The 57,671-nt window shown below is 71.1% G+C and carries 34 protein-coding genes (1 of these 34 running past the window's edge); 13 read left to right on the top strand and 21 right to left on the bottom strand.

Features of this window, described 5'->3' with window-relative positions:
• From NCG93_RS00170 to NCG93_RS00110, 13 genes are all read right to left on the bottom strand, one after another.
• Positions 1-454, bottom strand: partial view of a serine/threonine-protein kinase gene (locus NCG93_RS00170; protein WP_194411997.1) — the 5' portion only. It extends 1,199 nt beyond the left edge of the window; the window shows 454 of its 1,653 coding nt (coding positions 1-454); the start codon lies at positions 452-454; its stop codon lies beyond the left edge, outside the window.
• Positions 451-2,007, bottom strand: coding sequence for an FHA domain-containing protein (locus tag NCG93_RS00165; RefSeq protein ID WP_194411998.1), 1,557 nt, complete (start codon positions 2,005-2,007; stop codon positions 451-453). Before NCG93_RS00165 ends, NCG93_RS00170 begins: the two co-directional genes overlap by 4 nt.
• Complete coding sequence (locus tag NCG93_RS00160; protein WP_194411999.1) at positions 2,007-2,864, bottom strand: PP2C family protein-serine/threonine phosphatase; 858 nt, start codon at positions 2,862-2,864, stop codon at positions 2,007-2,009. The genes NCG93_RS00165 and NCG93_RS00160 overlap by 1 nt, the downstream gene beginning before the upstream one ends.
• Positions 2,861-4,264, bottom strand: a complete 1,404-nt coding sequence (locus NCG93_RS00155; RefSeq protein WP_194412000.1) for an RDD family protein — start codon at positions 4,262-4,264, stop codon at positions 2,861-2,863. The genes NCG93_RS00160 and NCG93_RS00155 overlap by 4 nt, the downstream gene beginning before the upstream one ends.
• Positions 4,261-6,858, bottom strand: a complete 2,598-nt coding sequence (locus NCG93_RS00150; protein WP_194412001.1) for a transglutaminase-like domain-containing protein — start codon at positions 6,856-6,858, stop codon at positions 4,261-4,263. Before NCG93_RS00150 ends, NCG93_RS00155 begins: the two co-directional genes overlap by 4 nt.
• Entirely contained in the window at positions 6,855-8,114 is a 1,260-nt protein-coding gene (locus tag NCG93_RS00145; RefSeq protein WP_194412002.1) for a DUF58 domain-containing protein, read from the bottom strand. Before NCG93_RS00145 ends, NCG93_RS00150 begins: the two co-directional genes overlap by 4 nt.
• On the bottom strand, positions 8,114-9,085 hold the full coding sequence (locus tag NCG93_RS00140; RefSeq protein WP_194412003.1) for an AAA family ATPase: 972 nt from the start codon (positions 9,083-9,085) through the stop codon (positions 8,114-8,116). Before NCG93_RS00140 ends, NCG93_RS00145 begins: the two co-directional genes overlap by 1 nt.
• Positions 9,086-9,126: 41 nt before the next feature.
• The gene (locus NCG93_RS00135) at positions 9,127-15,198 is read right to left on the bottom strand and encodes an Ig-like domain-containing protein (RefSeq protein ID WP_194412004.1); all 6,072 of its coding nucleotides are present in this window, start codon (positions 15,196-15,198) and stop codon (positions 9,127-9,129) included.
• A 226-nt stretch (positions 15,199-15,424) separates the two neighbouring features.
• Positions 15,425-21,487 carry an Ig-like domain-containing protein gene (locus NCG93_RS00130; RefSeq protein ID WP_194412005.1) on the bottom strand — a complete coding sequence of 2,021 codons (6,063 nt, stop codon included), beginning with the start codon at positions 21,485-21,487 and terminating at the stop codon, positions 15,425-15,427.
• Positions 21,488-21,731: 244 nt separating this feature from the next.
• On the bottom strand, positions 21,732-24,119 hold the full coding sequence (locus tag NCG93_RS00125; RefSeq protein WP_194412006.1) for an ATP-binding cassette domain-containing protein: 2,388 nt from the start codon (positions 24,117-24,119) through the stop codon (positions 21,732-21,734).
• A gap of 587 nt (positions 24,120-24,706) precedes the next feature.
• Positions 24,707-26,959: an LLM class flavin-dependent oxidoreductase gene (locus NCG93_RS00120; protein ID WP_194412007.1), complete on the bottom strand. Its 2,253-nt coding sequence runs from the start codon at positions 26,957-26,959 to the stop codon at positions 24,707-24,709.
• 10 nt (positions 26,960-26,969) lie between these two features.
• Positions 26,970-27,578, bottom strand: coding sequence for a TetR/AcrR family transcriptional regulator (locus NCG93_RS00115; protein WP_194412008.1), 609 nt, complete (start codon positions 27,576-27,578; stop codon positions 26,970-26,972).
• Positions 27,579-27,617: 39 nt separating this feature from the next.
• Complete coding sequence (locus tag NCG93_RS00110; protein WP_194413670.1) at positions 27,618-28,187, bottom strand: DNA-3-methyladenine glycosylase I; 570 nt, start codon at positions 28,185-28,187, stop codon at positions 27,618-27,620.
• 172 nt (positions 28,188-28,359) lie between these two features.
• Here NCG93_RS00110 and NCG93_RS00105 point away from each other — a divergent pair, with 172 nt between their 5' ends.
• A complete protein-coding gene (locus NCG93_RS00105; protein WP_194412009.1) occupies positions 28,360-28,764 on the top strand; it encodes a glucose-6-phosphate dehydrogenase in 405 nt (134 codons plus the stop codon).
• A 226-nt stretch (positions 28,765-28,990) separates the two neighbouring features.
• On the opposite strand, the gene NCG93_RS00100 is transcribed toward NCG93_RS00105, so the two are convergent.
• Positions 28,991-31,096: an acyl-CoA dehydrogenase family protein gene (locus tag NCG93_RS00100; RefSeq protein WP_194412010.1), complete on the bottom strand. Its 2,106-nt coding sequence runs from the start codon at positions 31,094-31,096 to the stop codon at positions 28,991-28,993.
• A gap of 194 nt (positions 31,097-31,290) precedes the next feature.
• Between NCG93_RS00100 and NCG93_RS00095 the strand changes: the two genes are divergently transcribed.
• Positions 31,291-31,650, top strand: a complete 360-nt coding sequence (locus NCG93_RS00095) for a VOC family protein (RefSeq protein ID WP_194412011.1) — start codon at positions 31,291-31,293, stop codon at positions 31,648-31,650.
• Positions 31,651-31,728: 78 nt separating this feature from the next.
• A complete protein-coding gene (locus tag NCG93_RS00090) occupies positions 31,729-33,000 on the top strand; it encodes a GNAT family N-acetyltransferase (RefSeq protein WP_194412012.1) in 1,272 nt (423 codons plus the stop codon).
• Between the two features lie 248 nt (positions 33,001-33,248).
• On the opposite strand, the gene NCG93_RS00085 is transcribed toward NCG93_RS00090, so the two are convergent.
• On the bottom strand, positions 33,249-35,075 hold the full coding sequence (locus NCG93_RS00085) for a formate--tetrahydrofolate ligase (protein WP_252787387.1): 1,827 nt from the start codon (positions 35,073-35,075) through the stop codon (positions 33,249-33,251).
• 231 nt (positions 35,076-35,306) lie between these two features.
• On the opposite strand from NCG93_RS00085, the gene NCG93_RS00080 reads away from it, so the two are divergent.
• Positions 35,307-35,768 carry a GNAT family N-acetyltransferase gene (locus NCG93_RS00080; RefSeq protein ID WP_194412013.1) on the top strand — a complete coding sequence of 154 codons (462 nt, stop codon included), beginning with the start codon at positions 35,307-35,309 and terminating at the stop codon, positions 35,766-35,768.
• A 176-nt stretch (positions 35,769-35,944) separates the two neighbouring features.
• On the opposite strand, the gene NCG93_RS00075 is transcribed toward NCG93_RS00080, so the two are convergent.
• Complete coding sequence (locus NCG93_RS00075) at positions 35,945-37,801, bottom strand: glycoside hydrolase family 3 protein (protein ID WP_194413671.1); 1,857 nt, start codon at positions 37,799-37,801, stop codon at positions 35,945-35,947.
• 11 nt (positions 37,802-37,812) lie between these two features.
• A complete protein-coding gene (locus NCG93_RS00070; RefSeq protein WP_194412014.1) occupies positions 37,813-39,117 on the bottom strand; it encodes an MFS transporter in 1,305 nt (434 codons plus the stop codon).
• A gap of 164 nt (positions 39,118-39,281) precedes the next feature.
• Here NCG93_RS00070 and NCG93_RS00065 point away from each other — a divergent pair, with 164 nt between their 5' ends.
• Positions 39,282-40,613 (top strand): TetR/AcrR family transcriptional regulator, encoded by a 1,332-nt coding sequence (locus tag NCG93_RS00065; protein ID WP_308212065.1) that lies wholly within the window; start codon positions 39,282-39,284, stop codon positions 40,611-40,613.
• Positions 40,614-40,629: 16 nt separating this feature from the next.
• Here NCG93_RS00065 and recQ read toward each other — a convergent pair whose 3' ends face one another.
• Both recQ and NCG93_RS00055 read right to left on the bottom strand, forming a co-directional pair.
• Complete coding sequence (recQ, locus tag NCG93_RS00060) at positions 40,630-42,639, bottom strand: DNA helicase RecQ (protein ID WP_194412016.1); 2,010 nt, start codon at positions 42,637-42,639, stop codon at positions 40,630-40,632.
• 269 nt (positions 42,640-42,908) lie between these two features.
• The gene (locus tag NCG93_RS00055) at positions 42,909-43,499 is read right to left on the bottom strand and encodes a DUF1697 domain-containing protein (protein WP_241741543.1); all 591 of its coding nucleotides are present in this window, start codon (positions 43,497-43,499) and stop codon (positions 42,909-42,911) included.
• Between the two features lie 77 nt (positions 43,500-43,576).
• Between NCG93_RS00055 and NCG93_RS00050 the strand changes: the two genes are divergently transcribed.
• Complete coding sequence (locus NCG93_RS00050) at positions 43,577-44,452, top strand: SDR family oxidoreductase (protein WP_194412017.1); 876 nt, start codon at positions 43,577-43,579, stop codon at positions 44,450-44,452.
• A 149-nt stretch (positions 44,453-44,601) separates the two neighbouring features.
• Here the strand turns inward: NCG93_RS00050 and NCG93_RS00045 are convergent, their stop codons facing one another.
• Positions 44,602-47,160, bottom strand: coding sequence for a DEAD/DEAH box helicase (locus tag NCG93_RS00045; RefSeq protein WP_252787386.1), 2,559 nt, complete (start codon positions 47,158-47,160; stop codon positions 44,602-44,604).
• 149 nt (positions 47,161-47,309) lie between these two features.
• On the opposite strand from NCG93_RS00045, the gene NCG93_RS00040 reads away from it, so the two are divergent.
• Together NCG93_RS00040 and NCG93_RS00035 are read left to right on the top strand one after the other, a co-directional pair.
• Complete coding sequence (locus tag NCG93_RS00040) at positions 47,310-47,630, top strand: GNAT family N-acetyltransferase (RefSeq protein ID WP_194412018.1); 321 nt, start codon at positions 47,310-47,312, stop codon at positions 47,628-47,630.
• 10 nt (positions 47,631-47,640) lie between these two features.
• On the top strand, positions 47,641-48,633 hold the full coding sequence (locus NCG93_RS00035) for a pirin family protein (protein WP_194412019.1): 993 nt from the start codon (positions 47,641-47,643) through the stop codon (positions 48,631-48,633).
• Between the two features lie 75 nt (positions 48,634-48,708).
• Here NCG93_RS00035 and NCG93_RS00030 read toward each other — a convergent pair whose 3' ends face one another.
• Positions 48,709-52,188: a S8 family serine peptidase gene (locus tag NCG93_RS00030; RefSeq protein WP_194412020.1), complete on the bottom strand. Its 3,480-nt coding sequence runs from the start codon at positions 52,186-52,188 to the stop codon at positions 48,709-48,711.
• Positions 52,189-52,426: 238 nt separating this feature from the next.
• Between NCG93_RS00030 and NCG93_RS00025 the strand changes: the two genes are divergently transcribed.
• From NCG93_RS00025 to NCG93_RS00005, 5 genes are all read left to right on the top strand, one after another.
• Positions 52,427-52,978, top strand: coding sequence for an ECF transporter S component (locus NCG93_RS00025; RefSeq protein ID WP_194412021.1), 552 nt, complete (start codon positions 52,427-52,429; stop codon positions 52,976-52,978).
• Between the two features lie 296 nt (positions 52,979-53,274).
• Complete coding sequence (locus NCG93_RS00020; protein ID WP_194412022.1) at positions 53,275-55,203, top strand: ABC transporter ATP-binding protein; 1,929 nt, start codon at positions 53,275-53,277, stop codon at positions 55,201-55,203.
• A 44-nt stretch (positions 55,204-55,247) separates the two neighbouring features.
• Positions 55,248-56,051, top strand: a complete 804-nt coding sequence (locus NCG93_RS00015) for an energy-coupling factor transporter transmembrane component T (protein WP_194413674.1) — start codon at positions 55,248-55,250, stop codon at positions 56,049-56,051.
• A gap of 63 nt (positions 56,052-56,114) precedes the next feature.
• Positions 56,115-56,990 (top strand): siderophore-interacting protein, encoded by an 876-nt coding sequence (locus NCG93_RS00010; RefSeq protein ID WP_194412023.1) that lies wholly within the window; start codon positions 56,115-56,117, stop codon positions 56,988-56,990.
• Between the two features lie 122 nt (positions 56,991-57,112).
• Positions 57,113-57,640 (top strand): ECF transporter S component, encoded by a 528-nt coding sequence (locus NCG93_RS00005; RefSeq protein WP_252787385.1) that lies wholly within the window; start codon positions 57,113-57,115, stop codon positions 57,638-57,640.
• The last annotated feature ends 31 nt before the right edge of the window (positions 57,641-57,671 follow it).

Below are 57,671 nucleotides of genomic sequence, written 5' to 3'. Positions count from 1 at the left end.
GGTTGTACTCGGTGACCAGGATGTTCGCCGGCTTGATGTCGCGATGCAGCACGCCTGCGCGGTGCGCCGTCTCGACGGCGGCGGCGACCTGCACGCCGACCCGCAGCGACTCGGCGATCGAGAACGGCTCGCGGCGGTAGCGCACCTGCAGGTTCGGCCGCGGGCAGTACTCCATCACGAGGTACGGCCGGCCGTCGTTCGCGACGCCCGCCTGGTAGATCGTGACGATCGCCGGGTGCGTCGACAGCATGGCCATCACGTTGGCCTCGGCGGTGAACTCTTCGACCGACCCGCTCGAGATGCGGTCGGTGAGCAGCACCTTGACCGCCACGCGACGCTTGGGCAGCTGCTGCTCGTAGAGGTACACATCGGCGAAGCCGCCTGAGCCGAGCAGCTCGATGTAGGTGAAGCCGGTGAGATCCGGCGGCGCCATGGGCGCCCGCTTCGCGCTCACGTCAGGGCCTCGATCGCGACGGTGATGCCGTCACCGAGGTCGAGCACGTCGCCCGGGACGACGACGGTGCCCTCGCCGGGGTGCAGCCGCACCGGGTCGGCGCCCGAACGAAGCAGGGTCGTGCCGTTCGTGGTGCGCAGATCGGTGGCGACGATGCTCTCACCCTCGACCCGCAGCTCGACATGACTGCGCGAGATGTCCTGTTCCGGGCTGTCGACGGCCACGAGGTGCGGCAGGTCCGTGCCGCTGACGCGGGTCGACCGGGGCCGCCGCCCGATGACCACCGTGCGATCGAGCGGCAGCACCTGCCCCGTCGACACGCGGATGCGGCCGGGCGCGGGCGGGCGTGGCGGTGCGAGCGGCGGCGCGATCCCCTCGGCCGGCAGCTCGGCGCTTCCTGCGGCGCCCGCACCCCCGTTCGCGGCATCCCGCAGCGCCCGTGCCTGAGCGAGGGAGATCGTCGCGCCGTCGTGATCGCCGGCGGGCGGCGCCGCACCGTCGGAGGGAGCGGAAGCGTCCCCGTCGTCCTCGCCCTCGGGGCGGACTGCCGCGTCTTCGACGGAGCGGATCACCGTGGCGCCCCACAGGTGGTCGTAGCCCGTCGTCGAGGCGACCTCCTCCTCGCCGCGTGCGCCGGCGGGCGCAGCGGTGGCGGTCCCTGCGCCGGCCGCGCCGGCGGCATGCGGCGAAAGAGCCGAGTCGAGCGGCAGGAGCGTCTCGGCGTCAGCCACCGACGCGACGGCGCTCGAGTCGATGAGGCCGGCGACGGGCGCGGCGCCGTCGGACACGGGCGCGGCGGGACCGTCGGACGCGACGCGCGAGGACCACGGTCCGCGCACCGGCGGCTCGCCGGCGGTCTCCGGACCGGCCGATGCCGGCACCGCTGCCGTCGCCGGCGCGGGGTTCTCCGGACCGGGTGCGGGCTCTGCCGCCCGTTCGGAATCGGCGATCCCCGACTCGGGCGCGGATGCCGGATCCGGCAGGGACGCGGGGGCCGTCGCAGGGACGGAGGTCGGCCCGGTCGGCGCATCATCACGCCGGCGGCGCACCGAGGGGGCCGCGTCAGGCGCCGGCGACCCGGCATCCCCGGGCGCGGACGAGGCGGCCGAGACAGCGGCGGCACCCCAGACCAGACCCGCGACCAGAACGATGCCGTCGACGATCTCCAGCTCGGCGGGCGCCGAGGCCAGGTCATCGGCGGTGGTCAGGGCGACGCGTGTGACACCCGGGATGACGCGCTCGGTCCAGGTGGTGACACCCGCGCCCGACACGCGCTCGGGGGTCGTGGCGTTGATGTCGAACGCGAAATCCCCTCGCACCGCGACGCGGACGCCGTCAGCCTCTTCGAGGGCGACCGCGAAAGCGGGGATGGCGGTGAGCGATGCGCCGTAAGCGCCGGTCAGCGCCTCGATGACGCCGCCGAGGCCGCGTCCATCGGCGAGCAGCGCCCGGATCCGGGCGAGGAGCGCAGCGGATGCCCCGGCCTCGAGCACCGCGAATCCGCGCGGCGTGACGGCGACCGGCGTCTTCCCCGGCGCGTACAGCGTGGACATCAGAATCCTCCCGTGGCCACCGCGCGCGGCAGTGTGTCGCCGTCGATGTCGGCGGTGTAGTCGGCGGGGGCACTCACCGGCACCGTATCGCGTTCGTATGCACGGCTGGTCTTGGAGCGCACCGCGAGCGCGTCGACGACGAGCGCCGTGATGTTGTCGCGGCCGCCGCGCACCATGGCCTCGTGCACCAACCGCGTGGCGGCAGCCTGCGGGTCGGCCTCGGCGAGGAGGATCCCGTGGATCTCTTCCTGGTCGAGCTCGCCCGACAGCCCGTCGGAGCAGACCAGGATGCGGTCGCGGTCCTCGGCCGGGATGAGCCAGTAGTCGGGCTCCGCGTCGCTTCCCGCGCCGATGGCCCGGGTGATCACGTTGCGCCGCGAGTCGCGCTGGGCGTCGTCGGCGGCGAGCTGCCCGCTGTCGACGAGCTCCTGCACCACCGAGTGGTCCACGCTCACCTGCTCGAAGCTGCCCTCGCTCAGGCGGTAGGTGCGCGAGTCGCCCAGATTGATGGCGAGCCAGTAGCCCTCGCCGTCCACGTCGGCGATCACGACACCGGTGAGCGTGGTTCCGGCTCCGGCGCCGGCGCCGGCCGGCAGGCCCGCGACGCGCAGCCGTGCGGAGGCGACGGCCGCCTGCACGTCGTCGATGGCGAGGCTCTCGCGTCCCGCGAGGGTCGAGAACTCCGCGATGACGGCCGCGCTGGCGATCTCACCGGCGTTGTGGCCGCCCATGCCGTCCGCCACCAGGAAGAGCGGCGGCGCGGCGACGTACGAGTCCTCGTTGATGCGGCGGCGCAGGCCCGCATCCGTTGCGGCGCCGAACGCGACAGTGATGGGCGCGAGCGGTCCGGTGGTCACGGTGTGCCCACCGTCACCCGGCGGTCGCCGAACTCGAGGCCGTCGCCGGGGCGCAGATTCGTGCGGACGCCGGGGACGAGGGGGATGCGGCCGCCGTCGCGCACGAGCGTCGTGCCGTTCGTCGAGTGCCGGTCGAGGATCCACGCACCGGTGACATCCCCGCCGATCTCGAAGTGGGTCTTCGACAGCGACAGCGTCTCATCGCGCACGGCGATCGCGACGGCACCCTCTTCACTGGCCGGGTTGCGGCCGTACAGCGTGCGGCCGTACACGGCCATACGGGCGCCGTCGTCCCAGGTGAGGACCGCGATGACCGGTGCGCCCTCGTACAGCGCGGCGCGCTGGGCCGGCGGGGGCACCACCATGCGCGTGGAGTCGAGGTCCTCGTCGGGCTCGGCCGCGGCGGAAACGCCCGACGGCGCGGCCGCGGCGGTGCTGAAGGCGGCGGTGCTGAACGGCGCGGTGGCGAACGGTGCGGCCGCCGCTGCACCCGGCGCGGTCGCCGGAACCATCGCCGGCGGTGCCACCGGTGGTGCCGCGGCGCCGACCGTGGCACCGCTCAGCGCCGCGGCGCCCAGCGGCTCTGTGGTCGTCGCCGCAGGGAAAGGCATGGTCACGCTCGGGAAGGCGTCGTCCGACTGCGGCGAGCGCACGACGGGCGACGACTGCGGGTCCTGGGTGAGCCACGGCACGCCGGCGATCACGCCCGTCCCGACCGGCGCCACCGGGCGCGTGACGGGAGCCGCGGCGTACGCGGTCGACGCGAGGCCCACGGGTGCCGGCATGAAGCCCGGCGAGGGCAGCGGTGCGGTGGGCTGGAGCGGAGGTGCCGGCGGCAGCGACGCTGCCCCGGTGGGCGGCGGAAGGTAGGGGTTCGCGGTCGCCGAGGGCGCCGCGGCGGGCTGAGCGGCCGGTGCCTTCCGCATGTCGACGACGACCGCTTTCGACGCCATGTCGTGCCAGCCCTGCCGGCGGGGGCTCGCGTCGAACAGCGGCGAGAAGTAGCCGACGATGATCGAGCCGGCGAGGCCGAACACGATGTTGCGCCACAGTGCCCGCCAGAAGCCGATCGGCACCGCTCCGGATGCCTCGGAGAACGCCGCCGCATCCTGCAGACGCAGCCCGAGAAGGCGCTGCCCGATCGAGCCGCGACCGCCCTGCATCGCTGAGTACACCAGCCACCACACGAACAGCAGCAGGCCGATCCCGACGTAGCTGAACAGGATCATCAGCGCCAGGCCGTCGCGTTCCCATCCGGCACCGACGCCGAAGATGATCCCGGCGACGATGCCCACCAGCACGGCGCCGATGGCGTACACGACGCCGATGTCGATCGCGAACGCCCCCACACGGCGTCCGATGGTCGCCGCGGGGGCGGCGCCGGGCGGGCTCACGGTCATTCGTTCTCCTGTGCGGGGTCGGTCGAGGGCTCGACCGCGCCGGCGGCCTTCGCGCGGCGCAAGGAGCGCGTGCGGCTCGTCTTGCGTGCGGGATCGCTCGACGCGGGGTTGGTGGACGCGGCGTCGGTCGAGCCGCCATCGGTCGGGGCGCCGTCGGTCGACGCGGCGTCCTGGTTCGCATGCGCAGGCTTGCCGGACGTGCGGGCCGAAGTGACGGTGCGCGCCGGCAGGGCGAAGCGGGTGTCCTCGAGGAGGGTGCGGATGCTGAGGCGTGCGCCGAGTCGCTGCCACACCGTACGTCCCTTGGCCATGCCGCCGACGATCTCATCGACCTGCGTCCAGAACGCGTCGATGTCGTCGGGGGTCGGCTCGGTCGGCCCGAACACCTCGAGATCGGCGCGCGAGGCGAGGGTCGTCACGCGCGGCTCGGCGAACGCGGTCGTCAGCACGCCGGCGTCCTCCTGGCGCGTCGCCCCCGGACGCACCGGGGCGCCGAAGTCCGAAGCGCGGTCGACGAGCTCGTCCCAGCCGCCGCTGATGCGGTCCGGAGCCCGGTCCGCCTCGCGGCGCTTGCGGCGACGCGTCGCCTTCAGCGCGCCGATCACGATGAACGGGGCGAGGAGCACGGCGATCAGCCCCAGCGCGCCGACGCCGATCGACACGATCGTCCACAGCAGCCCGGCATCGAAGCCGTCCTCGTCCTCCGCGCCGCGGTCGTCGGCGACGGTCGGCGGCAGATCGACCTGCTCCGCCGGAGGGGGCGGCGGCTGCAGCACCTGCGGCTTCGGGTCGGCCTTCGGCTTCGTGGTCTGGTCGCTCGGCACCTGGTCGTCGGGCGGTGTCGGATCGAACGGCACCCAGCCGGCACCGTCGAACCCGACCTCCACCCAGGCATGGAGCGTGTCGCCGGTGGCGGTGAAGACGGGCTGGCCCGCGGCATCCTCGTCGGGATAGAAGCCCATCACGACGCGCGCCGGGATGCCGACCTGCGACGCGAGCAGGGCCATCGCTGTGGCGTACTGCTCGTCGTCGCCCACCATCTGCTGCGAGCCGAGCAGCGTGGCGATGCGCTCGGCGCCATGACCGGCGCGCGAGAGCGGCTGACCCGCGAGACCGTGGCTGAAGTAGCCGCCCTCCGAGAGCATCTGCTGCAGGGCGCGCACCTGCTCGATGGGGGTGGTCGCTTCGGCGACGGTCTTCGAGGCGATATCGGCCAGGCTCTCGGGCACGCCCTCCTGCTTCGGCATCTTCAGGCGCGAGAACGCCTGGTCGGCGAGCTGCTCATCGCTCGGCACATCGGGGATCACGGCGTCGAGGACGTACTCGTCGCCCTTCTTCAGCCCCATCGTGACCACGCCCGTTTCGGTCGCCTCGTTGTAGTGCGTGGTGCGCCGCAGGTCGTCGGCGCGGTCTCCGTCGTACGTCACGCTGCGGACGGCGCCGGCATCCGGCATCCATACCCCCTGCAGCGCGCCGATCTCGACGTGCACGGAGGTCTCGGTGCCCTCGGCGTCGGCGGACATGTTGGTGCGGGCCGGTGCGAACGCGCTGGACGAACGGCTGCCGTCGTCCGAGACGTTGTAGACGGTGCCGTTGTAGGCGTCCATCGTCGCCAGGCGGACGCGGGCGCCCTCGGGCAGCCCGCTGACCGTGAAGAGCGCGTCGTCGGGGTGGTCGCGCACGTAGGCGCGGAACGACTGGAGGGGGCTCGCGAACTCACGGATGTCGAACGGCGGGATGACCACGTCGCGGAGGACGTAGCGCGGCGAGGTCGGCGCCGCGAACCCGCTGGTCGTGATGCCGACGACGGCGGCGATCGCCACCACCGCAGCGCCCATCAGCACCCTCCGTACGCCAGCACCGGAGCTCGCGGAGCCCTCGCCGACCGAGATCGCGGCCGCCTGAGGCTGCCAGGCCTGCCGGAGCGCCAGCCACACGACTGCGACGAGGCCGAACACGATGCCCTGGATCACCGGCACGAACGGGTCGGACGTGCCCAGCGCGATCGCGACGACCAGGAAGGCCGCCGCCGGGATCAGCGCCCACGCCGCGTTGCGCAGCCGCAGGGCGAGCGACGTCGCGAGCACCCCCGCGACGAGCGTCAGGAGGAACGGCACGATGAGGTGGCCGTCGTCGGTGGCGACCGGTGCGATGGTCGTGAGCAGCTGCTTCCACGACATGACGGTGCCGAGAGCGAGCAGCCGCAGCGTCTCGAGCGTCGGCACGACGCCGGCGACGGTGGTGTTCGGCAGGGCGAGCGCGCCGCCGAACAGGAAGTAGGCGAGCAACGTGGTGCCGGTGAGGGCGAGGATGCCCCAGCGCAGCAGGGCACCCACGACGCCCAGGGCCATGCCGACCACCAGCGCGCCGAGCGCGGCCACGAGGTAGCGGGCTCCGTCGAAGGTGGGCGAGAAGCCGACGATCGGAACGAGCAGCAGGAGCGCCACGGCGACGAGGTCGAGGATCCAACGGCGGGCCGGAAGCGACACGCCGGCAGCGCGGGGCGTGCGGGCACGGGACGTCGGTGCGCTCGAACCTGCGCCGCCCGGTGCGGCGGCCTCGGCGCGCGACAGCGGGGTCACCGGGGCGGTCATGCGAGCACCTTCCGCAGGGCGTTGGGCAGCTGATCGAGCGCGCCGAGCGTCACGACATCCGCCTCGCCGATGCGACGCAGCGAGGGCGTCTCACCCGGCGATGCGACCACGGCGAGGACGCGCGCGCCGTACGGCAGGCGACTGCAGGCGGTGCGCAGATCGTTGGCGTCCACCTTGCTGCCGCACACCAGCACGACGACGCTGGCGAGGGGAAGCGTGGCGGCGACGACGCCGGCAAGCTCGACGACGGTTCCCGCGCGGGGCTTGGACGGGCCGAGCGCGGCGAGCGAGTCGAGGAACTGCTTGCCCGTGCCGGACGGCAGCGCGCGCTCCTGCACCCGGATCTCGACGCGGTGCGAGTCGCGCAGCGCGCGCAGGCCGAGGGAGCCGGCGGCCGAGATCGCGAGCTCGAACTCCTCATCGTCGCGGTAGTCGGCGGGGCTCGTCGACAGGCCGATCACGAAGTGCGAGCGGCGCGTCTCCTCGTACTGCCGCACCATCATGTGGCCGGTGCGCGCCGTCGACTTCCAGTGCACGTGGCGGAGGTCATCGCCCGGCTGGTACTCGCGCAGGGCGTGGAACGACACGTCGTCCGGCGACAGGTCGGCGGCGGGGAGACCCTCGAGGTCGCGGAGGAACCCCAGCGACTGGCCGTCGAACAGCACGGTGCGCGGATGCACGAACAGGTCGACCGGCTCGTCGCGGCGGTGCACCCGCTCGAACAGGCCGAGCGGATCGCCGCGGACCACGCTGACCGGGCCGACCTTGACGACGGCGCGGCGGGTGGTGGGGATCGCGAAGAGCTCCTCGGCGGATTCGCCCGCCGCGAGCCGGTTCACGTCGAAGACGCCGCGCCCGGCGCCCACGGGCAGCAGCACGCGCGACGGCAGGATCGCGCGCTGACCGGTGTTGGCGAGGGTCAGGGCGCCGACGGCGCGCTCCCCCACGACGACGCGGGTCCGGTTGAGGTCGAGCGACACCTCGTACGCCGTGCGCCCGATGAGGAAGAGCAGGCACAGCACGAGCACGACGGCGATCGAGACCGCAGCGACAGTGAGCTCCCACCAGCCGAGAGAGCGGCCGGCGATCCACAGTGCGATGGCACCGGCGATGAGCACCCAGGCGACGGGGCGCACGACCCCGAACACGCCGCCGAGCCATGCGCCGGCGCGCCGCAGCGCGGCCAGCATGAGCCGGCCGTACCAGGCGCGGCGGTCCTCCGCCGCCGTCGCCTGCCCGAGTGCCTCCGTCGCCATCAGGCCGCCGACCTCGCCTGCGGCGCGGCGACCGAGTCGAGGACGCGCGCGATGACTGTCTCGGCCGAGGTGCCGGCGAACTCGGCCTCGGGGTCGAGCACGAGACGGTGGGTCCACACCGGGGCGACGAGCGCCTTGATGTCGTCCGGCAGCACGAAGTGGCGGCCCTGCGCGGCGGCGTAGACCTTCGCGATGCGGATCATGGCGAGCGAACCGCGCACCGACACGCCGACGCGCGTCGCGGAATCGTTGCGGGTGGCCTCGGAGAGCTGGGCGGTGTAGCGCAGCACGGCGGGGTCGACGTGCACCGTGCCCGCGAGGTCGGCCATGTCGGCGACCGCACCCGTCGTGATGATCGCGGAGAGGTGCGCCGACGGGTTGCGGTCGGCCGCGCCCGCGAGGATGCGCTCAGCCACCGCCAGATCGGGGTAGCCGATCGAGGTCTTGACCAGGAAGCGGTCGAGCTGCGCTTCGGGCAGCTTGTAGGTGCCCGCCTGCTCGATCGGGTTCTGCGTCGCGATCACGAGGAACGGCCGGCCCACGTCGTGCGTGACGCCGTCGACGGTGATCCGTGACTCCTCCATCACCTCGAGGAGCGCCGACTGCGTCTTGGGCGACGCGCGGTTGATCTCGTCCGCCAGCACGATCGAGGCGAACACCGGGCCGCGGTGGAACTCGAACCGGTGCTGCGCCTGGTCGTAGATCGTGACGCCGGTCACGTCGGACGGCAGCAGGTCGGGCGTGAACTGGATGCGGCTGCTGGTGCCCTGCACCGTCGCCGCGAGCGCCTTGGCGAGGCTCGTCTTGCCCGTGCCCGGAGCATCCTCCAGCAGCACGTGCCCCTCCGCGAGCATCGCCGACAGCACCAGCGCCACGACCTCGCGCTTTCCCATGAGCGCCTGGTCGACGTTGTCGACCAGGCGGGCGAAGGTGCCCTGGAACCAGGCAGCCTGTTCGGGGGTCATCGTCATCGTGATTCGTTCCTTTTCATGAGTCGTCTTCGCAGCTCTCGCTACTGCCAGGTTCGCCGCTCGCTGTCGCCATAGCCGCCGATCGAGATCCAGACCTGCTCGCCGTCGTCGCCGAAGTAGCAGCCCAGCTGCACCGTTCCGTCCGCGGGCAGGTGCCGCGTCGCGCCACCGGCGAAGGGCGTGCCGCCGTAGGGTCCCGTGGCGTTGCAGTGGACGGTGTAGTCGCCTGCGGGGAAGTTCTGGGTGTGCACCAGGAAGTACGCGCACTGCGCGGTGCTGCAGTTGTCCTGTCCCTGCGCGGAGCTGCCCTTCGTGACCCACACCTTCGGCTGAGGCGGAGCCACCGTGGTGGCGGCATCCGAGGCGATCCCGCTCCACTGGCCGGCGGCATCCTGAGCGCGCGCCTCGATGGTGTGGCGTTCGCTGTAGCCGTAGTTGTTGGTCCGCGAGTTGTTCAGCGCCACGTCCTGCCACCCGCCGCCGTCGATGCGGATCTGCATCGCCGTGATGGCGCGACCGTTCTCAGCCGGGGGGCTCCAGCTGAAGGTGATGCTCGTACCGCTCGCTTTCGCGCTCACGTTCGGGTTGCGCACGGGCCCATAGGGCTTCACGGTGTTGGAGGGGGCCGACTCGGCGCCGGGCTCGCTCACACCGTTGACGGTGGCGACGGCCCGCACCCGCACGGTGTAGTTCGTCCCGTTCGTCAGTCCCCCGATGGCGGCGCCGTTGCCGGCGATCGCCTGCCAGCCGCCGTTGTTGACGGATGCCTGGTAGCTCAGTTCGTTGGAGTTCGCCCCGTTGGACGCTCCGGCCTGGAAGTTGACGGTGAGCGAACGGTCGCCCTCGCGCGCGGTCACGTTGGTCGGAGCCCCGGGCGGCGTGAACGCGCGCTGCGGCGCCGAGGTCGCGCTGAACTGACCCCAACCGGCCTTGTTCTGCGCGCGCACCCGGAACGTGTAGTCGGTGGTCGACGTGTCCACGACGACGGCCTGGCTCGTCTGCCCCGCTGCGACGGGGATGGAGTTGACCAGCGACGATCCGCGGAGGACGTCGAGCTGGTAGCCCGAGATGGCATCGCCGTTGTCGGCGGGAGCCTTCCAGGCCACCTGCATCTGGGCCTGCGATCCCACGGGCTGAAGGCGCGCGGTCGTCGGGGCGGCGGGCGCGTCGGGCGCTCTGGCCGGGATCTCACTCACCGACCACGGGCTCCAGCTCGACGGCTCGGGCGCGCGGTTGAGGGCCTGCACCCGCACCTGGTACGCGACGCCGTTCTGCAGCCCGTCCCACACGATCGAATTGCCGACGACGTCGGCCTTCTGGCTGATGCCCGACGGGGGCGCGGGCGAGATCTCGAGGTTGTACTTCTCGACAGGGGAGCCCGGCGTTGTCGGAGTCACCCACGACACGGAGAGGCTGCGGTCGCCGAAGACGAGCGACGGTGCGGCCGGTGTGTCCGGACGCGCATCGGGGCGCGCGGTCTCGGACGGCGCCGAGGGGTCGGACGGGCCGACGCGGTTCTCGGCCACCACCGTGAAGTTGTATTCGACGTTGTTCGTCAGACCGTCGAGCGTGCACGTGGTCGCCAGGCACTCCTTCGTGTAGTTCCCCGCGGTGGACGAGACGAGGTACCGCTCGATCTCGGCGCCGTTGTTGGCCGGCGGAGTCCACGACAGCACGACGGTGCGGTCCTGCACGCTCGAGACGGTCGGCGTGCCGGGGGCGTCGGGCTTGCCCTGCACGGTGAGCCGGATGCGGCCCTCGACCTCCCGGTCGGGATCGCCGGTGGCGTCCTGGACGCGGTAGCGCACGACCATCGTGCCGAAGAACTTCGCGTCGGGCGTGACCTGCACCTGGTCCCCCGCCACGTCGACGTCGCCCTGACCGGTCTCGAGGACCGCGGTGGTCACCTTCAGCGGCTTGCCGGGGAACGGGTTCACGTCGTTGCTCAGCACGGGGACCGTGATGGTCTTGCCCTGATGGGCCTCGTCGATCACGTCGTCGTTGGCCGTGGGCAGTTCGCGTGTCGATGCGATCACGCGGATCGTCACGGTGCCCTCGATCGGCTCGGTGGTCCCGTCGGTGATTCGCAGACGGAGCGTCGCGGCGGTGCCCTTCTTCGTCTCCGCGGCGGCGCTGACGAGCAGCTCGTCGTCCTTGATCGACGCCGTCATGCCGTCCGGCGACCCTCCGACGATGTCGAACTCCAGGCGGTCCGCGTCCTCGGGGTCGGGGTCGGTGGTCAGCCCGCCGAGGTCGAGCGACGTGGCGTCCTCGCCGGGTGCGACATCCATCTGCCCGTTGACGAACGTCGGCTGCTGGTTCTCGGGCGGCAGCACGGTGATCGGCAGGGTCAGGGTGGCCTTGCGCCCCTCCGGGTCGTCGGGGCCGGTGCCGTCGGTGACCTCGAACGTGATGGCGTCGGGACCGAAGAACCCAGGGGCCGACGTGTAGACGAGCGTGGTCTGGTCCTTGATGAGCGAGGACCCGTCGTTGTGTGCCGCGGTGACCTTCGCTGCCTCCGTGATGACGACCTTGCCGCCGTCAGCGGACCGCACGTGCTCCGAGAGAGGCAGCTCGACGGTCTCGCCGCTCTCGACCTCGATCGGCTCGGTGGAGACCAGCGTCGGCGGCAGCGACGAGAGAGCGGGGATGTGGATGAAGGCGGATGCCGCGTTGCCGTCGCGGTCGGTGATCGTGTAGGTCGCGAGGCGGTCGGCGTCGCCCAGCGTGACCCGGACCTTGCCGTTGGCCAGCACCCGCGAATCCGCATCGGCGACCTTCAGGTCGAGGTCTTCGACCGTGCCGTCGGGATCCTCGTCGTTGACGAGCACCTCGAGATCGACGACCCCGTCCTCCACATCGGCCGCGCGCACGTAGTCGTCGCGCGCGATCGGACGCTGGAGCGGGACGTCGTCGGCGACCGTGATCTGCAGCACGGCCTTCGCCTCGGCGCCCCGGGCATCGCGGATCGTGTACTGCAGCGACGTCTCCACCGGCTCCGACGGCGAGGTCACGACGACGCGGTTGCCTTCGACCTTCGCCTCGAGGCCTGCGACGTCGGGCAGGATGAGCCCGTTCTTGACGATGCCGAACTCGTCGCCGTCGGGGTCGGAGTCGTTGGCGAGCACGGGCACGGCGACCGAGCGGTCGGGGCGCATGATGACGGAGTCCTTGACCGCATACGGCGCCTGGTTGACGCCCTCGGCGGGGGCGATCCCGACGCGGATCGTCGCCGTAGCCTCCGCGCCGAGGCGGTCGCGCACGCGATAGGCGAAGGTGTCGACGCCCGCGGTGTCGTCGAACGCCTCGTAGATCAGGTAGTCGGAGCCGGTCTCGGTGATCCGGCCCTTGCTCGGCGACGAGGCCAAACCGACCAGCTCGACCGAGTCGCCGTCCGCGTCGATGCCGTCCAGCGGCACGGCGATGCGCACCCGGGTCCCGCCGAGCACGCGCGCCGTGAGGTCGCGCGGGCGGGGAGCGGCGTTCGTCTCGTCGTTGACGGGGATCACCTGGATGGTGATGTAGCCGGCGTCCTTCTGGCCGGTGCTGTCGACGACCTCGTAGGTGGCATAGACGGTGCCCGGCTTGTCCGATGCCCGGAAGCGCACGGTGTCCTGCGAGACGAAGGCCTCGCCGTCCTCGGGCTCGATCAGCGGGGGCACGAGGTCGGGTGCGACGTGGATGGTGTCGCCGTTCGGGTGGTAGTCGTTGTCGAGCACCGGGATGGTCACGACGTCGCCGGCGCGCACCACGACCTGGTCGTCGTTGGCGACCGGCGGGCGCAGCTGCGCGGGCGCCGGGATGGGGATGACGATGACATCGCCCTCGGCGGACTGCGAGCCGTTGGAGATGCGATACGTGATGCGCACCTGCTCCGAAAGCGCGGCCTGGTCGCTGATGCGCAGCGTCTCGTGGTTGAGCACCGCGACCGCGATGCCCGAGTTCGGCTCGACCGTCACCGACTGCACCACCAGGATGCCGCCGGACGGGTCGGAGTCGTTCGTCAGCACGTTGACGAGCACTCCCCCGCCGCTCGGCAGGAGCGCCACGTCGCGCACCGCCACCGGCGGCAGATCGGTCTCCCCTTCGGGGATCACATCGACCCGCACGATGCCGGGCACGCCCGCGGCGCCGGCCGCCACCATGTACTGCACGTAGTACGTGCCGGGGGTCGCAGAGCGGAAGGTGAAGGTCTTGTTGGCGTAGTCCGGCACGATGTCGGCGCCCGAGACGGGATCGACGCGGGCGAGGCGCAGCGGTTCGCGACCGGCGCCCACATCGTTGACGAGGGGCGACACAGTCGCCGTCTGCCCAGTGCGGACGGCGATGTAGTCGGCATTGGTCACCGGGTCGATGGAGCCGACCGGACGAACGTCGAAGCGGATCGTGCCGACCGTGACATCGGTCCCGTCGGAGACCGAGATCTCGACATCCTTGCGGCCCTGCGTCCCGCCGACGGCGCGATAGGTGATGCGGCCGTCCGACGTGTAGTCGGCCTCGTCGCCCTCCGCGGGCGTCACTGCGCCGAGGAAGACGTCGTCGCCGTCGGGGTCGATCCAGTCGGGCAGCACGTTGTAGGTGATGGTGCCGCCCGCTTCGATGGCGACGGTCGTCACGCGTTTCTGGGTCGGCGGCGCGTTGACGTCCCAGCCGTGCACCGACAGCGAGACGCGCGCGGTGTCGGTGCCGCCGCGGCCGTCCGAGACCTCGTAACTGAAGGATGCCGACCCCGAAGCGTCCTCGGGGACCGCGATCTGCAGCGCGCGGCCGTTGTCGATCGACTGCACCTGGCCGATCGACGGGCCCCCGTCGAGGACCCGCGTCGTCAGGACGTCGCCGTCAGGGTCGCTGTCGTTGTCGAGCAGCGGGAGGATCGTGGTGCGGCCCGGACGGACACCGAGGTCGTCGTCGTTGGCATCAGGCGGCGTGTTGATCTCGGAGCGCTCCGGGAGGACCGTCTCGGTGGTCTCCTCGGTGGTCTGCTCGTCGTCCTCGGTCTCGCCTTCGGGCGGGGTCAGCTCGTCCCAGTTGTCGACGCGCTGCAGATCTTCGGCCGCCATCCACGTGGCGCCGCCGACGATGTCGTTGAGCACCACGACGTCGCGGTTCACGCGGAATTGCAGCAGCGACGTGGGCTCGACGCCGTCGATGTCGGCATCCAGATCGCCGGCGTCACCCGCGCAGTCGCGCACGAAGCGGCCGGAGCCGCTCCAGGCCGCGTAGGCGCAGCCGTCGAGCCACACCGGATAGGCCGGCGCGCCCTCGCCGCCGGCCTTCACCGTCGTCGGCTCGGAGCCGTCGAAGGGCACACGCACCAGCGAGGAAGCCGTCGACACCGAGACGGCGTCCGCGGCGGCGGAGGCTTGCTGCAGCACGGCATCGCGCCCGCCGTCGACCTCGGTCTCCCGACCGTCCGCGATGACCGTGCCGTCGGAGGTGTCGAGCACCACGGCCTTGTCGCCGACCGAGGTGATCGACAGCGTGGACTTCTTGTCGACACCGGGCAGCGCGGCGCGTTCCGGCTTCTCGGGGGCGTCGTCGGCGCCCATCCGGATGGTGACCAGCTCCGCGGTCTCCGCTGACGCGCCGTGCACGATGCCGTCGACGCCGACGGCGACATCCGCCCCCTCGCCGAGATTCGTCGTCGGATCGGTCCCCTCGATCTGGAACGATCCGATGCCTTCGGCAGGCAGCACCCACAGATCGCCCGACGCGCGGTCGAGGATGGCGGCCGTCGTGCCGCCCAGCACCACCTTCGCGTCGCCGGGCAGGCTCGCAGCCCCCGACAACGCGACCATCCCCGGATCAATCACGCTGACCGCGGAGCCGGCGCTGTCGACGAGGAGGACCGTGCTGCCCGACTGAAGGATGTCGTAGTCGTCGCTGGTCGTGCGGAGCCCTCCGTCGAGCACCTGCGACTCATGGTTGAAGTGACCGACCATGAGACTCGACTGCTTCGTCACCCACACGCCGCCGTCATGGAGGTCGACCTCGGTGGTGGGGACACCCTGATAGACGAACGCGAGCGTCGTGAGTGTGACGGCCGCGGCTGTCACCGCACCCGCGGATGCGAGCGCGCGCGGACGAGCGCGCAGCCATGCGGAAGACCTCATCGAACCTCGGCCTCCTCCGGGGTGTCGTGCGTCTCTACGTGGCGCCGAGACCGGACGTGGGGCGTCCGGCGCTCACCGAAGACATCAGGGAACAGTCCAGCCTAACCCGACAGACGGAACGCGATTGGACGGGAAGTGTCAACTACGACGATGATAATCCGCCTGATCAGAGCCGATCGATGGGGACAAACACCCATCGATCGGCGGCGGCGGTGCGAGGCCGCCGCTACCAGGCCGTGGACTGGGCATCGCCGGATCCGCCTGGCCCGCTGTAGCTCACCCACTTCGCCCCGGCATAGCCCGAGTAGCAGCTCAGACGCACGCTGTCATTCGCTCCGACCTGGTAGGAGTTGCTGCTCCAACGCCCCTCGGAGTCGTTGCAGCTCAGCGTGTATGTACCCGGCACCCAGTTCTCGACGTTGAAGACGAAGTACGAGCACGCGGCCGAGTCGCAGCCGGGCATGCCGGCCGCGCTGGAGCCTCGGCTGGTCCACGCGCGCGGTTGCGGCGGATCCACCGTCCGGGCAGAGTCGGCGACGACCCCGCTCCACTGACCGGCGGCATCCTGCGCGCGCGCCTCGACGCGGTGCGTCTCGGCGTAGCCGTAGTTGCCGGTCGTCGAGCCGCTGTTCGCCACGTTCTGCCACCCGCCGCCGTCGATGCGGATCTGCATCTGCGTGATGGCGCGGCCGTTGCCGCTGGGTGCGTTCCATTGGTAGGTGATGCTCCGGCCGCTGGCCGATGCCGAGACGCTCGGGTTGTTGACCGGGCCGTACGGGATGACGGAGTTCGACGGCGCCGAGGCAGCGCCCGGCTCCTGCACTCCCCCGACGGTGGCGACGGCCCGCACACGCACGGTGTACGTCGTGCCGTTCGACAGCCCGCCGATGATGTTGTTCCCCGGCATCCCCGCCCAGTTCCCGCCGTTGAGCGAGTACTGGTAGCTCAGCTCGCCGGTGCTCGCGCCGTTACCGGCGGCCGCGCCGTACGACACCCTGATCGAGCTGTTGCCGCTCGGTGTGTCGGCCGAGACGTTCGGCGGCGCCCCCGGCGGCGTGAAGCCGCGCTGCGGCGCGGAGTTGGCGCTGAACGCACCCCAGCCCGCCTTGTTCTGCGCCCTCACCCGGAAGGTGTAGTCCGCGGTGGAGGTGTTGACGACGACCGCCTGGCTCGTCTCCCCGGCCGACACGGGGATCGAGTTCAGGACGCTCCCGCCCTGCATCACGTCGAGCTGGTAGCCGTCGATGGCGTCGCCGTTGTCAGCCGGCTTGTTCCACGAGACGCGGATCTGCGCCTGCGCGCCGACCGGCTCGAGCCGCGCGGTCGTGGGGGCGCCCGGCGCATCCGGCGCCTTCGCGGGGATCTCGGTCACCGACCATGGGCTCGGGCTCGACGGGTCGGGCGCGAGGTTGTGGGCCTGTACGCGCACCTGGTACGCGACGCCGTTCTGCAGCCCGTCCCACACGATCGAATTGCCGACGACCTCGGTCTTCTGCGAGATGCCCGAGGGGGGTGCCGGCGAGATCTCCAGCGTGTAGTGCTGGACCGGAGAGCCGGGGGTGGACGGGGTGACCCACGCCACGTTCAGGCTCTTGTCGCCGAAGGTCAGCGTCGGAGCGGCAGGGGTGTCGGGCCGCGCATCGGGGCGCGCCTCCTCCGACGGCGCCGACGGGTCGGACGCGCCCACGCGGTTCTCGGCGACCACCGTGAAGTTGTATTTCACGTTGTTCGTGAGGCCGTCGAGCGTGCACGTGGTCGCCAGGCACTCCTTCGTGTAGTTCCCCGCGACGGAGGTCACGAGATAGCGCTCGATCTCGGCGCCGTTGTTGGCCGGCGGAGTCCACGACAGCACGACGGTGCGGTCCTGCACGCTCGAGACCACGGGCGTGCCCGGCGCATCGGGCTTGCCCTGCACCGTCAGCCGGATGCGCCCCTCGACCTCGCGGTCGGGATCGCCGGTGGCGTCCTGGACGCGGTAGCGCACGACCATCGTGCCGAAGAACTTCGCGTCGGGCGTGACCGTGACCTGGTCGCCCGCCACGTCGGCGTCGCCCTGCCCGGTCTCGAGGATCGTGGAGGTCACCTTCAACGGCTTGTCCGGGAAGGGGTTCACGTCGTTGCCGAGCACCGGCACCGTGACCGTCTTGCCCTGGTGCGCCTCGGGGACGATGTCGTCGTTCGCCATCGGCAGGTCGCGCGTGGACGCGATCACCCGCACGGTGACGGCGCCCTCGACGGGCTCGGTCGTACCGTCGTCGATGCGCAGGCGGATCGTCGCGGCGGTGCCCTTCTTCGTGTCGGCCGCCGCACTCACGCGCAGCTGGTCGCGCTCGACGGATGCCGTCATGCCGTCGGGTGCTCCGCCGACGATCGTGTACTCGATGCGCTCCGCGTCCTCCGGATCGGGATCCGTGGTCAGGCCGGCGAGGTCGAGCGCCGCGGGATCCTCGCCCGGCGCGACATCCATCTGTCCGTTGACGAACGTCGGCTGCTGGTTCTCGGGCGGCAGCACCGTGATGGGCAGCGACAGCGTCGCCTTGCGACCTTCGGGGTCGTCGGGGCCTGTGCCGTCGGTGACCTCGAACGTGATCGCGTCGGGGCCGAAGTAGCCGGCCGCCGACGTGTACACCAGGGTCGTCTGGTCCTTGATGAGCGAGGAGCCGTCGTGGTGCGCCGCCGTGACCTTGGCAGCCTCCGTGATGACCACCTTGCCGCCGCCGGCGGCGCGGACGTGGTCGGCGAGCGGCAGCTCGACGGTCTCGCCGCTCTTGACCTCGACCGGCTCGGTCGACAGCAGCGTGGGCGGCAACGACGACAGCGACGGGATGTGGATGAACGCGGATGCCTCGTTCCCGTCGCGGTCGACGACGGTGTAGGTCGCGAGCCGGTCGGCGTCGTCGAGCGTGATCCGCACCTTGCCGTCGGCCAGCACGCGAGACTTCGCGTCCGCCACGGTCAGGTCGAGGTCCTCGACGGTGCCGTCGGGATCCTCGTCGTTGGCGAGCACCTCGAGATCGACGACACCCTCCTCGACGTCGGCGGCGCGGACGTAGTCGTCCCGCGCGATCGGCTTCTGCAGCGGCACGTCGTCGGCGACGGTGATCTGCAGCACGGCCTTCGCCTCGGCGCCGCGGGCGTCGCGGATGGTATAGCGCAGCGATGTCTCGACGGCCTCGGAGGGCGACGTGACGACGACGCGGTTGCCCTGCACCTTCGCCGTCAGCCCCGGGACGTCGGGCAGGATCAGGCCGTTCTTGACGATGCCGAACTCGTCGCCGTCGGGGTCGGAGTCGTTGGCGAGCACCGGCACCGCGACCGAGCGGTCGGGGCGCATGATGACGGAGTCCTTGACCGCGTAGGGTGCCTGGTTCACGCCCTCCGGGGGCGCGATGCCGATGCGAATCGTGGCCGTGGACTCGGCGCCGAGCCGGTCGCGCACACGGTACGTGAAGGTGTCGACGCCCGCGGTGTCGTCGAAGGCCTGGTAGACGAGGTGGTCCGACCCCGTCTCGACGATGCGGCCCTTGCCGGGCGACGACGCGAGTCCGACGAGCTCGACGGAGTCCCCGTCGTCGTCGATGCCGTCCAGCGGCACCGCGATGTTCACCCGGCTGCCGGCGAGAACACGGGCGGTGAGGTCGCGCGGGCGGGGGGCCGCGTTGGTGTCGGCGTTGACGGGGATCACCTGAATGGTGATGTAGCCGGCGTCCTTCTGCCCCGTGCTGTCCACCGCCTCGTAGGTCGCGTAGACGGTGCCGGTCTTCTCGGACGCGCGGAAGCGCACGGTGTCCTGCGAGACGAAGACCTCGCCGTCGTCGGGATCGGTGAGCGGCGGCACGAGGTCGGGCGCGACGTGGATGGTGTCGCCGTTCGGGTGGTAGTCGTTGTCGAGCACCGGGATCGTCACCACATCGCCGGCGCGCACCACGACCTGGTCGTCGTTGGCGACCGGTGGCCGCAGCTGCGCGGGGGCGGGGATCGGGATGACGATGACATCGCCCTCGGCGGACTGCGAGCCGTTCGAGATGCGGTACGAGATGCGCACCTGCTCCGACAGCGCGGCCTGGTCGCTGATGCGCAGCGTCTCGTGGTTGAGCACCGCCACCGCGATGCCCGAGTTCGGCTCGACGGTGACGGACTGGACGACGAGAATGCCGCCGGACGGATCGGAGTCGTTCGTCAGCACGTTGACGAGCACCTCGCCGCCGCTCGGCAGGAGCGCCACGTCGCGCACCGCGACCGGTGGCAGATCGGTCTCGCCCTCGGGGATGACGTCGACCCGCACGATGCCCGGGATGCCCGCAGCGCCCGCGGCGACCAGGTACTGGACGTAGTACGTGCCGGGCGTGGCCGAGCGGAAGGAGAAGGTCTTGCTGGAGTAGTCGGGCACGATGTCGGCGCCCGTCACAGGATCGACGCGTGCCAGGCGCAGCGGCTCCCGTCCGGCGCCGACATCGTTGGCCAGCGGCGACACGGTGGCGGTCTGGCCCGTTCGCACGGCGACGTAGTCCGCGTTCGTCACGGGATCGATCGAGCCCACCGGCCGCACGTCGAACCGCACGGCGCCGACCGTCACGTCGGAGCCGTCCGAGACGGTGATCTCGACGTCCTTCCGGCCCTGCGTCCCGCCGACGGCGCGATAGGTGATGCGGCCGTCCGATGTGAAGTCGGCCTCGTCGCCCTCGGCGGGCACGACGGAGCTCAGGAACACGTCGTCGCCGTCCGGGTCGATCCAGTCGGGCAGGACGTTGTACGTGATCGTGCCGCCGGCCTCCACCGCCACCGTCGTGACGCGCTTCTGCGTCGGTGGCGCATTCATGTCCCAGCCGTGTACGGCCAGCGACACCCTCGCGGTGTCGGTGCCGCCGCGGCCGTCGGCGACCTCGTAGGTGAAGGATGTCGTGCCCTGCGCGTCTTCGGGGACCGCGATCTGCAGCGCGCGGCCGTTGTCGATCGACTGCACCTCACCGACCGAAGGACCGCCGTCCAGCACGCGCGTCGTGAGCACGTCGCCGTCGGGATCGCTGTCGTTGTCGAGCAGGGGAAGGATCGTGGTGCGGCCGGGGCGCACACCGAGGTCGTCGTCGTTCGCGTCGGGCGGCGTGTTGATCTCGGACCGTTCCGGGAGCACCGTCTCGGTGGTCTCCTCGGTGGTCTGCTCGTCGTCCTCGGTCTCGCCCTCGGGCGGCGTGATCTCGTCCCAGTTGTCGACGCGCTGCAGATCCTCCGCCGCCATCCACGTGGCGCCGCCGACGATGTCGTTGAGCACCACCACGTCGCGGTTCACGCGGAACTTGAGCAGCGACGTGGGCTCGATGCCCTCGATGTCGACGGCGAGATCGTCGCCGTCGCCGGCGCAGTCGCGGACGAACCGTCCCGAGCCGGTCCACGCGGCATAGCCGCAGCCGTCGAGCCAGACCGGCTCTGCGGGCGCACCCTCGGGGCCGGCCTTCACGGTGGTGGGCTTCGACCCGTCGAATGGCACGCGCACGAACGCCGACTCCGTGGAGAGCGACACCGCGTCCGCCGCCGCGGAGACCTGCTGGAGCACGGCGTTGCGTCCCCCGTCGACGATCGTCGCGCGGCCGTCGACGATGACCGTGCCGGTGGAGCTGTCGAGCACGACCGGCTTGTCGCCGACCGCGGTGACCGAGAGCTCGGCCTTCTCGTCGACATCCGGCAGACCGCTGCGCACCGGGTCTTCGGGCGCGCCGTCGGAGCCGGTGCGGATCGTCACCAGCTCGCCGGACTCGGGTGCGACCGCGTAGACGACGCCGTCCACGCCCACCGCGGCATCCGCTCCCTTGCCGACGTTCACGATCGGGTCGGTGCCTTCGATCTGGAACGAGCCGACGCTCTGGCTCGGGACGACCCACAGGTCGCCGGACGAGCGATCGAGGATCGCGACGGTGTCGCCACCGAGCGCCACGTCGGCGTCACCGGGCATGCCGGCAGCGCCCGACATCGCCACCATGCCGGGGTCGATCACGCTGAGGGCGGAGCCGGCCCGGTCGACCAGCAGCACGGTCGAGCCGGACTGGAGGATGTCGTAGTCGTCACTGGTGGTGCGGAGCCCTCCGTCGAGCACCTGCGACTCGTGGTTGAAGTGACCGACGAGGAGGCTCGACTGCTTGGTGACCCAGACGCCGCCGTCGTGGAGGTCGACCTCGGTGGTGGGCACGCCCTGATAGACGAACGCGAGAGTGGTGATCGTGACAGCAGCCGCAGTGACGGCGCCGGCGGAAGCGAGGGCGCGGGGGCGCGCTCGAAGCCAGGTGAAAGACTTCATCGAACCTCGGCCTCCGGGGTCTCGTGCGTCTCTACGTGGCGTCGGGACCTGACATGGGGCGTCGGGCGCTCACAAAGACATGGGGGAACGGTCCAGCCTAACCCGGCGCACGGCGTGCTATGGGACGGGAAGTGCCATCACGGAAATCGTACCCGGCCAGGCGAGAACCGCGGATGGGGACAAACACCCATCGCGCTCTCGAACCACCTCGACGACCCGCGCCTCGCGCGCCGAGAGGGCGCCGTCACGACCGGATCGTTGCGCCCGCCGACGCGCCGACGTACTCGCGCAGGTGCTGGGCGGTGAGCGTCTCGGCGCTCGCGACGAGGTCGGCCGGAGTCCCCTCGAACACGATCGCCCCACCGTCGTGGCCGGCGCCCGGACCGATGTCGATGATCCAGTCGGCATGGGCCATGACGGCCTGGTGGTGCTCGATCACGATCACGCTGTTGCCGGCTTCGACCAGGCGATCCAGCATCCCGAGCATGTTCTCGACGTCGGCGAGGTGCAGGCCCGTGGTCGGCTCGTCGAGCACGTAGATCGCCCCCTTCTTCGACATCGAGATCGCGAGCTTGAGGCGCTGGCGCTCACCGCCCGACAGCGTGTTGAGCGCCTGCCCGAGCGTGAGATAGCCGAGGCCGACGTCGATCATGCGCACCAGGATCGTGTGCGCGGGCCCCTTGGCGAAGAACGCCGCCGCCTCGGAGGCCGACATCGCGAGCACCTCGGCGATGTTCTTGCCGTCGAGCGTGTACTCCAGCACCTCGTCGCTGAAGCCCGACCCCTCGCACAGCTCGCACAGCGTCTCGACGGTCTGCGTAAAACCGAGGTTGGTGATGATCACGCCGAGTCCCCGGCAGGCCGGGCAGGCGCCCTCGGAGTTGGCGCTGAACAGCGCCGGCTTCACACCGTTGGCCTTCGCGAATGCCGAGCGGACGGTGTCGAGGATGCCGGTGTACGTGGCCGGACTCGAGCGCCGGTTGCCCTTGATCGGCGACTGATCGACGACGACGACATCGTCGAAGGCCGGCACGTTGCCGTGTATCAGCGACGACTTGCCCGAGCCGGCGACGCCCGTCACGACGGTCAGGATGCCGAGCGGGACGTCCACGTCCACGTTCTTGAGGTTGTGCTGGGTCGCCCCGCGGATCTCGAGCGCGCCCTTCGCCGCGCGGGTCGACGGCTTCAGCCGCGCCCGGTCGTCGAGGTGACGGCCCGTGATGGTGCCCGACGCGCGCAGGCCCGCGACATCCCCCTCGTACTGCACCTCGCCGCCCGCGCGGCCGGCACCCGGGCCGAGGTCGACGACATGGTCGGCGATCTCGATCACCTCGGGCTTGTGCTCGACCACGAGCACGGTGTTGCCCTTGTCGCGCAGGAGTTTCAGCAGCCGGTTCATGCGCTCGATGTCGTGCGGGTGCAGTCCCGCCGTCGGCTCGTCGAAGACGTAGCTGATGTCGGTCAGCGGCGAGCCGAGGTGGCGGATCATCTTCGTGCGCTGCGCCTCGCCGCCCGAGAGGGTGCCCGACGACCGGTCCAGCGACAGGTAGCCGAGGCCGATGTCGATGAACGACGCGATCGTCTGGCGGAGGCCCGCCATGAGCGGCGCGACGGACGGGTCGTCCACCGTGTCGAGCCACGCCGCGAGATCCGTGATCTGCATGGCCGCGGCATCCGCGATGCTGAGCCCCAGGATCTTCGACGAGCGTGCCCCCTCGTTCAGCCGCGAGCCGCCGCAATCGGGGCAGGGCATGAACTTCACGGCCCGGTCGACGAACGCCCGTATGTGGGGCTGCAGCGAGTCGCGATCCTTCTGGAGCATGGACTTCGTGATCTTCGGCACGAGACCCTCGTAGGTCATGTTGATGCCGTTGATCTTGACCTTGGTGGGCTCCTTGTAGAGGAAGTCCTCGCGCTCCTGCGCGGTGTAATCCTGGATCGGCTTGGCCGGGTCGACGAAGCCCGACTCGGTGAAGCCCTTCACCATCCAGCCGTCGGGGTTGTAGCCGGGGACGTTGATCGCGCCGTCCTGCAGCGACTTGGTCTTGTCGTACAGCTCGTCGAGGTCGACGTCGCTGGTCTCGCCGAGACCCTCGCAGCGCGGGCACATGCCGCCGGTGATCTCGAACGAACGACGCTCCTTGACCTTCTTGCCGCCCTTCTCCATCGTCACGGCGCCGGCGCCCGACACGGAGGGGATGTTGAACGAGAACGCCTGCGGAGACCCGACGTGCGGCTGCCCGAGGCGGCTGAACAGCAGCCGCAGCATGGCGTGCGCGTCGGTCGCGGTGCCGACGGTCGACCGGGCGTTCGATCCCATGCGCTCCTGATCGACGATGATCGCGGGGCTGACGTTCTCGAGCGCGTCGACGTCGGGGCGACTGAGCTGCCCCATGAACTGCTGCACGAACGTCGGGTACGTCTCGTTGATGAGACGCTGCGACTCGTTCGCGATGGTGCCGAACACCAGCGACGACTTGCCCGAACCACTCACCCCCGTGAAGACGGTGAGCCGCCGCTTCGGGATCTCGACCGACACGTTCTTGAGGTTGTTCTCGCGGGCACCGACGACGCGGATGACCTCGTGCGAATCGGCGATGTGCGTGCCGGCGGTGCGGGGATCGGATGCCATCCCCACAGTCTGCCCGGCGATGCGGACACCGCGCTTCCTGAATCCTGCTCGATCCCGGTTCCGGCCCGCTTCCCGGGTTCGGGGCCCCGCGCTCCTCTCCCCCTCTCCCCCGGCGCATTTTGGCGACTCGCCAGGAACCGCGGCGAGAACTGCAGGTTTTGGCGACTCGCCCGGAACGGGCGCGAGAACTGCAGGTTTTGGCGACTCGCCGAGAACGGCGGCGAAAACGGCAGGTTTTGGCGACTCGCCAGGAACAGGCAGACGGAGGCGGTGGATGCCGCGGCGAACGGTGGATGCCGCGGATGCCGGTTACCCGACCTCAGGCCGCGCCCGACGCGGCGCCGGCGACGACTTCTGGCGAGTCGCCAAAACCAAGCAACCAAGACCGCAAACTATGGCGACTCGCCAAAATCGGTCCGACGGAGGCGATGGATGCCGCAGCCCACGGTGCATCGAAAGCCGGCGTCGGCGACGCCATTTGGCGAGTCGCCAAAACCAACCAACGAAGACCGCAAACAATGGCGAGTCGCCAAAATCGGCCCGACGGAGACGACGTCGGCGGCCCGCCCGCGGACGTCAGGCGGACGTCAGGCGGCGTCGACCTCGGCGGGGGCGGCCGGCTCGACCGCGAAGTTGTCGCGGAAGACGCTGGTCGGGTCGTACGCCGCCTTGACCACGCGCAGGCGGGCGAGCGTCGCGGGCGGGAAGGCCTCCGCGATCCGCTCGGGACGCTGGGACGAGTCGAAGCTCAGGTACGAGCCGTCGACGTGCGGCGCCACCTCGCGCCACTGGGCGTCGAGGCGGTCGGGGTGCGATCCGAGCGCCGTCACCGAGAAGCTCGCCGACCGGTGCGCGTAGGCGGTGGCATCCTCCGCGACGTCGGCCACGGCCCCGCCGACCGCGCGGAGCTGGAAGAACGGCACGGCGCCGGACTGCAGCATCCGTGCCGCCGCCGCGGCGAAGGCGGGCGTGACGTGCTCGATGAGGCCGGAGCGCGAGTGCGGCTCGCCCGCGCCGTGCTGGGGGCCGAGATCGGCGTTGCCCATGATCTGCGCGTACGTCGTCAGCTGCACCGACTGCTGCACGAGCGGGGCGAGCTCGGCGAACGGCTGCAGGCGGGCGATGATCGTGTCGGGATCGTCGGAATCGACCACCCCGTACAGCTGTACGACCTGCGGCTGCCCGGGCCGAGGTCCGCCGGTCATCAGGAACATCGTGAGATCGCGCGGCGACGCTTCGACGATGCGGCCATAACCCTCGAGGAACGCCGCGACGTCGTCGACCTGGAACGCGAGCTGCGCGTAGCCCACCTGGCCGATCTCGTCGACCTCGAACTCGAACGTGGTGACGATGCCGACGTTGGCCCCGGCCCCCCGGACCGCCCAGAACAGGTCGGGGTGCGTCTCGGCATCGGTCCGCACGAGAGAGCCGTCGGCGAGGACCACCTCGGCCGCCCGCAGATGGTCGATCGTGAGGCCCTGCTCACGCGCGAGCAGGCCGATGCCGCCCGCCGTGGCGAGGCCGCCGACGCCGACGCCGCCGTAGTCTCCCGAGGTCAGCGCCCAGCCGTGCTCGCCCAGGACGGCGGCGACCTGCGCCCAGCGTGCGCCGGGTCCGATCCGCACCAGGCGGCGATCGACATCGAGCACCTCGATCTCGTCGAGGCGTCGGAGGTCGATCACGATGCCGCCATCGTTGGTGCTCCGGCCGCTGATCCCGTGGCCGCCGCTGCGCACCGAGAGGGGGAGCTCGGGATGCCCCCGCGCGAAGCCGATCGCCGCTGCGACTTGCTCGGCCGACGCCGGCTGCAGCACGAGTCCCGGCGCACCGCCGCGCATGTAGGTGGCGCGCACGTCGCCGTAGTCGAAGTCGCCGGGCTCGATCGCGCGCAGCCCGGCCGGAACATCGTCGTAGGCGATGCCGTCGCGACGGGCGGCCAGCGCCGCCGACGACCTCACCGGTGCGGCCGAGACGCCGCGGGTGCCGCGTTCAGACGCCACGAGCTCGCGGACCGCCGGCGCGACCTCCTCGCCGAAGCGCTGCAGCAGGTTCGGGTCGTCGCCGGCGAGGATGAACGTGCCGATGCCGTCCTCGAGCGCGAGCTGCGCGAGGCGCTCGGCGAACTCCTGCGGGTCGGCGGCGAGCCGGCCGACGTTCAGCAGGCGCCGGATCTCGCGCGGATCACGGCCGACCGATTCGGCGGCTTCGTCGATGGCGGCGTTGCCCTTCGCGAGGTCGCCGGGCTGCATGTACCCCAGCGACGGCAGCCAGCCGTCGCCCTTGCGCCCGGTCAGCGACAGCATGCGCGGCTTGTACGCCCCGATGTGGATCGGGATGTCGTGCGCGGGGCGCGGGCCGCGCTTGGCTCCGTGCACTCGGTGGTACCGGCCGTCGGTGAAGACACCGCCGCGTGCGTCGGTGCGCCACAGCTCGCGAATGAGATCGATCGCCTCTTCGAGCGCCGTCACCGCCTGGCCGGGGGTGAGCCGCGTGCCGCCCATCGCCTCGATGGCGTCCCAGAATCCGCCGGCGCCGAGCGCCAGGTCGAAGCGCCCGCCAGAGAGCAGGTCGATGCTCGCCGCCGCGCGTGCCACGACCGCCGGCGGCCGCAGCGGCACGTTGAGCACGTTCGGCGCGATCCGGATACTGTCGGTCCGCGCCGCGACGAACGACATGAGCGTCCACGTGTCGAGGAACGCCGGCTGGTACGGGTGGTCCTGGAACGTGACCAGATCGAGTCCGGATGCCTCGGCCACCTGCGACAGCAGCACGGGTGCCTCGGGGGTCGCTGCTGCGGGGGTGATGAAGGCGCCGAATTCGAGCGCGTGTCCGTAGTCCACGGGGGTCCTTTCAGCCGATGGTCGCGCTGCGGCGGATCGGCGCGGCCGCCGTCGCGGCCGATGAGTCGAGGGTTCCCGGGCGCATGCCCGAGACCAGGATGTCGAGCAGGAGGTCGCGATCGGCGGGGGCGCCGAGACGCACGGCGTGCTCGATGCCGCAGATCAGGCGCTGCAGCTGCGCGACCGAGAGGTCGTCGCGCACCACACCGTCCCGCTGCGCGCGCGAGAGCACCGCGTCGTACCCCGCGAAGACCTCGCCCCGCGCGACCGAGCACTCGTCGTGCAGGTCGGGATCGGTGAGGGCGAGGTCCGTGAGCACGGTCTCGAGGCCGCCGTCCTGCAGCTGCAGGACGACCGCGTCCTCGAGGAACCCCCGGAACGCGGCGTCCGCATCGGGCTCGGTGAGGGCCCGGTCGGCCGCCGCACCCAGGCGGACGAGGGTCTCGACGCTGAGGGCCTCGATCAGCGCCCGGACGGTCGGGAAGTGGCGGTAGACGGTGCCGATCCCGACGCCGGCATCCCGGGCGATGTCGTTGAGCCGCAGTGAGCGCGCGTCGTGCCGGCGCGCGACTTCGAGAATGCGCTCACGGCTGCGAACAGCATCGGCTCGGGGGCTCATGGCTCCAGCGTACACCCGAAACGGATAAGCTATCCGCTTCTAGGGCATCACGCGCCAGCAGCCGTCGACGTGGTCGTCGACCATGCCGGCCGACTGCATCAGCGCGTACATCGTCGTCGGCCCGACGAAGCGGAAACCGCGCTTGCGCAGGGCCTTGCTGAGCGCATCCGACGCCGGTGTCGTGGCGGGCACCTCGGCGAACGTCGCCGGGCGACGATGGGATGCCGGGGCGAACGACCACATGAACGAATCGAGCTCACCCGGTTCGAGGTCGAGCACGAGCCGTGCGTTGGAGATCGTGGCCTCGATCTTCGCGCGATTGCGGATGATGCCGGCATCCGTCATCAATCGCGCGATGTCGTCCTCGCCGAACGCCGCCACGGCTGCGGGCTCGAAGCCCGCGAAGACCTCGCGGAACCGCGGACGCTTGCGCAGGATCGTGATCCACGAGAGGCCCGCCTGGAAGCCCTCCAGGCTCATCTTCTCGAAGAGCGCCCGATCGCCGTGCAGCGGCACGCCCCACTCCTCGTCGTGGTAGCGGGCGTACTCGAGGTCGTCGCCGACCCACGCGCACCGCGCGCGGCCGTCGGCTCCGAAGCGGACGTCGATGCTCACCCGGTCAGACTATGCGCGGGCAACGACCTGCCGGCTCGCGGCCGCCGGCAGACCCGACGGGTCCCTCAACCTTCATGTGGAGGTCACACGTTCGGTCGCCGAGGGCCTCCTCCGTCGCTTACCTTGGAATGTCGGGCCTGTGCGGTCCACGCAGGGAGGAAACGCCATGAAGATCGTCGCTTCGTCGGACTGGCGGGACGCCATCCCGTTCGACACTCTCGTGCTGGTCGCCGACATCGTCCCGGGCGAGCCGACGCGGTGCTTCACGTGCGGCGCCGACTCCGAGCCGCGGGAGCGCACCGAGCTCTGGGCGTTCAAGCACCGGCACCCGAAGAACCACGACGGCTACGTGCGCTTCTACTGCGCCGAGCATCGGCCGGAGATCCCGCGGCCGACGGCTGCCGCATCCCTTGCTCCCGCTCGTGCCACGGGGCGACCGGCGTCGCGGCCCGCGGCCGAGCGCCGTGTCTCGAAGCCGACCATCCCCGACCGTGTGCGCGCGATGTGCCCCAACTGCTTCGTCGAGATCTCGGCGACCGGCGAGTGCGGCATGTGCGGCTGGGCCGCCTGACCCACCCTCCACGCCCGCGCCGGCGCCCTCCCGCGTGACATTCGAAGGAGGGGACCCGTGCCCGACGCGCGGCCGCCGGCGAAGGCATCCTCGACGGCGCGCGACGCCCGATGCGCGGACGGCGCGGAAGCCACCTTCACGAGGGATGTGTCCGGAACCCCTCGATTCCGGACCCCTGCCACGCATCGTTGCCGTTCTGTGACCTAGGCGGCCGACGACGGTCCCGTCACTTCTTCTTGAGCGACTTCTCCGACACCGGCGCGTTGCCCGACGCGGCGAGCGCGCGATAGTACTCGCGGGCCTCGTCCTGGCGGGCGCGCTCGGCACCCGACGCGATGGGCGCCCGCACATGCTCGGGTGCGAAGCCGTAGGCGTCGACGAGGTCCTGCGCGTGGGGGCGCAGCCGCGCGCTGAGGCGGTCGATGTAGCGGGAGACGGATGCCGCGCGCTGGGTCGACAGTCGCCCATTGATGAGGTACCACGCGAGGTGCTTCTCGATCAGGTGCATCCCGAACAGATCGCGCAGCCACGTGAGCACCTGCGTGGTGCCCTCGTCGGAGACGCGGTTCACCCCGTCGGTGAACGCCTCCCACTGCAGGAGTTCGGCGTGGGCGCGAGCCGCCTCGATGAGCTCCGCCTGGTGGCTGTTGAAGAGTGCCGCCGCCTCGGCGGGCGACAGCTTGGATGCCGGGCGCAGCGCCGACGCGACATCGGCCACCATCCGCTGCACGCGACCGGCGAGCAGCTCGTGCTGCTGGTCCTCGCGCAGGCCCAGCTCCACCGAACGCGCCGTCGAGCCGAAGTCGGCGACGGCCTGGCCGAGCTGGCGCAGACCCGCGCCGTGGAACAGCTTGCCGGCCGTCTGCCGTGCGGCGAAGCGGGCCAGCTTCGCGGCATCCGCTCCCTTGAACTGCTTGGCGTAGTCCGACAGGAGCCGCTTGCCGACCAGCTGCAGCAGCACGTTGTTGTCGCCCTCGAAGGTGGCGAAGACGTCGAGGTCATGGTGCAGGCCGACCAGGCGGTTCTCGGCGAGGAAGCCGGAGCCGCCGCACGCCTCACGCGCCTCCTGGATCGTGTTGAGAGCGTTCCACGTGCTGAGCGGCTTCAGCGCCGCCGCGAGCGTCTCGAGATCCTCGCGCTCGTCGGACGTGTCGGTGCGCCCCGAGAAGACTCCGTCGAACTTCCGCAGCAGCTCGTCGTGGCTGAAGAACTGGGCGTAGTTCTGGGCCAGCAGCGGCAGCAGGCGCCGCTGGTGCTTGCCGTAGTCCAGCAGCACGACCTCTTCGGTGCCGGCGCCGGAGTCGAACTGACGGCGCTGGTTCGCGTATGTCAGCGCGATGTGGAGCGCCAGGGCGGTGCCGGTGGTCGCGGCTCCGTCGAGCGACACGCGGCCCTGCACCAGTGCGCCGAGCATCGTGAAGAAGCGGCGACCAGGGCTCGGGATGTCGGACGTGTACGAGCCGTCCGCGGCGACCTGGCCGTAGCGGTCGAGCATGTTGAAGCGCGGCACACGCACGTGGTCGAACGCGAGCCTGCCGTTGTCGATGCCGTTGAGGCCGCCCTTGACGCCGTCGTCCTCGCTGATGATGCCGGGCATCATGTTGCCCTCGTCGTCGCGGATCGGCACGAAGAAGCAGTGCACGCCGTAGTTGACGCCGCCCGTGATGAGCTGCGCGAACACGGTCGCCGCCTTGCCGTGCAGCGCCGCATTCCCGAGGTAGTCCTTGTATGCGCCGCGGAACGGCGTGTGGATCACGAACTCCTCGGTGTCGGCGTCGTAGGTCGCCGTCGTGCCGATGGCCGCGACATCCGATCCGTGGCCGGTCTCGGTCATCGCGAACGCGCCGGGGATCGACAGGTCGAGGATGCCTGCCAGCCACTCCTCGTGGTGCTTCTCGGTGCCGAGCTGGAACACCGCCGAGCCGAACAGACCCCACTGCACTCCCGACTTGATCTGCAGGCTGGGGTCGGCCAGCACGAGCTCCTGGAAGCCGGCGAGGTTCGCGCCGTTGTCGTTCTTGCCGCCGTAGCGCTCCGGCATCGCGCGCTGCGAACCGCCGTGCTCGACCAGCAGGTGCAGCTGCGTCAGCACGCGCTCGCGGTGCTCGGCCACCGACTGACCTTCGACCCGCCAGAACGCGGGATCCTTGATCATCTCGCGAGCCTCACGGCGGGTGTCGCCCCAGGTGCCGAGGAGCAGGTCGGTGACCGCGGAGATGTCGATGCGCGGCTCGGATGCCTCGGCCGCCGTGTGCGGGGCTGTCGGGGCGCCGCCGGCCGGCGTGCGCTTGCTGGTGGCGGGCTTCTTGGTGCGGACGGCGGCGTCGGCCATATGCATCACCTCTCGGTGCGATGGACAGAAGTAAGGTCACTTCGACGGTAGGACTCCCACAACCTGCGCTCAAAGCGACTGGCGGATTCCCACAACGCGAGTGCGAGACGGGTCGTCCACGCGTTGTGCGAGACGCACAGGCGGGCGCGATCACCCCCCTGTGCGAGTCGGTGGACGGACGTAGGCTCATCGCCATGACTCCCCCGCCGACTGCGATCACTACCGCGTTCATCCCTGTCAGCGACGCCCGCGCGGGGGCGCACTGGTATGCCGACACTTTCGGCCTCGCCATCGCCGACGAGACCGACTTCTCGAGCGTGCTCGCCGGGTCGCACGGCCAGGTGACGCTGATGAGCCCGAAGAGCGGCATCCGCGTCGAGCCCGGCCTGCCGTGGGCGACGTGCAATTTCCGTGTCGACGATCTCGCGTCGGTGCACGAGCGACTCGCCCGACTCGGTGCGCACCCCGGCGACATGCTGGGCGACCCCGACCGCTGTCTGTTCTTCACCGCGACAGATCCCGACGGCAACACGCTCCTCGTGACGGACCGCTGAGCCGAGGATGCCGGGGGGCTGCTGCCGCGGGCACGCACGGGTGGTGCGGTATCGGCGGGACGGCGCAGAATGGGCGCGATGAACGCAGCCGTGACGCTCGCACCGTGGGGTCCTGCCGACCTGCCGCTGCTGGAGCGCGCCAACACGCCCGAGATGACGGCCCACCTCGGCGGCCCTGAGACACCCGCGCAGCTCGAGGAGCGTCAGGAGCGCTACCTCCGTCTCGTTGGCGCAGGGGAAGCCGCGATGTACCGGATCGAGGTCGACGGCACGCCCGTCGGCGGCATCGGGTACTGGCAGGTCGAACACGACGGCACACCCGCGTGGGAGACGGGATGGCACGTCTTCCCCGAGTGGCAGCGGCGGGGGATCGCCGGCGCGGCGCTGCGGCTGATCATCCGGCTGGTGGCCGCGCGCGGCGAGCGCACTCTGCTCGTCGCGTACCCGGGCATCGCCAACCCTGGGTCGAACGCACTGTGCCGCACCGCGGGATTCACGCATCGCGGGTCGGGAAGCATGCCATGGCGCGGCGGTGACCTGGCCTTCAACATCTGGGTCCTCGACATGTCACCGCTCGACCTCGACGCCCGCGCACCCGACCTCGACGAGCGGTTCGACGAAGGCGTGCTCGACGAGACGGTGTGGTGGCCCTACTACCTGGCGCACTGGTCGTCGCGGGAGCGCGCGGCGGCGCGGTACTCGGCGGCTCCGGAAGGGCTCGAGCTGCGCATCGACAGGGACACCTCTCCGTGGTCGCCGGAGTTCGACGAGGGGAATCGCGTCTCGCACCTGCAGACCGGCCAGTTCTCCGGACCGCTCGGCAGCCCCACCGGGCAGCATCGCTTCCGTGACGGCCTCGTCGTGCGCGAGGCGCAGCCCGAGCGCCGCCTGCATCTTCCCCGATTCGGGGTGATCGAGGCGCGCATGACAGCTGTGCGCCACCCGGACGCGATGGTCGCCTTCTGGCCGATCGGCTTCGAGGACCGGCCCGACGACTGCGGCGAGATCTGCATCGCCGAGATCTTCGGATCCGAGATCGACGACACGGGTGGCTGGGTCGGTGTCGGCGTGAAGGCCCAGCACGACCCGCGCCTGCGCACGGACTTCGAGAAGATCCGCGTCGACGGCGACCTCACCGCGATGCACGACTATGCCGTCGAGTGGACGCCCGACGAGGTGCGATTCTTCATCGACCATCGCTGGGTCAAGACCGTGCGCCAGACGATCGACTACCCGACGCAGCTCATGCTCGACGTCTACGAGTTCCCCCGCGCCGACGGCGAGCGCGACGTGGCGGCCCTCCCCCACGTGCTGCGGGTCGAGCGCGTGCGCACGTTCCCGCCGGCCTGACGGCCGGCGTCGCACCCCAGGCGGGCCGGGCGTCAGCTCGCGCGTTCCTCAAATGAGGAACCGAGCCGAGATGAGGAGCGACACGCCGTCGCACGCTCCGCAGCTCGGCACAGATCCTCAACTGAGGAAACGCGGCCGGGATAGGGACGCGTTCCTCATCTGAGGAACCTGGCCGGACTGAGGAGCGACGCGCCGCTGCCCGCTCTGCAGCTCGGCGCTGGTCCTCAGCTGAGGATCAGTCACCTGCGTCAGAAGAGCCCGACGATGCGTCCGTCGTCGTCGACGTCGATGGTGTTCGCGGCGGGCACCGCGGGCAGGCCCGGCATCGTCATGATGTCGCCGCAGACCATCACCACGAAGCGCGCGCCGGCGGCGAGGCGCACCTCGCGGATGTCGACGACGTGCCCGGTCGGAGCGCCGCGCAGCCTCGGGTCGGTCGAGAACGAGTACTGGGTCTTCGCGACGCACACCGGGTAGCCGCCGTAGCCCTCTTCCTGCAGGCGCTTGATCTGCGCACGCACGGCGGTCGACGCCGTCACCTCCGACGCCCCGTAGATGCGCGTCGCGATGGCGCTCATCTTCTGCCACAGCGTCGCCTCGTCGGGGTACGTGAAGCGGAGCGCTTCGACAGGCTCAGCGACCGGGCCCACAGGGTCACCGACCGGGCCGGCAGGGTCCGCAACCTCCACACCCGGCCCCTGAGCCACACCCGGTCCCTGAGCCCCACCCAGGCCCCGAGCGACACCCGGTCCCTGAGCTTGTCGAAGGGCGGCCACCGGACCGCGCGCGCAGAGCCGCACCACCTCGCGTGCGAGATCCTCCGCGCCGGCGCCGCCCTCAGCGAAGTGCCTCGCGACCACAGCCGTGACCCCGACGGCCTCCGACGCGGCGAGGAGCGCCGAGATCTCGGCATCCGTGTCTTCCGCGCGATGGTTGATCGCGACGACCGCCGGGATGCCCCAGGTCTCGCGGATCGTCGTGAGATGACGCACCAGGTTCGCCGTGCCGTGCTCGAGAGCCGCGACGTTCTCGTGCGGCAGGTCGGCCACCTCGACGCCGCCGTGGTACTTCATCGCCCGCACGGTCGCGACGACGACGGCCACGTTCGGTCGCAAGCCGGTCGTGCGGCAGAGGATGTCGACGAACTTCTCGGCACCGAGGTCGGCGCCGAAACCCGCCTCGGTGACGACGTAGTCGGCCATGCGCAGCGCGGAGTCGGTCGCCAGGTATGAGTTGCAGCCGTGCGCGATGTTCGCGAAGGGACCGCCGTGCACGAACGCCGGGGTGTGCTCCAGGGTCTGCACGAGGTTGGGGGCGAGGGCGTCGCGCAGGATGGCGGCCATCGCACCGTGGGCCTGCAGGTCGCGGGCGCGGACGGGCGCGCGGTCGCGCGTATAGGCGACGACGATCTCACCGAGACGCTCCTTGAGGTCGGCGAGGCTGGTCGCGAGGCAGAAGATCGCCATGACCTCGCTGGCCACCACGATGTCGAAGCCGCCCTCGCGCGGGTAGCCGTTGCCGGGCCCGCCGAGACCGATGACCGTGTCGCGCAGCGCACGGTCGTTGACGTCGAGCACGCGCCGCCACGTCACGCGCCGCACATCGATGCCGAGGGCGTTGCCGTGGTGGACATGGTTGTCGATCAAGGCCGCGAGCAGGTTCGTGGCGATGCCGATCGCGGAGAAGTCGCCGGTGAAGTGCAGGTTGATGTCTTCCATGGGCACCACCTGCGCATACCCGCCGCCCGCGGCGCCGCCCTTCATGCCGAACACCGGTCCGAGCGCCGGCTCGCGCAGGCAGATCATGGACCGTTCGCCGATGCGCCGCAGCGCGTCGCCGAGCCCGACCGTCGTGGTGGTCTTCCCCTCGCCGGCCGGGGTCGGCGACACGGCGGTCATCAGCACCAGCCGCCCGCGTGGCCGGTCGCGGAGGGTCTGCAGGTGCCGCAACGACACCTTCGCCTTGTAACGGCCGTACGGCTCGAGCTCGTCGTCGGGAATGCCGAGGTCCTCGGCGATCCGCCCGATGGGCCAGAGGTCGGCTTGCTGGGCGATCTGGATGTTGCTCGTTGCCACGCTCGCTCCCCGTGCGGGCGCCGTCGCCCATCGGGCCCAGCCTAGGTGGGCGCGGGGGCGCTCGCCGCGACCCGCGCCGTCGAGTTCGTGTGCCCTCGCCGAGTGCGCAGGTCACGCGCGCCAACGGCGTGTGCGCTCGGCGGGTGCACACGAAGCGCGCAACCGGCGCGCGTTGCGGAGAGGTCGGCGCTGCCGGTGGCGCGGCCGCGGCACGCTCTCTACCGTGGAGCCATGGCGACAGCGGAGGTGCGCAGGGCCACGGTCGACGACGCCGAGCGCGTGGCAGGGCTGCTGCACGATTTCAACGTGGAGTTCGACACCGCCTCACCGGGTCCGGTCGTGCTGGCCGAGCGCTTGCGCGGCCTGCTCGCCGGGACGCAGACGTTCGCGCTGCTGAGCGGGGAGCCCGCGGTCGGAATCGGTCTCGTGACGCTGCGTCCCAACGTCTGGTACCCGGGCCGGGTGGCACTGCTGGACGAGATGTACGTCGCGCCGCCGGCGCGCGGGGCAGGCATCGGCGGAGCGATCGTGGAGCGTCTGATCGCCGACTGCCGCCGTGACGGGGTGTCCGCCATCGAGATCAACGTCGACGCGGGCGACGTCGATGCGCAGCGCTTCTACGAGCGTCACGGCTTCCACGGGTCCGATCCGCAGACCGAGGAGCGGTCGTACTACTTCTTCCAGGAGCTGTGAGCCGCCCCACCCCGCTCTCCACGCTCCGTCCACGTCGTGTGCTCTCGCCGACCACACACGATGCCGATGCGAGCGACGTGTGATCTCGGCGAGAGCACATGAAGCGCACAGCAGGAGGAACGGATGCCGCGCCGCGAGGTCGCGGCGCGGCATCCGTCCCGCGGGTCAGTGCGGGCTCAGAGCGACAGGCCGTGGCCGAAGCGGAACAGCGGGTCGGCGGTGTCGAAGGGCACGTCGGGCCGCGAGGCCTCGACCGCAGCCATCGACGACGGGATGTCGAACGGCAGCCTGCCCTGCGCCGGCGTCGCGCCGCTCAGCACGTCGAGCAGCGCCGCGCCGCTCGCACCCCAGTTGCCGACCACCGCATGCGCCGTCTCGACGACCGGGCCCAGGAGCGCGGGGCGGTCGAGGAAGACGTCGACCACCGTCGGCACGGCCGCCGAGACCTCGGCGAGGTGCGCGAGCACGTCGGCGGGGAACTCGAGCGAACCGGCGTGGAAGAAGTTCTCGAACGTCGTCTCGCGCTGCTCGAAGGGCGCCTGCAGGCGCAGGATCGCGACATCCGCCTCGGCGGGCGATGACACCACCTCTCCGTACGCGGCGGCGACGTCCGGCGCGATGCCTTCGAGGTACAGCTTCGCGCCGCGCGCGAACGGCAGCACCGACGCTTCGACAGGCTCAGCGACCGGCCCCTGAGCCCCTCCCGGTTCCTGAGCCTGTCGACGATCGTCCGGTGCGACGGCGCGGTTCGACAGCACGGTGATCGATGCACGCTGGGCCGCGTCGCCCTCGGCGCGGAACTGCGCCGAGCCTACGATCGTGTCGGCCGCCTCGGCGTCGACGAACGGGTTGTCGAAGAGGCCGAGCAGGAACTTCTCGCGCAGCAGACGGCGCGCCGACACGTCGAGCCGCTCCGGCGTCAGGGCACCCGAACCCACCAGCTCGACCACGAGCTCGGGGCACGCCTCGCCACCGAACTGGTCGGCACCGGCATCCAGGATCTTGAGCACCCGCTCGGCCGGCGTGAGGTGTTCGACGCCCCACGCACGGGCGGGGAACGGCTGCCCGAAGATCGCGGCGTCGTTGACGAGGCCCCAGTCGGTGCACACGATGCCGTCGAAGCCGTAGCGCTCGCGCAGCAGGCCGGTGAGCACCGACTTGTTGAAGCCGAAGCCGACCTCCTCGTACTCGGTGCCGACCGGCATGCCGTAGTACGGCATGACCTGACGCACACCCGCCTCGAAGGCCGCCTCGAACGGCTTGAGGTGCAGCTCGAAGTGCCCACCGGGGTATACCTGCTCGCGCCCGTAGGCGAAGTGCGGGTCTTCGCCGTCCTTCTGCGGACCGCCGCCGGGGAAGTGCTTGACCATCGCCGAGACCGCGCCGGGACCGAACGATTCGCCGTTCTGGAACCCGCGGATGTACGCGGCGCCGAGTTCGCCCGTGAGCTCCGCGTCTTCGCCGAAGGTCTGCAGGGCGCGCGCCCAGCGCGGCTCGGTCGCGAGGTCGACCTGCGGGTGCAGCGCGACGCGGATGCCCACCGCGGTGTACTCCTGGCGCGCGATGTCGCCGAACCGCTCGACGAGCGCCGCGTCACGAGTGGCCGCAAGACCGAGGGCATCGGGCCACTGCGAGAACGGGCCGGCGAGCATCGCCGCGCCCGGGTTCTCGGTGAACGAGTGACGCGGATCGGTCGAGATCGTCACGGGGATGCCGAGACGAGTGGATGCCGCGAGCTCCTGCAGCTTGTTGTGCCAGCGTGCGATCGCACCCGCGGTGGGGGCGACGCCGAGCAGGTTGAAGTGCGTCATGCCCTTCTCGACCACGTACTCGCGGTTCGACGGGAGTCCGAACGCCGGATCGGCCTCGGCGAGCTCGCCGTCCTCGCCCATGGTGATCATCGTCTGGAAGAGCAGGCCCGCCTTCTCCTCGAGCGTCATCTCGGCGAGCAGCAGCTCGACGCGCTCGGCGACGGGCAGGCTCGCGTCGAGCCAGGGGCGGTCAGCGGCGGCCGGGGCCGCGGCATCCGTCATCGTTGTATCAGTCACTTCACTCCCTTGATGCGGTAGACGAGGATCGCGCCGGCGAGAGCGACGGCGGCGCCGACGAGGTACCAGAGGCTGTAGCCGCCGATCGCGGTGCCCGCGCCGATGGCGATCACGAGCGGGGCGATCGCGGGTGCGATCGACTGCGGCAGCGCGTTGGCCATGTTGAGCACGCCCAGGTCTTTCGCGGTGTCGTCCGGGTTGGGCAGCACCTGCGTGGCGAGGGCCAGGTCGACCGAGAAGAACGAGCCGGCGCCCAGGCCGATGATGCCCTGGGCGAGGATGACCACCGGCACCGACGGCGCGAAGGCGAGCACCACGAGGCCGACCACCATGATGATGCCGGCGAGTGCGACGAAGGGCCGGCGCTTGCCGAAGCGATCCGACAGCACCCCGCCGAGCGGGCTGGAGATGACCATGCCGACGGTCGACGCGATGTTCGCGATCAGGATGGTCGAGATCGCGGTCTGCTCGTCGAGGTCGAACTTCTGCGTGAGGAAGTACGGCAGGAAGGTCGCGATGCCCGCGTAGCCGAACATGATCATGAACTTCGTCAGCCACGTCCAGCCGAAGTCGGGGTGCTTGACCGGGTTGAAGACGAAGGAGCCGAAGAACTGTCCGACGGTCAGCCGCTGCGAGGGCTTCTGATCCAGCCGGCGATCCTTCAGCAGCGCGACGAAGACCACAGCGAGGACGAGAGCGATGAGCGCCGGCACCAGGAACCGCAACACGTCGTCGCCGATGAAGTTGATGAGGAAGCTGCCGGCCAGAATCGCGAGAGGGGTCGTGATGCCCACGATCCCGGAGACCCGGCCGCGGCTCGCGACCGGCGTCTGATCGGGCAGCGTCGCGTTGGCGGCGGCCAGCACGGCGTTGAGCGACGCCTGCGCGAGGCACCAACCGAGGAGGACGACCCACACCGAGCCGGCGATGCCGATGAGCAGGAAGGCGCCGACCCCGACGAGGGCGCCGCCGAGGATCCACGGGCGGCGCATGCCGAAGCGCGACGTCGTGCGGTCCGACAGGCGCCCGGCCAGCGGATTGGCGATGAGCGCGAACAGTGCCCCGACGCCGGAGACGAGTCCCAGGTTCGCGGTGGCCTGCTCGGGAGTGGCCGAGATGTGCTGGATCTTGAAGGCCATCGAGACCAGCACCGGCGTCAGCAGAGCCAGGTAGACGCCGAAGTTGACGGCGGCGAGACCGGGGGCGTAGCCGCGGGGCGTCTTCTCGGGCGTCGTGCCGGGGGCCTTGAAGCCGGTCGTGCCGGCGACGGCGACCGTCGCGGCGGGTGACATCTCTGTCATCGGGAGTCCTTTCACACGGGTGGACGCCGCGTGGATACAGGCGTCCGCAAGCGTCGGCCACGACGCTCGCGGACGACGATACACGAAACCCGACCGTTTGGTAACTCAAAGCCGACCGATTGGAAACCCGCTTCGCTATGATGGTCGAGACGAGAGGATGCCGCGTGCCGACGACGACCGCGACCGAGGGCGCCGCACGGCAGCCGCGTGGGGCGGTCACGAACCGGGGGGACCGCGCCCGGCTCACCCGCACCCGCATCGTGGACGCCGCACGGGAGACATTCGTCGCGCGCGGCTATCGCACCGCATCGCTGCGCGACGTCGCGACGGCCGCAGGCATCAGCCACCCCGGGCTCCTCAAGCACTTCGCTACGAAGGACGAGCTGCTCGCCGCGGTCGTCGAGTCCTTCGAGGCCGAGAACCAGGCGCTCTTCCTCCAGCAGGTCGCCTCGGAAGACCCGGGCGCCCTCGCCTACTCGCTCCTCGCCCAGCGCAATGCCACGATCCCCGGCTACCTCCCGCTGTTCGCCGCGCTCACCGGCGAGGCATCCACCCGACGTCATCCCGCGCACGAGCGCATGCGCGCGCGCTATGCCGATCTCCGCGAGGTGTCGGAGGCAGCGATGGAGGAGGGCATCCTGCACGACACGGTCGCTCCAGACCGTGATCCGCGGGGCGAGGCGATCCGCGTCTCGGCGGCATGGGACGGCCTGCAGGTGCTCGAGCAGTACCTGCCCGATCGCGTCGACCTGGTGGGGATGCTCGAGCAGCACGAGAGCACGCTCGCCCTGCCGGTGGGATGGCGCGAGCCGTCGGAGGCGCCGCCGCGCCCGGTCGCCGCCCCCGTGCCTCCGCTGCCGGACTTCTCCGGCGACGTGTGGGCACTCGGGCCCGAGACGGGCGCGGATGTCGCGGGATACCGCGTCGGGCGCGAACGGCGGGCGCGAATCGTCGCCGACGCGACGGCGCTGTTCGCCGAGGAGGGGTACGGCGACACCAGCCTGCGCGATATCGCCGAGCGGGTCGGGGTGTCGAAGTCGACGCTGCTGCACCACTACGCCTCGAAGGAGCAGCTGCTGCGTGCCGTGCTCGCCGAGCGTGACCGCGGCATCCAGGACCGCGCGTCGTTCGTGCCCGGCAACCGCGCGGCCGACGAGCTGCGAGCTCTCCCCCGGGGCGCCGCCGAGAACGCCACGGACGCGCCGGGTCTCATCGAGGTGTACGCCGTGCTGTCCTGCGAGGCCGTGCCGGCAGATCACCCCGCGCACGCGTACTTCGCGCACCGCTACACCCAGACGATCGACCACTTCGCGGCGCTGTTCCACGCGGCGCAGGCCGACGGCGACCTTCCCGCCCACCGCGACCCCGAGCGCGAGGCCGTCTGGCTCGTCGCGTTGTGGGACGGCCTGCAGTACCAGTGGCTGTACGACCGCGACGCGGTGGATGTCGCGGCCGAACTCACCGCCCACCTCGACGACGTGCTGCCGACGGCCTGAGCCGAGACCCGTCGGCTCAGGCGGCGGCGATGACCTCGAGCACGGCCTCGCCGTAGGCCTCGCGCTTCTTGGCGCCGATGCCGGAGACGCCGTCGAGATCGGCCAGGCTGCCGGGGCGACGTTCGGCGAGCGCCCGCAGCGTCGCGTCGCCGAACACGATGTAGGCGGGCACGCCAAGTTCTTTCGCGACCCCGGTGCGCCAGGCGCGCAGCGCCTCGAAGACGCCGAGGTTCGCGGGGTCGAGGTTGTCGGGCGCCGTGGTCTTGCGCACCCGGGCGACACCGCCGGAACGGCCCATCACGTCGCGGCGCAGCGGCACCGGCGACTCGCCCCGCAGCACACCGGCGGCCGGCTCGCCCAGGGCGAGCGTGCCGTACTCGCCGCGGGCGACCAGAATGCCGCGGGCCAGCAGCTGGCGGATGACACTGCGCCAGTCCTGCTCGCTGAGGTCGGCGCCGAGGCCGTACGTCGAGAGCTTGTCGTGTCCCTGCTGGCGGACGCGGTCGGTCGACCCGCCGCGCAGGATGTCGATCAGGTGGCCGGCGCCGAACGCCTGGCCGCGTTCGCGCTGCAGCCGCACGATCGTCGACAGCAGCTTCTGCGCCGGGACGAGGCCGTCCCACGTCTCGGGCGCCTCGATGCACGTGTCGCAGTTCCCGCACCGGTCCGATGCCTCGCCGAAGTAGTCGAGGAGGTTCTGGCGGCGGCATCCGATCGTCTCGCAGAGAGCCAGCATCGCGTCGAGGTGCTGGCCGAGACGAGTCTTGAAGGCTCGGTCGCCCGGAGACTGGTCGATCATGCGCCGCTGCTGCACGACGTCGCCGAGCCCGTAGGCCATCCACGCGACGGACGGCTCGCCGTCGCGGCCCGCCCGGCCCGTCTCCTGGTAGTAGCCCTCGACGGACTTCGGCAGATCGATGTGCGCGACGAAGCGGACGTCGGGCTTGTCGATGCCCATGCCGAAGGCGATCGTGGCGACCATCACGACGCCGTCCTCGCGGAGGAACCGCGACTGGTTCGCGGCACGGGTCTCGGCGGGAAGTCCCGCGTGGTACGGCAGCGCGTCGATCCCCTGCGTCGAGAGGAACTCGGCGGTCTGCTCGACCGACTTGCGACTCAGCGCGTACACGATGCCGGCCGATCCGGCACCCTGCGACCGGATGAAGGCGACGAGCTGGCGCCGCGGGTCGGACTTGGCCTCGATGCGGTACTGGATGTTGGGCCGGTCGAAGCTCGACACGAAGTGCAGCGCGTTCAGCAACTGCAGCCGCTCGGTCATCTCGCGGTGCGTCGCGGGCGTCGCCGTGGCGGTGAGGGCGAGCCGCGGCACGCCGGGGAATCGTTCGGCGAGGGCGCCCAGCGCGAGGTAGTCGGGCCGGAAGTCGTGGCCCCACTGCGAGACGCAGTGCGCCTCGTCGATCGCGATGACACTGAGCTTTCCGCGCGCGAGGAACCGCAACGTCGTCTCGGTGTTCAACCGCTCGGGCGCGACGTACAGCAGGTCGAGCTCGCCCGCGAGGTACGCCCGCTCGACGGCGGCGCGTTCGGGCGGTGCCTGCGTCGAGTTGAGGTAGGCGGCGCGCACGCCGTTGGCGAGGAGGGCGTCGACCTGGTCGTGCATGAGCGCGATCAGGGGGCTGACGACGAGCCCGGTTCCCGGGCGCACGAGCGCCGGCACCTGATAGCAGACGCTCTTTCCGCCACCGGTGGGCATGAGAACGACGGCGTCGCCGCCCGAGACCACCTGGTCGACGATGGCCGCCTGCTCGCCGCGGAACGCGTCGAACCCGTAGACCTCTCGCAGGACCGTGCGCGGATCGGCCCCGGTGAAGTCGCGCCGCGGGCCCGCCCCCGCGAACGGATCGAAGTCGGTGGAGGCGCCGACGCCGAAGTCCGGCGGCGGCTGCCAACCATCCTCGGGCGGTGCCCACGCGTCGTCGGGCAGGGGCCCCTCGCCGAACTCGGGCGGCAGGAGATCGGGCTCCCACGCGAGGTCGGCGTACGGGTCGCCCTGCGGGATGGTCACCCGTCCCAGCGTAGCCGCGGCATCCGACGTGATCCCCCCTGCCGGCGTGCCGCCGAAGAACGCGGTCGCATCCGCTGCGCAGCGCCGCTGGGGAGGAGCCGGACGGTGAGACGGCCCGACCCGGCGGTCCTCAATTGAGGCAACGAGCTCGCATGCGGGGCGACACGCCACTGGCAGCTCCTCAACTCGGCAGGCTTCCTCAGCTGAGGAAGCCGCTCCGCCTCCGCGAGCGGGCTCAACCCCGCAGGACGCTCAGCACCACACGGCGCTCAGCACCACTTGGCGGCGATGGCGTTGATGACGGTGACGTTCCTGCTCGTCGCGACGCCGAGCAGGCTCGCGGCACCGAGCGGATCGACGTTGCCGGCCTGGTAGCCGGGCCCGAGGAGGGCGTGCGCGACGCGTCCTCGCACCACCATGCCGCCGGCCGACGTCGCGAGCCCCTCCACGCGGGCCACCGTCTCGACCGGCAGCTCCTCCTTGAGCAGATAGACGTAGTGCCGTTCGAGCCCGGTGCGATCGGCGCTGAGCGCCGCCGCCTCGCGAGCGATCTCGGCGACTTCGGCCGCGGTGAACACCATCGTCGGAACGTCGAACCCACGGTCCGCGGCGAACGCATCCTCCAGTGCCTTCTCGATCTTCGCCCGCGAGCGCATCGGCGTGGTGAACCGCACGTTGCCGGTGTTGATGTGCGTCTCGACGTCCGTGAAACCGACGCTCTCGACGGCCCGCCGGATGTCGTCCTTCGCGAACTTGCGGTTCGCGCCCAGGTTGATCGCGCGCAGGAACGCCACGTAGGTCGGCATCACGCCATCATGACGGATGCCGTGGCCCGCAGCATCCGTTATCGTCTTCGTCATGCAATGCCAGTGAGCCGCCTTCGTCACCATCTCCCGAATACGGATGCCGCGTCGCGGCGTCCTTCGAAAGGCATCGCATGTTCTCGTCCACGTCCCTGCCGCTGCGCGGCAAGACCGCCCTCGTCACCGGCGTCTCCCGCCGGCGCGGCATCGGCTACGCCGTCGCGTCGGAGTTCGCGCGTCTCGGCGCCGACGTCTTCATCCACCACTACGCCGCCCACGACGCCGACCAGCCCTGGGGCACGGACGACCTCGACGCGGTGCGCGAGGGCCTGCGTGCGGAGCTGGCGCCGGGTGCGCAGCTCGGGGACGTGACCGCCGACCTGCGGGAGGCGGCATCCATTCCTCCGCTCATCGAAGCGGCCGGAGCGCTCACCGGACACCTCGACATCCTGGTGTGCAACCAGGCGCTGTCCGGCGACGACGGGTCGATCCTCGATATGACGGCCGAGCGGCTCGACGCGCACTGGCAGACCAATGCCCGCTCGACGCTGCTGCTCACACGCGAGTTCGCTGCGCTGCACGCAGACGCGACGAATCCTGCACGGCAGCCCGGGGAGCGCTTCGAGCGTCGCGACCCCTTCGCCGAACCGGTCGGGCGCGTGTTCTGGATGACGTCGGGCCAGATCCACGGTCCGATGCGGGGCGAGGTCGCGTACGCCGCCAGCAAGGCGGCGCTCGCCGGCGTCACCAAGACCGTCGCGGCGGAGCTGCTCGACCTCGGGATCATCCTCAACACGATCGACCCGGGTCCTGTCAACACCGGCTACCTCGATCCCGAGACGACCGACCGGCCGCTGGCGCAGATCGAGGAGTGGATGCAGTCGACTCCGTTCGGCCGCTACGGCGAACCCGCCGATCCCGCGCGCCTCATCGGATGGCTCGCGACGCCGGACGGCGCGTGGGTCGTCGGCCAGGTGCTCTCCACCGACGGCGGTCTCGGCCTCGGCTGACCTGTCCCCGGCTCGCAGTCACCGCCGGCCGGCCCGCTCGACCGCGCCAGTTTCCTGCGAGCGCGGCGTCGCGTCACGCAGCGCTCGCAGGGAAGAGCAGCGGATGCCTCGGCGCCGGGCCGCGCGACATCCACCGGGCGCCGCGCGGCTCAGAGCCGGACGACCTCGGTGATGCGCACCACGGCGGCCCCCGCCTCGACCGAGGCAGCAAGCTCGACGACCCCGCGGATGCGCCAGTCGTGGTGGCCGGCGGGATCGTCGATCGTCTGCTCGACGCGCCAGACACCGGAGGCCGCATCCGTCTCGTCCACCGTCACCAGTCGCGGCGAGCGCGCGGGCCCGCCGGTGAGGATCTCGTCGTGCTCGTCGAAGTAGGCGTCCAGCGCGGCGGGCCAGTCGACGTCGGGATCGAGCTCGGTGAGCTCGTCGTCGCGCTGCAGGGCGGCCAGCTGCACGCGGCGGAACAGCTCGTTGCGCACCAGCACGCCGAACGCGCGCCGGTTGGTCAGCACCGACGGCGGGGCGGGCGGCACGACCGGTGCCGTGGGGTCGGCGACGGGGTTGACCAAGGCCTCCCACTCGTCGACGAGGCTCGAGTCGACCTGCCGCACGACCTCACCCAGCCACGCGACGATGTCGTGCAGCTCGTCGGTCTGCGCCTCGGTCGGCACCGTCTGCCGGATCGCGCGGTATGCGTCCGACAGGTACCGCAGCACGAGCCCCTCGCTGCGCGACAGCTGGTACAGCGAGATGAGCTCCGAGAACGACAGCGCCCGCTCGAACATGTCGCGCACCACGGACTTGGGCGACAGCTCGAAGTCGCGGATCCACGGCTGGCTCGACGCGAACACCTCGTACGCCTGGTTCAGCAGCTCCTCGAGCGGCTTCGGGTACGTGACCTCTTCGAGCAGGGCCATGCGCTCGTCGTACTCGATGCCGTCCTGCTTCATCGCCGCCACGGCCTCGCCGCGGGCCCGGTACTCCTGCTGAGAGAGGATCTGGCGCGGATCGTCGAGCGTCGCCTCGATCACGCTCACCACGTCGAGCGCGTAGTGGCCCGTCCCCGCCGCGCCGGGGGCGTCCTCGGGGTCCAGCAGGCCGATCGCGGCGAGCGCGAACGGCGAGAGCGGCTGGTTGAGGGCGAAGTTCGGCTGCAGGTCGACCGTGAGGCGGATCTGATCACGGATGCCGCGGCCCGCGGCATCCACACCCCCGCTCCGGTCGATCTCGACCACCCCCGCCGTCAGCAGGGTGCGGAAGATCGCGATCGCCCGGCGTGCGAGCTCGTACCGTCTGGCACGCGGCTCGTGGTTGTCGAAGACCAGCGACCGCACGTTCTCGAACACGTCGCCGCCGCGGGCGATGACGTTGATGAGCATCGCGGCGGTCAGCGACAGCTGCGGCACCAGCGGCTCGGGCTCGGCGTCGACGAGGCGCTCGAACGATCCGAGGCCCCAGTTCACGACCCCGGTCGGCGCCTTCTTGCGCACGATCTTCCTGCGCTTGGCGGCGTCGTCGCCGGCCTTGCGGAGCGCCGCCTCGTTCTCGATCTCCCACTCCGGTGCCATCACGACGACCGTGCCCGACGTGTCGTAACCGGCCCGGCCGGCGCGTCCGGAGATCTGGTGGAACTCGCGCGCCGACAGCTGCCGCATCCTCGTGCCGTCGTACTTCGACAGCGCCGTGATCATCACCGTGCGGATGGGCACGTTGATGCCGACGCCGAGCGTGTCGGTGCCGCAGATGACGCGCAGGAGGCCCCGCTGCGCCAGCGTCTCGACGAGCCGGCGGTAACGCGGCAGCATGCCGGCGTGGTGCACGCCGATGCCGGCCCGCACGTACCGCGACAGGATGCGGCCGAACGCCGTCGTGAAGCGGAACCCGCCGATGGCCTCGGCGATCGCGTCCCGCTGCTCGCGGGAGACGATCCGGATGCTCGACAGCGCCTGCGCCCGCTCCATCGCGGCGGCCTGCGAGAAGTGCACGATGTACACCGGCGCCTCGTTGGTCTGCAGCAGCTCCTCGACGGTCTCGTGCACGGGGGTGCGGGCGTAGGAGAAGTGCAGCGGCACCGGACGGTCGACGCCGGTGATCCGAGACACCGGGCGGCCCGTGCGGCGCTCCAGGTCCTCCGCGATCGCGGCGACGTCGCCCAGCGTTGCCGACATGAGCACGAACTGCGCGCGCGGCAGCAGCAGCAGCGGCACCTGCCAGGCCCACCCGCGATCCGGATCGCCGTAGTAGTGGAACTCGTCCATCACGACCTGGTCGACGTCGGCTCCCGCGCCCTGGCGGAGCGCGATGTTCGCGAGGATCTCGGCGGTGCAGCAGACGATCGGCGCATCGGGGTTGACCGACGAGTCGCCGGTGACCATGCCGACGTTCGCGGCGCCGAAGATGTCGACGAGTGCGAAGAACTTCTCGCTCACCAGCGCTTTGATCGGCGCCGTGTAGTAGGTGCGCCCGCCCCGCGCCACGCACGCGGCGTGCGCGGCCACGGCCACCAGCGACTTGCCGGTGCCTGTCGGCGTCGACAGGATCACGTGCGAGCCCGACACGATCTCGATGACCGCCTCGTCCTGCGCCGGATACAGGGCGAAGCCCTCGTCGCCCGCCCACTCGACGAACGCGTCGTAGAGCGCGTCGGCATCGGGCGCGGCCGACCCGGCCGCCGCCGCCGCGGTCGCGATGGTATCGAGGAGCGTCACCGTCCGAGTCTGTCAGGTCACGTCACCAGGACGGACCGCGGGATGGACCGTCGGGGCTAGAGGGCCGCCAGGGTGCGGTGCGCGTGCACCCCCGCTGGCGGAATCCGGCGCGGGCGACGTACGTTGAGAGCGACGACGGAAGGATTCCTGTGACCGATACCACTGCGCAGACCATCGTGACCCGCAACGACGAAGACCGCCGATACGAGGTGCACGTCGACGGCGTGCTCGCGGGATTCACCGTGTTCCGCATCGATGCGCGCGGACGCCTGCACTTTCCGCACACCGAAGTCGACCCCGCCTTCCGCGGGCGGGGCATCGCGCAGACACTCGTGGGCGAGGCGATGACGGATGCCGCGGCCCGCGGCGAGACCGTCGTGCCCCACTGCCCCGTGGTGGCGAAGTATCTGCGGGAGCACGAGGTGCCCGGGCTCACCGTCGAGTGGCCCGACCAGCCGCAGCCCGAGTGAGCACCCCCGCATGACCAGACTGGACGCCGACGACGCCGTCGCCACCGAATCGGCGGTCGACTGCCCCGGACCGCGCACGCTGCTGCTCGAGACGCGCGAGGTACCGCTCGGTGGCGTACGCGCCATGTCGGTGCACCGCTCGCTGCCGCAGCGGGACCTGCCGCTCGTCGGCGCCTGGTGCTTCCTCGACCGCTTCGGTCCGCAGGAGACGCGCATGCGCGTCGAGCCCCACCCTCACATCGGCCTGCAGACCGTCACCTGGCCCTACCTGGGCGAGGTGCGCCACCGTGACTCCGTCGGCAGCGACGTCGTCGTGCGTCGTGGCGCCCTCAACCTCATGACGAGCGGCGCGGGCATCTCGCACTCCGAATACTCGCTGGGAGAGGATGCTGCGCCACTGGACGCGCTGCAGCTCTGGGTCGCCCTGCCCGAGGCCCGGCGACACGGCGCCCCCGCTTTCGAACAGCACGCGGTGCTTCCCGAGCTGGAGCTGATCGCGACGGCCGGCGCGGCCGGCGCGGCGACCGTGGTGCTCGGCGAGCTCGGCGGCGTGGCCTCGCCCGCGACCGTGTACACGCCGATCGTCGGCGCCGAGCTGCGCATCGCCCCCGGCTCCACGGTGCGCGTGCCGTTGAACCCGGACTGGGAGCACGCTCTCATCGTCGTGTCGGGCGACGCCGAGGTCACCGGTGAGGGCGACGCCGTGGAGACGGTCGCCGTCGACACGGCGCACCTGCTCTACCTGGGCACGCGACGCGACGATGTGGTCGTCTCGAGCGGCACCGGCGCGACACTATTCCTGCTCGGCGGCGAGCCGTTCGAGGACGACGTCGTGATGTGGTGGAACTTCGTCGGCCGCACGCACGAAGAGATCGTGGAGGCTCGCGAGGCGTGGGAGTCCGGAGGCGAGCGCTTCGGCCGCGTCGTCGACCACGGCGACGAGCGGATCCCGGCGCCTCCGATGCCCGCCGTCCGACTCACCCGGCGCCGGCGCCGCCTGTAGCGCACGCGGATGCGCGCCATGCGCACAGACGAGGGCGCCCGATCCGAGGATCGGGCGCCCTCGTCGGTGATCACGTCACTTGGTCACGAGGAACACCGTCGCGCCGACCGAGGCCTCGATGTTGGCGCTGCCCGGATAGGTCGCCAGCACGACGTACACGCCGCGCTTCTGCTTGGGAAGCTCGATCGTCGCCGTGCCGTCGACGAGCGTGCCCGTGTACGACTTCGCGTTCACTCGAACCTTGACCGGTCCGTTCGCGGCCGGCCCCGCGGACGGCGTGACCACCACCGTGATGGTGAAGTCTTGCGGCGTCGTGCCGACGCGTGGGCTGACCGTGACCTTGGTCTTGGATGTCGCCTTGACCTGCACGGGCTCGCTCACGGCGACGCCGGCGTTGATGTTGCCGGCCTGCGTCGCGGTCACCTGCACCGACAGCGCCCGGCCCGCGTCCTCAGACGCGACCTTGTAAGTCCGCGCCGTCGCGCCATCGATAGCCGCGCCGTCTCGCAGCCACTGGTAGGCGAACGTGACGTCCGTCGGGTCCCACGTGCCGGGTTTCGCCGTAAGGGTCTTGCCGACCTTCGCCGCACCGGTGATGGTGGGGCCGGACGTGGCGACCGGGGCCGCTGGGCCCGCATCGACGGTGAGCACCGTGCGCACGTCCGACTCGCCGTACTGCACGACGCCGTAATAGCGCGACGCGGGCGCGAGTCCGGTCCACGACAGGGAGTAGCTCGTCGGCGTGCTCTCCGTCACCGGCAGCGGGTTCGGAGTGGCAGTCAGAGATCCCTCCCCGCCGGATCCGACGACGGCGGTCGTCAGGTCCCACGTCATCGGGTTCGGGGTCGCGAACAGGTGGGCCTCGACGAGATAGGTACCCGCGGTCGGGTCGTCCAGCACAACCGACTCGTCCGCCGAGCCGCTCGCCGACTGCCACTTCTGGTAGTAGCTCAGGTTCGTCGGGCCGACGACGCGGTAGACGACGAGGTCGAGATCGCTACCCGCGTCATCCGACGAGTCGAGGTCGAACCGCGCGAGCGCGGCCCCCTCGGGCACGTCGACGATGTAGTACGAGTAGCCGTCCTCGTCTCCCGAGGTCTCGTTGCCCGAGTGCCCAGGCACGTCGACGCCGTTGCCGAAGATCTCCTCGGTCTGTAGCACCGCCGGTGCGAGACCGCTGAGGTTCAACGGCAGCTCCCCCGTGATGCCCGGCGTGATCTCGACCGACGCGCTCCCGGCGATGCCTTCGCCCGACACGCTGGCCGGCGCGTCCGCCGTCACCGGGTAGATCGCGATCGGCGAGCGCGCCGTCGTCGGACCGGTCCAGGTCAGGAAACCCGTCGTCCACTGCTCGGGCGCGGCATCGGTCTTGGTGAAGCTCACCGTGAACGTGCCCGTGTCACCCGCGGCGAGGGTGAGCGACGCCGGTTCGACGATCACATCCATGCCCGGCACCGCCGCAGCGGCGGTGTAGGTGCCGGCCGTCGTCGCGCGCACGGAGCGGGTGACGGTTTGCGGGCCCGACAGCGAGCCGATGGCGATGGATGCGAGGTTCAGGTCGCTCCCGTCGATCGGCAGCACCTCGTCGTCGGCATACAGCCCCTTGCCGACGAGGTACTGAAGCCACTGCGTGGGGCCGCTGTCGTAGACGAGTCCGGGCTCGAAGAACCGCGTCGGGTCAACGTGACCGGCACCCTGAGCGAACGGGTCGGTGTTGGTCGATCCGTCCTCGTTCACGGTGTCGTACGCGGTCGTCATCATGGCCGACTTGATCTCGGCGGGTGTCGCGTTGGGGCGCTCCCCGAGGTAGAGGGCGGCGAGGCCCGCGATGTGCGGCGACGACATCGACGTGCCTGACTTGAAGCCGAACGTCGGGTCCGCACCCGCGGCGTTCTGGGTCGCCGCGAGGATCGCGACGCCGGGTGCCGAGATGTCGGGCTTGAGGACGTCGCTGCCGTCCGCGAGCATCGGCCCGCGGCTCGAGAATCCAGCGACCACGGGCGTCGGGGTCTCGATGGCGGTGATGTTGTCGCCGTGCAGCGTGACCGGGGCGTCCGGGGTGGCCCGAACGTACTCGAGCAGTTGCTCACGATAGGTGGCCTGGATGTGCACCGTCGGCACCGAGTGGAAGTCGTTGTCGAGCGAGCCCGGCGTGACGTTCACGAGGATCATGGCGGTGCCACCCGCCTCCTCGACCGCCTGCGATTTCTCGATACGCGCGTTCGTGCCGCGGTCGCAGACCACGACCTTGCCCGCGACCTTCGCCGGGTCGAGCCGGTCGAGGAAGCAGAGCTTCGCCTCGTCGACGCTGACGCCGGCCAGCGCAGCGTCGCCCGCGTAGATCGAGGGACCGCTGATGGTCTCACCGAACGGCACCGTCACCGTCGCCCCGACAGCCTGGACACTTCCGAACTCGACGGTTCCCTCGTAAGTCGGAACGGTGGATGCCGCAACTGTCGTGTACCACGGCGATGCGTGGTCGGCCGTCGAGGCGCCAGGTCCGTCGTTGCCGGCGCTGACCGCGACGAAGATCCCCGCGGACGCCGCGTTGAAGAACGCGATGTCCTCGGTGGCGAGCGTGGTGGTGGCAGCACCGCCTCCGATCGAGTAGTTGATCACGTCGACGCCGTCGGCAGCCGCGGCGTTGATCGCCGACAACAGGTCGCTGAGCGCGCAGATGTCATCGGTGGTGACGAGGGGATCGGGTCCCACGTAGCACGCCTTGTACGCGGCGACCTTCGCCGCGGGGGCGACGCCGGAGATCGCGCCGAAGTCGACGCCCTCGACGGTTGCGGCCACGTCGTGGTTTCCTGCGGCGGTGCTGGCGGTGTGCGATCCGTGTCCGTCCGCGTCGCGGGGCGAGACGTAGTCAGGACCGAAGTCGAAGCCGTTCGCTGCGGCCCCCGCGTTGAAGTACTTCGCGCCGACCAGCTTCGTGGAGTAGGCGTCTTCCGTCCACTCCTCTCCTGTCACGCGGGCACTCTTGAACAGGTTGCCGTCGGCCTTGGCGAACACGACCGTGTTGCCGTCGAGATACGGCTCGCTGCCTGGCGCGGTGCCGAGCGGTTCGCCGGCGAACGCGGGGTTCTCGGGGGCGATGCCGGTGTCGACGACACCGACCACGGTGCCGGCGCCGGCGGCCTCGATGCCGCCGACCTTCTCCCAGACTCCGCCCGGACCGCTCAGGCCGAGGAACTCGGTCGAGGGCACGGCGTCGGGGTGCATGATCTCGTCGGGCACCACGGACTGCACACCCTTCGCACCGGCGAGCTTCTGCGCCTGGGCGGCGGTGAGGTTCGCAGTGAAGGCGTTGAGGGTGATGGTGAGGTTGCCGTCCGGAGTCACTCCGGCCTCTGCGGCCACATCCGCCTGGCGGTTCTCGAGGAAGTCCGAGTAGCGCTGTACGTCGCGGGCCGAGGCGTCGAGCTTCTCGCCCTCGCCGGGCTGGGTCGGTGCGAGGCCGGCCTCGCCGCCGTCGTACGTGGCGGCCGGAGCTTCCTCAAGGAGGACGATGTAGCGTCCGGCTTCGAGGTCGACGGGAATGGGTGTTGTCACCTCCTGGGGTACCGCGCCGAAACTTGCTGTGGCAGTGCCCGCGAACAGTGCGGCGAGTGTGACGACCGCTGCTGCTCTCACGGAGGATCGACCCATGCGTGGCCTCCAGGTTGTTGTGCTGGGGAGTTGCTGCGCCACATCGTTGGGGCGCAGCGATCTCAAACGTAACTGTCAGCGGAATCTCAGAGAATGAGAGATAGGTGAGAAACGCGATTCCACGTGACAGTACGCTTGGCAGGTGGCTGACCGATCCCGGATTTCGACGAGCGTTCTGCTCACCTGCGCCGCGATCGGCGTTGCAACGGGTGTTCTGCAGGCCGGAGCGGGTGCGATCAGCGGCTTCGTATCGGCGGGTGCACCGATCCTCTACGGCCTCGTCCTCGGGGTCCACGTCCTGCCCGGTGTCGTCGCGCAGGATCTGCTGCGCCGACCCTGGGTCGCCCTCATCACCCACCTCATCGCCGCGCTCGTCGCGAGCGCCATCGTGCCGCTGTGGATCGGGCGCTATATCGGCACGGCCCTGCTGATCGGCGGCCTCCAGGAGATCATCGCGGCCACGTCGCGCTATCGCCGCTGGGAACCCTGGCGGTTCTTCCTCTCGGCGGTCATCGTGGGCGCCGTCATCGCGGTGGCCATCTGGTTCGCCGCCGACATCACGAAGTTCGCCCTCTGGGCGCAGATCGTCTACGTCGCCCTGTTCATCGTCGGCCCCGTGGCCTGGACGGCAGTCGGCCTCGCCATCGGCGGTGCCCTGCGCCGCGCCGGCGTTGCTCGCCGCAGCCGCGCCTGACCCTCCCGCACCCCGAGCCGCGACGCGGCCCGTCCCGGTCCCGTCGCGCGCTTCCGCGCCCGGCGCCCCCTCGCTCGCCGTCGCTCGCCGTCGCGCCCCTCGCTCGCCGTCGCTCGCCGTCGCGCCCCTCGCTCGCCGTCGCTCGCCGTCGCGCCCCCTCGCAGCCTCCTCGCGTGACTTGCCGTATAGGTACGCGACACGCTGGCGTGTCGCGTACCTATACGGCAAGTCATCCGATTGGTGGGGGGCGGGAAGGCGGGTAAGTTAGGGAAGGCTAAGTTTCCTTCGACGATCGGATGCCCGTGTCCTCTGCCGTGCCGCTGCTGCGGGTGCGCGGGCTCGGTATCACGCATGACGGCGAGACCACGCCGGCTCCGGCATCCATCTCGTTCGACATGGCACCCGGAGAAGTGGTGCTGTTGCTCGGTCCCAGCGGCTCGGGCAAGTCGACGTTGACGCTCGCGCTCAACGGCCTGCTCCCGCAGGTGGTGCCGGCGAGCGTCACCGGGTCGGTCGCGGTCGACGGGCTCGACACGCAGACGACGCCCGTTGCCGAGCTGAGCACGCGGGTCGGCATGGTCTTCCAGGATCCCGACGCGCAGCTGGTGACCGGCACGGTGCTCGACGAGGTGGCGTTCGGACCCGAGAATCTGCGGATGCCGGTGGCCGAGGTGCTCGCCCGCGCCGAGGATGCCCTCCGCCGCGTCGGCCTCTGGGAACGCCGCGCCGAGAACCCCGACCGGCTGTCGGGCGGCGGACGCCAGCGCCTCGCGATCGCGTGCGCCCTGGCGATGGGCTCGCCCCTGCTCGTGTTCGACGAGCCGACCGCGAACCTCGACCCGGCAGGGATCGAGGAGGTCTACGCCGCCCTGGCGGAGCTCGTCTCGGCCGGCGACCGTGCCATCCTGCTGGTGGAGCACAATCTCGACGCGGCCGTGGGCTTCGTGGACCGCGTCCTCGTCCTCGGTCACGACGGCCGCCTCGCCGCCGACGGCACCGTCGACGAGGTGTTGCGCGACCGCGCCGAGGATCTGCACGACATGGGCGTGTGGCTGCCGGTGTCGACGATCGCCGCGCTGCGGCTGCGCCGCGCGGGATTTACGCTCGACCCCCTGCCGCTGACCCCTGACGAACTGCGCGCCGCGCTCGACGCCGAGGACGCACCGGCGGGATCCCGGTCGCTGAGCGAGCGAGGAACGAGCGAGACGAAGCGCGCCGAGCCTCCGTCGCCGGTCGGCCGGGGGCGTGCCGTCTCGGCCGCTGGAGATCCCTCGCTCGACGACCGGGGCGCGCGGCTCCCGGGCACGCCCCTCATCACGGTTCGTAACCTCACCCTCCGCCGCGGGCGCACCGAAGTGCTGCATCGCGTCGACCTCGACGTGCCGCGAGGCGCCTTCGTCGCGGTGGTGGGGGCGAACGGCGCCGGCAAGACCAGCCTCATCCAGGCGCTCGCCGGCGTGGTCGCGCCCCCGAAAGGCACGGTGCACGTCGACGGACTCGACATCGGCCGCGCCGACGCCCGCACGCTGAGCAGACGCATCGGCTTCGTGTTCCAGAACCCCGAGCACCAGTTCATCGCGCACACCGTCTTCGACGAGATCGCCCACGGCCTCCGGCGTCAGCACCTCCCCGACGACGAGGTGCGCGCGCGCACTCTGGCGCTGCTCGAGCGGTTCGGGCTCGACGGCAAAGCAGACAGCCACCCGTTCCTGCTCTCGGGCGGACAGAAGCGGCGGCTCTCGGTCGGCACGGCGCTGGTCGCCGGCGCACCGGTGCTCGTCCTCGACGAGCCCACCTTCGGCCAGGACCGCGCCCGCGCGGATGAGCTGCTGTCGCTGCTGTCGCAGCTGAACGCCGAGGGAACCACGGTCATCGTCGTGACCCACGACATGCAGCTCGTGACGGAGTACGCCGACCGCACCGTGATCCTCGCCGACGGTCACCTGCTCGCCGAGGGCCCCACTGCCGCGATCTTCGCCGACGACGCGCTCATCGCCCGTGCGGGCCTGCGGCCGCCGCCCCTGCGTCGCGCGCTGGGCGGTGTGCAGCGGCATCCCGAGCTCTCCCGTATCGCCCGCCTCGCCGACCTCCCGGGCACCCCCGTCACGCTTCCCACCTCGAGGAACGGCGCGGCGAGTGCTGCCCGAACAACCGGGGCGGACCCGATCCGTCCGGGTTACGGAACGGCGCCCGCGGGTGCCCCCAGCGGAGGGAGCGCGACGTGACCGACGCCGGCCCCCTCACCGCGGCCACTGCCGTGCACAGCCCGATGGATCCGTACGCGACGCGGGTCCAGGCATCCGGGATCCGCTTCCTGTACGCGCTCAACCCGCTCGCGAAGCTGGCCGCGCCGCTGCCCGCGATGGCAGTGCTGGTGTTCGTGAGGGATGCCGCGACCCCCGCCGCATTCCTGCTGCTGGCGTACGCCGTGCTGCTGGTCGGCGTCGACTTCACACGGCGGCTGGCTGCCGTGCTCTTCCTCGCCCTGCCGCTCAGCGCACTGGTGATCGGCTTCGGCTTCGCGCTGTGGACCGACCCCTCGCGCGTGGACCAGTCGATCGTGGTGTGGCAGCTCGGCGGCTGGACGATGTACGGCGGGGCCCTCGCCGTCGGCGGGGCGACGGGTCTGCGCCTCTCGGCGATCGTCGCGCTCACGCTCATCGCGGGGCTGTCGACCACGGGACCCGACCTCGTGCGCGCGACCGTGCAGCAGCTGCGCGTGCCGTATCGCATCGGCTACACCGCGCTGGCGGCGTTCCGCTTCGTGCCGCGGTTCGGGCACGAGCTCGACGTCATCCGTCAGGCCCACCGCGTGCGCGGCGCACACGGCGGTCGGGGTCCGCTGGCTGCCGCCGCGCGCTGGTTCGGGTATGTCGTGCCGCTCATGGCCGGCGCCATCCGCCATGCCGAGCGCGTCGCCCTCGCCATGGACGCCCGCGCGTTCGGCGCGCATCCCGACCGCACCGAGCGCTACCTCGTGCCCTGGCGCGTGCGCGACACCGTCTTCGTGCTGGCGTTCTGGGCCGTGTCGGCCGCGATCCTCACCGCCTTCTTCCCCTGGGGTCTGTCATGACCCCCGCCGCACTCACCATCCCTGTGGTTCTCACCCCCCTCGCCGTCACCAAGGAGCACTGACATGGCACCGGTCCCCCGACTCGTCAAGCCTGATACACAGGGCCTCGTGCATCTGCAGGTGCTGCGCACCGAGCGCCTCGCCCCGCACTGGCTGCGGGTGACGCTCGGCGGGGGCGAGATCGACAGGTTCCGCCCGATGGGCTATGACCAGTGGTTCCGCCTCTTCCTACCCCTGGGCGGCGGCGAGGGGCTGGACCGTCTCCCGGCGAAGGCGAACAAGATGTTCGGGTACCTCAAGTACCTGCGCATCCCTGACGGCGTCCGCCCCGTGATGCGCAACTACACGGTGCGCGCCTTCCGTCCCGCGACCGCCACCACGGATGCCGAGATCGACGTCGACTTCGTGCTGCACGGCTCAGCTGCCGAGGGCACAGCGGGTCCGGCCTCGCGGTGGGCGGAGACCTGCCGACCGGGTGAGAGCGTCGTCATCATCGACGAGGGACTCACCTTCAATCCCGAGCGCGGCACGGATCGCGTCGTGCTCGTCGCCGACGAGACGGGCCTTCCCGCGGTCGCCGGCATCTGCGCGTCTCTCCCGGCGCACGCGACCGGCCTGGCGATCGTCGAGGTGCCGTCGGCCGACGACGCCCTGGAGTTTCCGCACCCCGCGGGCGTCGAGGTCCAGTGGATCGTGCGCGAGCACGGCATCACGCCCGGAACGCCGGCGCTGCAGGCGCTGCGTGACGCGTCGATTCCGGATGCCCCGTTCCATGCGTACGTCGTGGGCGAGCAGGCGCTCGCGACCGAGGGTCGCCGGCACCTCGTCGGCGAGCGCGGGGTCTCGAAGGACAACGTGAGCTTCTGCGGCTACTGGCGCGTCGGCGTCGCGTCACCGGCACCGAAGTCGCAGCGCGCCGCGGTGGAGGCCCACTCGTGAGCGGCGCGGAGGAAGCGGCGACGACGTCCCCCTCCCCGAGCTCCGGCTCGGCGGGCGCACCGGCCGCCGCCGCCCCGGTGGAGCCCGGCCGGCGGAAGCCGGGCCGCGTGAACCGGGGCCGGGTGACCACGGCTTATCTGCTGACCTGCGCCGCCATCGGTGTCGCCGGCGGCGTGATGCTGTGGGGCGCCGGCTGGATCTCGACGGTGCTGTTCGCGACCGTGCCGTTCATCTCGGTCGCGATCGCCGGACTGTGGCTGCTGCCGGCGACGGTCGCGCTGCGGCTGCTCGAGCGCCCCTTCGCCGGCATCCTCGTCGGCGTGATCTCGGGCCTCGTGGTGTTCCCGTTCATCGGAGCGGCCGTGTGGTGGGCGTTCTTCGCCGAACTGGCGTTCCTCGTCTGCCTCTACCGCTCGTGGCGCACGTGGCAGTACTACGCCGGCGCCGTCTTCGTCGGCGTGGTCTACCCGATCTTCGCGGCGGCCTCGTTCAACCTCGCAGCCATGCCGCCCTGGACGCTCGTGACGTTCTTCGTCCTCACGATCGCCAGCTGCCTCGCGGGCGTCGGGCTCGGCATCCTCGTCGCCGACCGCCTGCGCAGGGCCGGCGTCGCGAAGCTCGCGCGGCGCCGCCCGGCCGTCACCTCCTGAGTCCGCAGCCGCCTTCCGTCTCGCCGCGGCA

It is taken from the genome of Microbacterium yannicii, assembly GCF_024055635.1.
In the GTDB taxonomy this organism is placed as follows: Bacteria; Actinomycetota; Actinomycetes; order Actinomycetales; family Microbacteriaceae; genus Microbacterium; species Microbacterium yannicii.
Note: the sequence above shows the minus strand (reverse complement) of the source record. Positions and strands in the feature narration are given on the sequence as shown.

Excerpts from the sequence above, each read along its gene's own strand:
- NCG93_RS00165 (WP_194411998.1), bottom strand. The coding sequence starts at position 2,007 with ATGTCCACGCTGTACGCGCCGGGGAAGACGCCGGTCGCCGTCACGCCG.
- NCG93_RS00155 (WP_194412000.1), bottom strand. The coding sequence starts at position 4,264 with ATGACCGTGAGCCCGCCCGGCGCCGCCCCCGCGGCGACCATCGGACGC.
- NCG93_RS00150 (WP_194412001.1), bottom strand. The coding sequence starts at position 6,858 with ATGACCGCCCCGGTGACCCCGCTGTCGCGCGCCGAGGCCGCCGCACCG.
- NCG93_RS00145 (WP_194412002.1), bottom strand. The coding sequence starts at position 8,114 with ATGGCGACGGAGGCACTCGGGCAGGCGACGGCGGCGGAGGACCGCCGC.
- NCG93_RS00140 (WP_194412003.1), bottom strand. The coding sequence starts at position 9,085 with ATGACGATGACCCCCGAACAGGCTGCCTGGTTCCAGGGCACCTTCGCC.
- NCG93_RS00135 (WP_194412004.1), bottom strand. The coding sequence starts at position 15,198 with ATGAGGTCTTCCGCATGGCTGCGCGCTCGTCCGCGCGCGCTCGCATCC.
- NCG93_RS00130 (WP_194412005.1), bottom strand. The coding sequence starts at position 21,487 with ATGAAGTCTTTCACCTGGCTTCGAGCGCGCCCCCGCGCCCTCGCTTCC.
- NCG93_RS00125 (WP_194412006.1), bottom strand. The coding sequence starts at position 24,119 with ATGGCATCCGATCCCCGCACCGCCGGCACGCACATCGCCGATTCGCAC.
- NCG93_RS00115 (WP_194412008.1), bottom strand. The coding sequence starts at position 27,578 with ATGAGCCCCCGAGCCGATGCTGTTCGCAGCCGTGAGCGCATTCTCGAA.
- NCG93_RS00105 (WP_194412009.1), top strand. The coding sequence starts at position 28,360 with ATGAAGATCGTCGCTTCGTCGGACTGGCGGGACGCCATCCCGTTCGAC.
- NCG93_RS00100 (WP_194412010.1), bottom strand. The coding sequence starts at position 31,096 with ATGGCCGACGCCGCCGTCCGCACCAAGAAGCCCGCCACCAGCAAGCGC.
- NCG93_RS00095 (WP_194412011.1), top strand. The coding sequence starts at position 31,291 with ATGACTCCCCCGCCGACTGCGATCACTACCGCGTTCATCCCTGTCAGC.
- NCG93_RS00090 (WP_194412012.1), top strand. The coding sequence starts at position 31,729 with ATGAACGCAGCCGTGACGCTCGCACCGTGGGGTCCTGCCGACCTGCCG.
- NCG93_RS00080 (WP_194412013.1), top strand. The coding sequence starts at position 35,307 with ATGGCGACAGCGGAGGTGCGCAGGGCCACGGTCGACGACGCCGAGCGC.
- NCG93_RS00075 (WP_194413671.1), bottom strand. The coding sequence starts at position 37,801 with ATGACGGATGCCGCGGCCCCGGCCGCCGCTGACCGCCCCTGGCTCGAC.
- NCG93_RS00070 (WP_194412014.1), bottom strand. The coding sequence starts at position 39,117 with ATGACAGAGATGTCACCCGCCGCGACGGTCGCCGTCGCCGGCACGACC.
- NCG93_RS00055 (WP_241741543.1), bottom strand. The coding sequence starts at position 43,499 with ATGACGAAGACGATAACGGATGCTGCGGGCCACGGCATCCGTCATGAT.
- NCG93_RS00050 (WP_194412017.1), top strand. The coding sequence starts at position 43,577 with ATGTTCTCGTCCACGTCCCTGCCGCTGCGCGGCAAGACCGCCCTCGTC.
- NCG93_RS00035 (WP_194412019.1), top strand. The coding sequence starts at position 47,641 with ATGACCAGACTGGACGCCGACGACGCCGTCGCCACCGAATCGGCGGTC.
- NCG93_RS00020 (WP_194412022.1), top strand. The coding sequence starts at position 53,275 with ATGCCCGTGTCCTCTGCCGTGCCGCTGCTGCGGGTGCGCGGGCTCGGT.
- NCG93_RS00015 (WP_194413674.1), top strand. The coding sequence starts at position 55,248 with ATGGATCCGTACGCGACGCGGGTCCAGGCATCCGGGATCCGCTTCCTG.
- NCG93_RS00010 (WP_194412023.1), top strand. The coding sequence starts at position 56,115 with ATGGCACCGGTCCCCCGACTCGTCAAGCCTGATACACAGGGCCTCGTG.